The 57671-nt window shown below is 48.3% G+C and carries 46 protein-coding genes and 1 pseudogene (2 of these 47 cut by a window edge); 21 read left to right on the top strand and 26 right to left on the bottom strand.

Going from position 1 to position 57671, the window contains the following annotated elements:
- The 4 genes from rluB to Q4488_RS05215 all read right to left on the bottom strand — a co-directional run.
- Positions 1–719: the 5' portion of a 23S rRNA pseudouridine(2605) synthase RluB gene (gene rluB / locus Q4488_RS05200; protein WP_303579407.1), read on the bottom strand. The gene continues 127 nt to the left of window position 1, outside the view; only the first 719 of its 846 coding nucleotides appear in the window; it begins with the start codon at positions 717–719; its stop codon lies off the left edge, out of view.
- Positions 720–857: 138 nt separating this feature from the next.
- On the bottom strand, positions 858–1247 hold the full coding sequence (locus Q4488_RS05205) for an H-NS family nucleoid-associated regulatory protein (RefSeq protein ID WP_303579408.1): 390 nt from the start codon (positions 1245–1247) through the stop codon (positions 858–860).
- 90 nt (positions 1248–1337) lie between these two features.
- Complete coding sequence (locus tag Q4488_RS05210; protein ID WP_303579409.1) at positions 1338–1958, bottom strand: L-threonylcarbamoyladenylate synthase; 621 nt, start codon at positions 1956–1958, stop codon at positions 1338–1340.
- A 50-nt stretch (positions 1959–2008) separates the two neighbouring features.
- Positions 2009–2884 carry a PHP domain-containing protein gene (locus Q4488_RS05215; protein ID WP_303579410.1) on the bottom strand — a complete coding sequence of 292 codons (876 nt, stop codon included), beginning with the start codon at positions 2882–2884 and terminating at the stop codon, positions 2009–2011.
- A gap of 39 nt (positions 2885–2923) precedes the next feature.
- On the opposite strand from Q4488_RS05215, the gene Q4488_RS05220 reads away from it, so the two are divergent.
- The 4 genes from Q4488_RS05220 to Q4488_RS05235 all read left to right on the top strand — a co-directional run bounded on the left by Q4488_RS05220 (position 2924) and on the right by Q4488_RS05235 (position 5670).
- Positions 2924–3481 carry a septation protein A gene (locus tag Q4488_RS05220; protein ID WP_303579411.1) on the top strand — a complete coding sequence of 186 codons (558 nt, stop codon included), beginning with the start codon at positions 2924–2926 and terminating at the stop codon, positions 3479–3481.
- Between the two features lie 4 nt (positions 3482–3485).
- A complete protein-coding gene (locus Q4488_RS05225; RefSeq protein ID WP_303579412.1) occupies positions 3486–3785 on the top strand; it encodes a YciI family protein in 300 nt (99 codons plus the stop codon).
- A gap of 106 nt (positions 3786–3891) precedes the next feature.
- Positions 3892–4509, top strand: a complete 618-nt coding sequence (locus Q4488_RS05230) for an OmpA family protein (RefSeq protein WP_303579413.1) — start codon at positions 3892–3894, stop codon at positions 4507–4509.
- Positions 4510–5079: 570 nt separating this feature from the next.
- The gene (locus Q4488_RS05235) at positions 5080–5670 is read left to right on the top strand and encodes a helix-turn-helix domain-containing protein (RefSeq protein WP_303579414.1); all 591 of its coding nucleotides are present in this window, start codon (positions 5080–5082) and stop codon (positions 5668–5670) included.
- Positions 5671–5816: 146 nt separating this feature from the next.
- Here the strand turns inward: Q4488_RS05235 and Q4488_RS05240 are convergent, their stop codons facing one another.
- The 5 genes from Q4488_RS05240 to Q4488_RS05260 form a co-directional block, all read right to left on the bottom strand.
- Entirely contained in the window at positions 5817–6686 is an 870-nt protein-coding gene (locus tag Q4488_RS05240; protein ID WP_303579415.1) for a tetrahydrofolate dehydrogenase/cyclohydrolase catalytic domain-containing protein, read from the bottom strand.
- A gap of 129 nt (positions 6687–6815) precedes the next feature.
- Complete coding sequence (locus Q4488_RS05245; protein ID WP_303579416.1) at positions 6816–9281, bottom strand: FAD-dependent oxidoreductase; 2466 nt, start codon at positions 9279–9281, stop codon at positions 6816–6818.
- 60 nt (positions 9282–9341) lie between these two features.
- On the bottom strand, positions 9342–10196 hold the full coding sequence (purU, locus tag Q4488_RS05250) for a formyltetrahydrofolate deformylase (RefSeq protein ID WP_303579417.1): 855 nt from the start codon (positions 10194–10196) through the stop codon (positions 9342–9344).
- 71 nt (positions 10197–10267) lie between these two features.
- Positions 10268–11224: an electron transfer flavoprotein subunit alpha/FixB family protein gene (locus tag Q4488_RS05255; protein ID WP_303579418.1), complete on the bottom strand. Its 957-nt coding sequence runs from the start codon at positions 11222–11224 to the stop codon at positions 10268–10270.
- A 1-nt stretch (position 11225) separates the two neighbouring features.
- On the bottom strand, positions 11226–11975 hold the full coding sequence (locus Q4488_RS05260) for an electron transfer flavoprotein subunit beta/FixA family protein (RefSeq protein ID WP_303579419.1): 750 nt from the start codon (positions 11973–11975) through the stop codon (positions 11226–11228).
- 355 nt (positions 11976–12330) lie between these two features.
- On the opposite strand from Q4488_RS05260, the gene Q4488_RS05265 reads away from it, so the two are divergent.
- The 3 genes from Q4488_RS05265 (at position 12331) to Q4488_RS05275 (ending at position 15088) form a co-directional block, all read left to right on the top strand.
- Positions 12331–13329: an ABC transporter substrate-binding protein gene (locus Q4488_RS05265; RefSeq protein ID WP_303579420.1), complete on the top strand. Its 999-nt coding sequence runs from the start codon at positions 12331–12333 to the stop codon at positions 13327–13329.
- 88 nt (positions 13330–13417) lie between these two features.
- Positions 13418–14227 (top strand): ABC transporter ATP-binding protein, encoded by an 810-nt coding sequence (locus Q4488_RS05270; RefSeq protein WP_303579421.1) that lies wholly within the window; start codon positions 13418–13420, stop codon positions 14225–14227.
- A 3-nt stretch (positions 14228–14230) separates the two neighbouring features.
- Complete coding sequence (locus tag Q4488_RS05275; RefSeq protein WP_303579422.1) at positions 14231–15088, top strand: ABC transporter permease; 858 nt, start codon at positions 14231–14233, stop codon at positions 15086–15088.
- Positions 15089–15170: 82 nt separating this feature from the next.
- Here Q4488_RS05275 and Q4488_RS05280 read toward each other — a convergent pair whose 3' ends face one another.
- Together Q4488_RS05280 and Q4488_RS05285 are read right to left on the bottom strand one after the other, a co-directional pair.
- Complete coding sequence (locus tag Q4488_RS05280) at positions 15171–16079, bottom strand: LysR substrate-binding domain-containing protein (RefSeq protein ID WP_303579423.1); 909 nt, start codon at positions 16077–16079, stop codon at positions 15171–15173.
- A 90-nt stretch (positions 16080–16169) separates the two neighbouring features.
- Positions 16170–17060, bottom strand: a complete 891-nt coding sequence (locus tag Q4488_RS05285; RefSeq protein ID WP_303579424.1) for a LysR substrate-binding domain-containing protein — start codon at positions 17058–17060, stop codon at positions 16170–16172.
- 130 nt (positions 17061–17190) lie between these two features.
- Between Q4488_RS05285 and Q4488_RS05290 the strand changes: the two genes are divergently transcribed.
- Entirely contained in the window at positions 17191–19620 is a 2430-nt protein-coding gene (locus tag Q4488_RS05290) for an FAD-dependent oxidoreductase (protein WP_303579425.1), read from the top strand.
- A 337-nt stretch (positions 19621–19957) separates the two neighbouring features.
- Positions 19958–20329, top strand: a complete 372-nt coding sequence (locus Q4488_RS05295; RefSeq protein WP_303579426.1) for a rhodanese-like domain-containing protein — start codon at positions 19958–19960, stop codon at positions 20327–20329.
- 209 nt (positions 20330–20538) lie between these two features.
- Here Q4488_RS05295 and purL read toward each other — a convergent pair whose 3' ends face one another.
- On the bottom strand, positions 20539–24441 hold the full coding sequence (gene purL / locus Q4488_RS05300) for a phosphoribosylformylglycinamidine synthase (protein WP_303579427.1): 3903 nt from the start codon (positions 24439–24441) through the stop codon (positions 20539–20541).
- Positions 24442–24553: 112 nt separating this feature from the next.
- Between purL and mltF the strand changes: the two genes are divergently transcribed.
- Together mltF and Q4488_RS05310 are read left to right on the top strand one after the other, a co-directional pair.
- Positions 24554–26068, top strand: a complete 1515-nt coding sequence (gene mltF / locus Q4488_RS05305) for a membrane-bound lytic murein transglycosylase MltF (RefSeq protein WP_303579428.1) — start codon at positions 24554–24556, stop codon at positions 26066–26068.
- Positions 26069–26199: 131 nt separating this feature from the next.
- Positions 26200–27459, top strand: coding sequence for a M14 family zinc carboxypeptidase (locus tag Q4488_RS05310; protein ID WP_303579429.1), 1260 nt, complete (start codon positions 26200–26202; stop codon positions 27457–27459).
- Positions 27460–27466: 7 nt separating this feature from the next.
- Here Q4488_RS05310 and tadA read toward each other — a convergent pair whose 3' ends face one another.
- Complete coding sequence (tadA, locus tag Q4488_RS05315) at positions 27467–28000, bottom strand: tRNA adenosine(34) deaminase TadA (RefSeq protein ID WP_303579430.1); 534 nt, start codon at positions 27998–28000, stop codon at positions 27467–27469.
- A 238-nt stretch (positions 28001–28238) separates the two neighbouring features.
- Here tadA and Q4488_RS05320 point away from each other — a divergent pair, with 238 nt between their 5' ends.
- Positions 28239–28478: a hypothetical protein gene (locus Q4488_RS05320; RefSeq protein WP_303579431.1), complete on the top strand. Its 240-nt coding sequence runs from the start codon at positions 28239–28241 to the stop codon at positions 28476–28478.
- 262 nt (positions 28479–28740) lie between these two features.
- Here Q4488_RS05320 and Q4488_RS05325 read toward each other — a convergent pair whose 3' ends face one another.
- The 5 genes from Q4488_RS05325 to Q4488_RS05345 form a co-directional block, all read right to left on the bottom strand.
- On the bottom strand, positions 28741–31890 hold the full coding sequence (locus Q4488_RS05325; RefSeq protein WP_303579432.1) for an efflux RND transporter permease subunit: 3150 nt from the start codon (positions 31888–31890) through the stop codon (positions 28741–28743).
- Positions 31887–33173, bottom strand: a complete 1287-nt coding sequence (locus Q4488_RS05330; protein WP_303579433.1) for an efflux RND transporter periplasmic adaptor subunit — start codon at positions 33171–33173, stop codon at positions 31887–31889. Before Q4488_RS05330 ends, Q4488_RS05325 begins: the two co-directional genes overlap by 4 nt.
- Entirely contained in the window at positions 33170–34600 is a 1431-nt protein-coding gene (locus Q4488_RS05335; RefSeq protein WP_303579434.1) for an efflux transporter outer membrane subunit, read from the bottom strand. The genes Q4488_RS05330 and Q4488_RS05335 overlap by 4 nt, the downstream gene beginning before the upstream one ends.
- Before the next feature lie 136 nt (positions 34601–34736).
- Positions 34737–35414 carry a response regulator gene (locus Q4488_RS05340; protein WP_303579435.1) on the bottom strand — a complete coding sequence of 226 codons (678 nt, stop codon included), beginning with the start codon at positions 35412–35414 and terminating at the stop codon, positions 34737–34739.
- On the bottom strand, positions 35411–36841 hold the full coding sequence (locus tag Q4488_RS05345) for an ATP-binding protein (RefSeq protein ID WP_303579436.1): 1431 nt from the start codon (positions 36839–36841) through the stop codon (positions 35411–35413). The genes Q4488_RS05340 and Q4488_RS05345 overlap by 4 nt, the downstream gene beginning before the upstream one ends.
- 641 nt (positions 36842–37482) lie before the next feature.
- Between Q4488_RS05345 and Q4488_RS05350 the strand changes: the two genes are divergently transcribed.
- Positions 37483–39180: a cation:proton antiporter gene (locus Q4488_RS05350; RefSeq protein ID WP_303579437.1), complete on the top strand. Its 1698-nt coding sequence runs from the start codon at positions 37483–37485 to the stop codon at positions 39178–39180.
- Positions 39181–39190: 10 nt separating this feature from the next.
- The gene (locus Q4488_RS05355) at positions 39191–40150 is read left to right on the top strand and encodes a universal stress protein (protein WP_303579438.1); all 960 of its coding nucleotides are present in this window, start codon (positions 39191–39193) and stop codon (positions 40148–40150) included.
- A 474-nt stretch (positions 40151–40624) separates the two neighbouring features.
- Here the strand turns inward: Q4488_RS05355 and betB are convergent, their stop codons facing one another.
- The 4 genes and pseudogenes from betB to Q4488_RS05375 form a co-directional block, all read right to left on the bottom strand.
- Positions 40625–42082 (bottom strand): betaine-aldehyde dehydrogenase, encoded by a 1458-nt coding sequence (gene betB, locus Q4488_RS05360; protein ID WP_303579439.1) that lies wholly within the window; start codon positions 42080–42082, stop codon positions 40625–40627.
- Positions 42083–42168: 86 nt separating this feature from the next.
- Positions 42169–43905: a BCCT family transporter gene (locus Q4488_RS05365; RefSeq protein WP_303579440.1), complete on the bottom strand. Its 1737-nt coding sequence runs from the start codon at positions 43903–43905 to the stop codon at positions 42169–42171.
- A 192-nt stretch (positions 43906–44097) separates the two neighbouring features.
- Positions 44098–44697: pseudogene (locus Q4488_RS05370) on the bottom strand (TauD/TfdA family dioxygenase); the annotation flags it as partial.
- A gap of 21 nt (positions 44698–44718) precedes the next feature.
- Positions 44719–45252 carry a gamma-butyrobetaine hydroxylase-like domain-containing protein gene (locus tag Q4488_RS05375; RefSeq protein ID WP_303579441.1) on the bottom strand — a complete coding sequence of 178 codons (534 nt, stop codon included), beginning with the start codon at positions 45250–45252 and terminating at the stop codon, positions 44719–44721.
- 122 nt (positions 45253–45374) lie between these two features.
- On the opposite strand from Q4488_RS05375, the gene Q4488_RS05380 reads away from it, so the two are divergent.
- From Q4488_RS05380 to Q4488_RS05395, 4 genes are all read left to right on the top strand, one after another.
- On the top strand, positions 45375–46268 hold the full coding sequence (locus Q4488_RS05380) for a LysR substrate-binding domain-containing protein (protein WP_303579442.1): 894 nt from the start codon (positions 45375–45377) through the stop codon (positions 46266–46268).
- Positions 46269–46551: 283 nt separating this feature from the next.
- On the top strand, positions 46552–46995 hold the full coding sequence (locus Q4488_RS05385; protein ID WP_303579443.1) for a MarR family winged helix-turn-helix transcriptional regulator: 444 nt from the start codon (positions 46552–46554) through the stop codon (positions 46993–46995).
- A 59-nt stretch (positions 46996–47054) separates the two neighbouring features.
- Entirely contained in the window at positions 47055–48296 is a 1242-nt protein-coding gene (locus Q4488_RS05390; RefSeq protein ID WP_303579444.1) for an NAD(P)-binding domain-containing protein, read from the top strand.
- Positions 48293–49483, top strand: a complete 1191-nt coding sequence (locus Q4488_RS05395; RefSeq protein WP_303579445.1) for an MFS transporter — start codon at positions 48293–48295, stop codon at positions 49481–49483. The genes Q4488_RS05390 and Q4488_RS05395 overlap by 4 nt, the downstream gene beginning before the upstream one ends.
- A gap of 45 nt (positions 49484–49528) precedes the next feature.
- Here Q4488_RS05395 and Q4488_RS05400 read toward each other — a convergent pair whose 3' ends face one another.
- From Q4488_RS05400 to guaB, 4 genes are all read right to left on the bottom strand, one after another.
- The gene (locus Q4488_RS05400) at positions 49529–50842 is read right to left on the bottom strand and encodes a type II toxin-antitoxin system HipA family toxin (RefSeq protein WP_303579446.1); all 1314 of its coding nucleotides are present in this window, start codon (positions 50840–50842) and stop codon (positions 49529–49531) included.
- Positions 50836–51186: a helix-turn-helix domain-containing protein gene (locus Q4488_RS05405; RefSeq protein WP_303579447.1), complete on the bottom strand. Its 351-nt coding sequence runs from the start codon at positions 51184–51186 to the stop codon at positions 50836–50838. Before Q4488_RS05405 ends, Q4488_RS05400 begins: the two co-directional genes overlap by 7 nt.
- 435 nt (positions 51187–51621) lie before the next feature.
- Positions 51622–53202, bottom strand: a complete 1581-nt coding sequence (gene guaA / locus Q4488_RS05410) for a glutamine-hydrolyzing GMP synthase (protein WP_303579448.1) — start codon at positions 53200–53202, stop codon at positions 51622–51624.
- A 133-nt stretch (positions 53203–53335) separates the two neighbouring features.
- Positions 53336–54805: an IMP dehydrogenase gene (gene guaB, locus Q4488_RS05415; protein ID WP_303579449.1), complete on the bottom strand. Its 1470-nt coding sequence runs from the start codon at positions 54803–54805 to the stop codon at positions 53336–53338.
- Positions 54806–54971: 166 nt separating this feature from the next.
- On the opposite strand from guaB, the gene xseA reads away from it, so the two are divergent.
- The 3 genes from xseA to Q4488_RS05430 form a co-directional block, all read left to right on the top strand.
- A complete protein-coding gene (gene xseA / locus Q4488_RS05420; RefSeq protein ID WP_303579450.1) occupies positions 54972–56339 on the top strand; it encodes an exodeoxyribonuclease VII large subunit in 1368 nt (455 codons plus the stop codon).
- A gap of 9 nt (positions 56340–56348) precedes the next feature.
- On the top strand, positions 56349–57179 hold the full coding sequence (locus tag Q4488_RS05425) for a peptidoglycan DD-metalloendopeptidase family protein (protein WP_303579451.1): 831 nt from the start codon (positions 56349–56351) through the stop codon (positions 57177–57179).
- 85 nt (positions 57180–57264) lie between these two features.
- Positions 57265–57671 carry the 5' portion of an FKBP-type peptidyl-prolyl cis-trans isomerase gene (locus Q4488_RS05430; protein ID WP_303579452.1) on the top strand. The gene runs 220 nt beyond the window's last position, so 407 of the gene's 627 nt are visible here — the first part of the coding sequence; it begins with the start codon at positions 57265–57267; its stop codon lies beyond the right edge, outside the window.

The following is a 57671-nucleotide window of genomic DNA, read 5'->3' on the forward strand; positions in this document are numbered from 1 at the left end:
GAAAGCATATTAATCTCTTTTTGCGTCAACTCTTTCCAATGACCCGCTTTCACCTCACTCGGCAAAAAGAACGGCCCATACCGCACGCGTTTCAAGCGACTAACCTGCACCTCTTGTGATTCCCAGAGACGCCGCACTTCACGATTACGACCTTCCATAATACAGACGTGATACCATTTATTGGCACCTTCACCGTTAAAAAACTGCACATCGGTAAAGCGCGCCATGCCATCATCTAACAACACACCTTTTTTAAGCCGACCAATCATCGCTTCATCAACATCGCCGAGAATACGTACTGCATATTCACGATCAATATTGGCGGAAGGGTGCATCAGGTTATTCGCCAAATCTCCATCCGTGGTAAACAGCAATAGACCCGAGGTATTAATATCCAATCGACCCACCGCAATCCAACGCCCCTGTTTCAACGGCGGCAGATGATCAAACACCGTGGAGCGCCCTTCGGGATCATGCCGAGTCGCCACTTCACCTAACGGTTTGTTATAAATAAGCACTCGGCGCTCACTATCCCGATCAAACACCATTTTCTGAGCCTGACCGTCAACCTCTACCTCATCCCGAATCGAGATTCTGTCGCCGAGCGTTGCAATCTGACCATTAACACGAATACGGCCAGCTTCAATCCAACGTTCCATCTCACGACGAGAACCTAATCCGGAACGCGCCAAAACTTTCTGCAGTTTTTCGTCTATCATCGACGCATCCTCTTTTTTAGAAATTTACTCATAAATTTCTGAACTTAAAACGTTAAGCTTAAAAGGCTTAAGCCTAAATAAATAAAAAAGCTCTTCGACACCGCGCCGAAGAGCTTTTCAAATAATATCGGCAAGTGCTTATTTAATTAAGCAATCTTCCTTTGTTTTACCCTGAGCAAAAGCCGCCTGAAACGCAGCCGGAGTACGACCACGACCCGACCACTGATGTAACTCACCATCTTCATCCGTTACTTCATACTTAGGCTCGACTTTTTTCTTAATCGGCGTATCCACCAGCGTCATCAGATCATCCAGACCGATACCGGCTTCCTGCATACTCTGCTTAATCGCTTCAATTTTTTCACTACGCTCACGCTCTGCCGCTTGTTGCATCTCTTCCTGTGCTTTCTTCTCTTCCAGGATTTCTGTCAGATCAGCAATAGCCTTTTCAATGTCGCTACTTAAAAGCTCATGACATTGCTTACGCAGTGAATTTTTACGAGTAATAATCTTTATAAAGTCGGTCATTATGAATCACCAAAAAAAATATGTAATTAAGTATAGTAGAATTATTAATGAAGCTATGATGTTTTTCAATCAAAACTTAATTAATAATATTTATTCAAGTCCTGACACATCACCGGCTCCGCGGCGAATAATAACAGGGATATCATCGACCAAATTAATGACAGATGTCGCTTCCATACCACAATAACCACCATCAATAACCAACTCGACTTCATGCTGCAATAAATCTCGAATTTCGTAAGGGTCAATCAAGGGCAGCTCTTCACCCGGCATAATAAGCGATGTACTCATTATTGGCTCGCCCATTGTTTCCATTAATTGCAACGCAATATTATTTTGCGGTATTCGCAGACCAATCGTGCGTCTTTTCGGATGCAATAAACGTCGCGGTACTTCTGTAGTCGCATTCAAAATAAAGGTATAAGCACCTGGCGTCATATTTTTTAGCAAACGATAAATCGAATTATCTACCTTCGCATAAGTGCCTATCTCGGAAAGATCGCGACACACTAAGGTAAAGTTATGTTTATCATCCAATTTACGGATACGCTTAATTTTGTCTACCGCCCGCTTATCACCTAAACGACACCCCAATGCGTAGGCACTATCGGTAGGATACACTATAACACCGCCCTGATTGATAATATCAACCGCCTGACTAATCAGACGTTGTTGAGGGTTATCTGGGTGGATTTGAAAAAGCTGGCTCACAAGAAGACCTTCTAGGTAAAGTTATTGTATCTATTCTACTAAAAAGCGGATTAATGCTGAAGCAATTTAGCGAGTACATGATCATTTTGACTACTATAACGTGGATATTTACCGACAGCCGTCCAATGAAACTGTTTTTTATGAAAATCACTGCCTGCAGAAATCATGAGATTATATTTAGATGCTAACTTATCCAACTGTAATTGATGCCCTGACTCAATACTGGGATAACTTATTTCAATCGCATCGCCACCTTGTTGACAAAAACTCTCGGTCAGGATGCGCACTTTGGTAAAGGTCATTCTATATTTTGTCGGATGCGCTAAAACAGCAACACCGCCAGCCTGATGGATGATTGAAATAGCCTCTTCCATGGTCGGCCATGCGGCTTTTACATCACCCACTTTGCCTGCCCCCAGATAACGATTAAACGCCTGCACTTCATTTTTGACAATACCGGCTTCAACCATCGCCTGTGCAAAATGCGGTCGTCCCACTTGCCCCGTCCCCGACAACTCAAGTACTCGCGTCAATAAATCGGGAATATTACGTTTCATCAGCTTCTCATTAATGCGCGCTGCACGCTGTAAGCGTAGCTGATCAATTTTTTCTAGGTAGTCGCATAAGGCGGGATGATGCTCATCGAACCCCAAGCCGACAATATGTACCATATTGCGCCCCCACTCGCTGGTCAGTTCAATACCGGCAACCACCTTAATCTCAGTATCAGTCGCCGACGCGCGTAACTCTTTAATACCAGCAACCGTATCGTGATCGGTGATGGCGAAGACCGCCACACCGGATTCAGACGCTTCCTGCAGCAACTCGACAGGCGTCAATTCGCCATCCGAGTAACAAGAATGACAATGAAGGTCACTGAAAGGTAATTCTTCACCAGTTTCGGGTTTATAACTTAACTTGCTCATTCTATAATCACCCTACTTCCTAAATAAAAAAATGGTGTTATGAAACTACTTCTCGATTTTCTACCGGTCATTATCTTCTTTATTGTCTACAAAAGCACCGACGATATTATTTTAGCCACTGCTGTGCTCATTCCTGCCACCCTACTACAGATGCTCTATACTTGGTTGAAGACCCATAAGATAGAGAAAATGCAGCTGATAACCTTAATACTGGTTGTCTCCCTAGGGGGCCTCACCATCGCGCTTAATGACGAATCATTTATTAAGTGGAAGCCCACTATCGTCAACTGGCTATTTGCGCTGGCCTTCTTGGGCAGTCAGTTTATTGGCAAGAAGACCATTGTCGAACGTCTTATGAGCAGTGCCATTGAGTTGCCAACCGAGGTATGGAAAAAACTCAATATTGCTTGGGTTACTTTTTTTCTTGCCATGGGTGCGGCCAATCTCGCTATAATAACGTTATATCCCGATGACAACGACCTATGGATCAACTTCAAGCTATTCGGCATGTTAGGCCTAACACTGATCTTTATTTTGCTACAGGGCTTTTATATCTCCAAGCACATACAACCTGAAAGTAACGACAACGAAGGATAAAAGCATGTTTTACGCCATTATCAGCGAAGATAAGCCAGGCACATTGGAACAACGTCTGGCGGTACGTTCAGAACATCTCGCTCGACTCGAAGCCTTGCGTGATGCCGGTCGTCTATTGGTTGCCGGTCCACATCCCGCTATCGATAGTGAAGACCCAGGCCCTGCGGGCTTTACAGGGAGTTTAGTGATAGCCGAATTTGCCTCACTTGAGCAAGCACAAGCTTGGGCAGATCTAGATCCCTATATAAATGCAGGGGTTTATCAACAAGTGGTGGTAAAACCATACAAAAAAGTTTTACCATAATGTCTGTTTTTAGGCTTAAATACCCATTATCAGAAGACTCTGTTTAACTTAGGTTCAGGTTGAACTGGTATAACTAGATCAAAATTAAAACATAAGGATGTTTACGATGAAGAAATTAGCGCTTACAACTGCTCTCGCTTTGACAATGGGCATTTCAGCGGTAGCCAATGCTCACCCTGTTAATGCCGGTTATGCCACCAGCAGTAACGATACTGTTTGGAAAACTAGCTACGGTGAATGCTGGCAGCACGGCTACTGGACTGAAGAAGATAAAACCGTTGAGTGTGGCGCTGAACCTGTCGCAGAAGCACCCGCTCCAGCACCGGCTCCAGCACCTAAAATGGTTATGAAAATGATCGATGCTGAAGAAAGCCATATCGTTTACTTCGATTTTGACAGCAGCCAAGTGACTGATGTGAACGCGATCGTCAACTACGTTGGTTCTCTGGCTAAGCTGAACAGCATTGAGCTGAAAGGCTACACGGATTCAATCGGTACCAACGCTTACAACGATGCGCTTTCTCAGCGTCGTGTTGAAGCGGTTGATGCTGCACTCGCGGCGGCCGGTATCGATACTGCAAAAGTGGTATCTTACTCTTTCGGTGAAGCGAACCCCGTTAAAGTCTGTACTGATGCAGGTTCATCACGTAAAGCTTGTCTCGCAGAAAACCGTCGTGTTGAAGTTAACATTGAAGGTCAGAAGCAGATCAAAGTACAGCAGTAAGCATACTGCCTAAAACGTTACCCCTTTAACTAGCGGTAACGTCTAATCTAAACCGGCATGCCGCCTTTATACGACGGCTTGCCGGTTTTTTTATGCTCGCTCTGCAGTCTTAAACAGATCATGATTAGGGAAGGTGCGAATAAGTCAATTACGCCTCTGGCTTTCGCGTATCTGGCCATTCTAATGTCCGCAGAGAACATAACGGACTTATTCGCACCTTCCTTAGCATTTTACCTATTAAGTCGCAATACTTAAGCCGTCTGACACGCCTTTAAAAAACATTAATATCTAGCTGAACACGCTATAAGTAGTACGATAACGGCTCGATGACTGTTGAAAAACAACCATCAGATAAGCATTAATAGCACTATCTTATCAGCAACATCGTCAAGTCAGCGTGACTGACATATCCTATTAATTGTCGAACCTTAAACAGTATTAATTCAACTCATTCAGGCGAAAGCATCGTTTATTCGTCTCATTTCATCCTTAATCAGTGAAATCATGAAATTTTTTGATTAAAATTCATCATTAAATTCAGCGTGAAAATATAGCATGTGACTTGAAAGTATGAATAAAGATAGAAAGGAGGCCGCGGATAACGAAAACTTACGTATTGGCCGTCAAATCCGAGATTTACGTAAAGCCAAGAACATTACCTTAGTGGAGATGGCGGAAAGCATTCAACGCTCCGTGGGTTATGTTAGTCAAGTTGAACGCGGGGTTTCATCACTTCCCATCCCCGTACTGCAGGCCATCAGCGATGTGCTTGATGTGCAAATCAGTTGGTTCTTTCATTCAGATAGAGAGACGCCGCTGAATGAACTGAATCACATTGTACGTAAAGATTTTCGCCGTAGTTTAAACTTTTCCGACAGCGGTATCCGAGAAGAATTATTATCGCCACAACTTTCAGGGCAACTGAAAATGATTCTGACGACCTTTGCCCCAGGGATCAGAAGCGGTGAGCCTCGTAAAATGAAGGGCGAAGAGGGAGGGCTGGTACAGTCAGGTCGTGTTTCATTATGGATTGAAGATAATCGTTTTATACTCAACGCTGGGGATAGCTTTACCCTCTATGGCGATGAAAATTACCGCGTCGGTAATGCCTCAGACACCGAAGAAGCCGTTGTGGTGTGGACCATCATCGGCGGCTACTGAGTCGCCGTCCCGCGCTATAAAGATCAAGAACAACAGCCATCACGATGGCTGCCCTCCCTCGCTAAAAAGCAGCCGCCATAGCAAGAGAATCCTCGCGGCTGCGGCTGCTTTGATACGGTGGTTTGATACGACGGCGGTTAAACGTATTATGCTATTACATTAAGCTTAGCCGCCGCTGTTTCCAACCGTTGTGCTGCGACTAAGGTATGGCTGATGAGGGCATTAATCGTCATCGGCCCAACACCACCGGGTACCGGAGTCAGGGCCGCAACACGTTGTTGTAAACCGGTCTTTTCAATATCGCCCACGCCGCCCGCATGATAGCCGGCATCCACCACCACCGCGCCATCCTTAATCCAGTCAGCCTTAATAAACTCCGGCTGCCCCACCGCGCCGACAACGATATCCGCTTGAGCCACCAACTCGGCTAGATTCTGGGTTTTTGAATGACATACCGTGACGGTAGCATTGGCATTTAACAACATCGCCGCCATCGGCTTTCCGAGGATAGGGCTACGACCTAACACAACCGCATGTTTTCCAGAAATCGCTATATCATAATGCTTTAGCAGAGTCATAATACCCGCTGGGGTTGCCGAGCCGAAAGCCGGCTCGCCCATCGCCATCAAACCGAAGCCTCGGGTTGTTACCCCATCAACATCTTTCTCGATAGCGATCGCATCGAAGCAGGCGCGTTCATCAATCTGTTCGGGTACGGGATGCTGCAGCAAAATCCCGCAAACATCGGCATCGTTATTCAACTCATCAATCGTTTCCAGTAACGCTGTGGTCGTCGTAGACGCTGGCAAGCTAATAAAACGAGACCCCATACCCACGCGACCACAAGCATTCACTTTCATCTGCACATAGGTCGCAGACGAAGGATCATCACCCACGAGAATTGTTGCCAATACTGGCTGTAGACCTCCTTCATTTTGAAACGCTTTAACCGCGACGTGCAACTGCTGCTCTCGACTCTTAGCCAACGCCTTGCCATCCAACATTAATGCCGACATCCATCAAACCTCTTAATTATTCTTTACTCAGTAAACACGAGCTGAAAGCGAGCACAGTAGCAAACTCAGGAGATGCCTGAGTCGGCTGTATGCGACGCTTTCGTGCTCAGCTGCCATAATGACGGACTATTAACACTTAATTTTCTCCATAGCGGGGTCATAAAACGAACGTAACGATGGTTTCACCGCATAACGCTCATACTCGACCTCAATTTCAAATGTGCTATTCTCCAGCCACTCTTTGGTCACTCCGCTATCGTTAACAACATACCCCATCGCCACGGTTGCCCCGACGGTATGCCCAAACATACCGGCAGTGGTCCGGCCAACGATTTTGCCATTCGCGTAAATAGGCTCTTCGTGATAACACAGAGGCTCGGGGTTCTCGAATAAAAACGCGACAAAACGCTTCGTCAAAGGGCCTGCCGCTTTCTGTGCTAGCAGTGCTTCTTTACCGATAAAGCCGCCTTCTTTATCAAAGTCAGAGGCAAACCCGAGTCCCGCTTCCAAGGCGGTATCTTCATCGGTAATATCATGCCCCCAGTGGCGGTAGCATTTTTCCATTCGCAATGAATTCATGGTGTGATAACCATAAGGCTTAATCGCAAACTCTTCACCGGCTTCCATCAGTAACTCATACACGCTCGGCGCATATTCAGTCGGAATATAGAGTTCCCAGCCCAATTCACCTACATAGGTGATACGCGATGCTCGAACGATCGCATAACCCAGTTCAATCTCTTGCGATGTGGCGAACGGAAAACCAGCATGGGACAGATCGGCATTGGTCAATTTAGTTAATGTGTCACGGGATTTCGGCCCCATCACGGTCACCACCGCATAGGCCGATGTCACATCGGTAAAGACGACTAGCGCATCCTCTGGTTTATTACGCCGTAACCAATCCATATCGCGTGTTTGACAAGCAACACCCGACACCACTAAGTAACGATCCTTGGCTAAACGGGTAACGGTAACATCCGCTTCAATACCGCCGCGCTCATTAAGCCATTGGGTATACACCATCTTACCCACGTTAACCGATACATTGTTGCTGCATAGTCGGTTCAAGAAGGCTTCCGCATCGGGGCCCTCTATCTGATATTTACAAAACGAACTCTGATCAATCACGCCAACCGATGTCCGTACGGCTTCATGTTCTGCACGATTATTATCAAACCAGTTTTGCCGTCCAAACGAGAGCTCATATTCAGGTGCTTGTCCATCATTGGCAAACCAGTTAGCCCGCTCCCAACCACTTTCGACACCAAATACAGCACCCTGTGCTTTTAATTGCTCATGCAGGACTGAACGACGCACGCCCCGAGCCGTTTTAAATTGTTTAAAGGGAAAGTGTGTTTCATATAACAAACCTAGAGATTCAGTGGTCCGCTCTTGTAGATACTTTTGCGTACCTTGGAAGGGTAGATTGCGGCGAATATCCACATCCCATAGATCCTGTGGTGCATGGCCTTTATGAATCCACTCGGCGAGCATCTTACCAGCACCACCTGCAGATTGAATGCCTACCGAGTTAAACCCAGCGGCAACAAAATAGTTACGCAACTCAGGCGCCTCACCCAAATGGTAACGATCATCCGGCGTAAAGGATTCTGGTCCATTAAAAAACACCTGCAAGCCGGTGCGTTCCAAAATCGGTAAGCGATGCATCGCCGCTTCTAGATAGGGCTCCAGATGCTCAAAATCATCGGGTAATTGATCGAAGAAAAAATCTTCCGGTATGCCTTTCATGCCCCAAGGTTTGGCATTCGGCTCAAACATCCCAACCAATATCTTGCCGGCATCTTCTTTGTAATAACAATAGCCATCCATATCACGCATCGTCGGTAAACCACGGGTGAGATCTGGCATATTTTCGGTGACGACATAAAAATGCTCCGCCGCATGCAAAGGCACATTCACACCCGCTTTTCGACCAAACTCACGAGCCCACATGCCTGAACAGTTAACGACGTATTCGGCATCAATATCACCCTGCTCGGTAATCACGCCTGCCGCTTTACCATCGCGTATTTTCATATCCAGCACTTTAACGCCTTCGATGATTTTGGCCCCCCCCATACGTGCGCCTTTAGCCAACGCTTGCGTAACGTCCACCGGGTTAGTCATGCCATCCATCGGCAGGTGGATAGCACCCAGCACATCATCGACATTCATCAACGGCCAAAGCTCTTTCGCCTGTTCTGGCGAAATAACATCGCAAGGAAAACCGGCAACCTTAGCCATCGAAGCGCCGCGTTTCAACTCGGCTAAACGCTCACGGTTAGTCGCTATCGTCAGTGAACCGTTACGTACAAAGCCTGTACCTTGCCCAGTTTCAGCTTCCAACTGGTCATACAAGGTCGCACTATAATTTGCCAGCATCGACATGTTATAGCTAGCCCGCAGTGTTGGTACTAACCCTGCCGCATGCCAGGTGGTGCCGCACGTCAATTGCCGACGCTCCAATAACACGACATCGGTAAATCCCAGTTTCGTGAGATGATATGCCACACTGCAGCCAATAACACCGCCGCCCACGATAACCACTTGAGCAGAGGTTGGCAGTTGAATAGATGATTGTTGCTTAGTCATTCTGTTTCTCCAAAACCCGGCGCTACGGCCTTAGGGTTAAGTTGGTAAAGTATTTAGCTGTTAGCTGAAGACCACCGTCTTATTACCGTGAACTAAAATACGATCCTCTAAATGATGTCGTAATCCGCGTGCTAACACCGTTTTCTCAACATCTTTACCCAGCCGAACCAGATCATCCACTTGATCACTGTGACTAACTCGCACCACATCCTGATCAATAATCGGGCCTTCATCCAATTGTTCTGTGACATAGTGACAGGTGGCACCGATCAACTTGACGCCACGACGGGAGGCTTGATGGTAAGGCTTAGCGCCGATAAAAGAAGGTAAAAAGCTATGATGGATATTGATCACTTTGTGCCGATATTTCTCACATAACGCCTGAGGTAGAATTTGCATATAACGCGCCAGCACAATACAGTCGGCCTGATATTCATCAACTAAACGTTCCACCTGTGCAAAGCCTGGGGCTTTATTATCTCTATCGATCACCACATGGTGATAGGGGATACCATACCATTCAACCAAGCCCTGCATATCGGTATGGTTTGAAATAACGCAGCTGATGTCACAATTCAGATCATTACTGCGCCAACGATCGAGTAGATCAGATAAGCAATGACTACCTTTACTGGCCATCAGTATGACTTTCTTCGGCTGATCACTGTCTATCAGATTAAAGTTCATCTGATACTCTTCAATCATCGGCGCAAATTTTTCGCGTAAGGTATCAATACCGAATGGCAAAGATGCCGCCTGAATTTCGAAGCGTGAGAAAAACCGTTGGCTTTCGACATCGGAATGGTGAGCCGCCTCGGATATCCAACCACCATGCCGAGTAATCATTTCGCCGACGCGAGTCACGATACCCACCTGATCGGGGCAATCAAGAATTAAACGATAAGTACGATTCATATTATGTGTCCTTAGAGGTGACAGCACTAAACCCACCGTGCTGCCACAACCGTGCAATTGATAACAGCAAATCAGCTGAGTGACTGTTCCAGTTCAGGCACAGCCTCAAACAGATCGGCGACGAGACCATAATCAGCGACACCAAAGATAGGCGCTTCCACATCTTTGTTAATGGCGACAATCACTTTAGAATCTTTCATACCCGCTAAATGCTGAATAGCGCCGGAGATACCCACCGCAATGTAAAGATCAGGGGCAACAATTTTACCGGTCTGACCTACTTGCATATCGTTGGCAACAAAACCCGCATCAACTGCCGCCCGAGATGCACCCACCGCCGCGCCTAATTTATCGGCGACTTTTTCCAGCATCGGGAAGTTTTCACCGCTTTGCATACCGCGACCACCGGAGATAATAATCGCCGCGGAGGTCAGTTCAGGACGCTCGGAAATGATTTTCTCTTCGCTGACAAAGCGAGATAACTCGTTACTGATGGTCACGCTGAAACGGTTCTGTTCTGCTGCGCCACCGGTAGCCGCGACGGCATCAAATGCCGTGCCACGCACACTCATCACTTTAATTGCATCGCTGCTCTTAATGGTCGCCAAGGCATTACCGGCATAGATAGGACGGACAAAGGTTTCGGCATCCACTACCTCAATGATTTCAGAGATCTGTGAGACATCTAATAAGGCTGCGACTCTTGGCAATAAATCTTTACCAAAGGAGGTCGCCGCACTGAGAATGTGGCTATAGCTGGATTCTTGGGTGAGCGCGACAACGGCGGGGGCAACACTTTCTGCCAGTTGATTTTGCAACGTCGCATCATCAATCACGATGACCTGATCGACATCCGCCACGGCCGCCGCCTCGGTGGCAACCGTGTCACATTGATGTCCGGCCACTAACACAGAAATAGCCGACCCGGTGGCTGCTTTCAGCTCGACAGCCGCTTGAAGCGTATTCAATGTCACGGCATTGAGTTGTGCATTATTGTGATCGGCAATCACTAAAATTGAGGCTGTCATGTTAAAGTACTCCCGCTTCTGTTTTCAGTTTTTCAACTAATTCAGCCACATTGCTGACAATCACACCGGCTTCGCGTTCTGATGGACTAACCACACTCAGGGTGCAAAGGCGCGGTGTTACATCAACACTCAGCTCATCTGGCGTGAGCACCGCTAAAGGCTTACGCTTGGCTTTCATAATGTTCGGTAGCGAAGCAAAGCGAGGCTCGTTCAGACGTAAATCAGTGGTTACCACCGCGGGTAATTGCAATGCTAACTTTTGCAATCCACCATCGACTTCCCGTGTCACCGATATTTGCCCCTCTTCACACACCACTTCGGAAGCAAATGTCCCCTGAGACATATTACCGATGGCTGCCAGCATCTGCCCTGTTTGGTTATTATCACTATCGATAGATTGCTTACCCAACACAACAAGGTCACAGCCTTCCTTTACCGCAATCGCGTTCAATAGTTTGGCAACGCCTAACGGTTCGACAGCAACATCCGTTTTCACCTGCAGTGCACGATCAGCCCCGAGAGCCAGCGCCGTTCTCAGTTGTTCCTGACAACGATCATCGCCAACACTGACAGCGATGACTTCACTAGCAACACCCTTTTCTTTTAAACGAATCGCTTCTTCAACCGCTATTTCACAAAACGGGTTGATAGCCATTTTGACGTTCGCTAAATCAACATCAGAATGATCAGACTTAACTCGTATTTTTACGTTGGCATCGACAACGCGCTTGATCGCGACCAGTACTTTCATTGGGACCTCGACTAGGAAGTTACTTAAATTACATGAAATGAAATTAATCTTAATATTTTCATATGCATATTTATATTCATTTAAATCTTCATGTCAATTGCGTTAATGAAAAAATATTCATTTTTATTTCGATGCAAAAAATCCCAGATCAACGGCAATAAATTTCCTAGAGATATATCCAGTTTATTGTTAGGAAAAATAACAACAGAGAAATTATTCTCAATTGTCGATCTCAAATCTCTGCGGCAGTATCGAAAGCAGTTCATTTATTTTAATGACACTCACAGCCGATCCACTCAGGGTGAATCGAACCATCAAATTACACATTCGCACGAGCGATAATATCGAGGTAATTATGAAAGCGATCGTCTCTAACACATTGAAAAAAATGACTTTAGGAACGGCACTACTCGCCGGCTCAGTCATTGCGGCAGATAAGCCAGACACCGTAACGGTGGGCTATTTCCTAGAATGGCCAACCGCCAATCAGGTTGCTCAAGTTGAAAAAACCTATGACAAGGTGATGGGCGTTAACATGGAATGGCGCGCGTTTGACTCTGGCACGGCGATGTCAGCGGCGATGGCCTCCGGTGATGTTGATATGGCTTATTCTCAAGGCTTCGTGCCTTTCACCGTAGCGGTATCTCAAGGACTACCGATCACCATGGTCGGTACTGCCGTTTCCTACGCGGAAAACGATAACTGTGTTGTCAGCAGCCAATCCGGTATTACTCAAGCCAATGCCAAGGAACTTGAAGGCAAAAAAGTCGCCGTCCCCTTCGGTACGGTTTCACACTATAAAATGTTACGCATGATGAGCCATCTAAATGTTGATAGCACCAAGGTACGGCTACTCGATATGGCACCCGCTGACAGTGCTGCGGCGATGGCTCGCAATGATGTCGCCATGGCCTGTGGTTGGGGTGGCGCACTGCGACGCATGAAAACCTACGGTTCGGTTCTCATGACAGCCGCTGAACAAGAAGCATTAGGCATTCGCGTCTTCGATGTCATCTCGGCTAACAACGCCTTTGCTAAAAACCATCCCGAACTGATCACCCAGTTCTTGCAGGTCACTAACGATTCGAATGGCGCTTACGCCCAAAACCCAAGTAAATATCAGCCACTCATCGCTAAAGCATCCGGCCTTGAGGTCGATGATGCCAATCAACTCCTCGCCCTGTTTAAGTTCCCCTTAAAAGAACAACAATTATCTAAGCAATGGATGGGTGGAGCTGTACAGCAGTTCACAAAAGAAGTCGCTGATTTCTTTGTCTTGCATAATCAAATTCCCAAAGCCTTACCCGACTATAGTGCCGCGATTGATAGTCGTTTTTTTGAGCAAGTAAAGTAACCATATCACCCACTAAACGCGCAATATGGACAGCCGATAGCGGCTGTCCTCTCTACCTTATTAATACAGATGCTTCAAGGAAATAGCGATGTCTGACCTAGTTATTAATGATGTGTCCATGATATTTGAGACGCCTAATGGCGAGCAGGTTCATGCACTCGAAAATGTGTCATTTTCACTCAAGCAGGGTGAATTGCTGTCTATTCTAGGACCGTCAGGCTGCGGAAAAAGCACTTTATTAAATATAATTGCTGGCTTTCTGGCACCGACACACGGCAAGGTTGAATTGGCATCAACAGAGATTCACGGCCCCGGCTCAGAGCGCGGCATGGTGTTCCAACAGGGCGCTTTATTTGAATGGTTAACTGTCGCCGAAAATATAGGCTTCGGTCTAAGCATGAAAGGAACCCCACCGTCTGAAATCAAGCAAACCGTTGATCACCTCTTAGAAACGGTAGGCTTGCATGACTTTGGTGAAAAGGCGACCTATGAGCTGTCTGGCGGCATGCAACAACGGGTCGCCTTGGCACGCTGCCTTGCGAACGATCCCGATGTCATTCTCATGGATGAGCCGCTTGGTGCTTTGGATGCATTAACACGAGAAAAGATGCAGGGCCTAGTGTTAAAGCTTTGGAAAGAAACCGGAAAAACCATCATATTAATCACTCATAGCGTCGAAGAAGCGTTATTTCTCGGCGAACGGCTATTCGTCATGGCGCCTCGGCCTGGACGCATCAAACAAGAGTATGCCCTTCCCTTTGCTGAAGCCGGTGTCACCAAAGACCCCCGCGAAATTAAAGCGGATCCGGCTTTTGGTGCGAAGCGAGAAGAGATCCTCAACATGATTTGGGAAATGGAAGAAGAGATTATGGGCCAGACTGAAACGGCAGGAGTCTAATCAATGTCACTGATACAAACATTCAAGTACACTATCGGCCTACAAAAAGATGGCCTAACCAAGCGCAAAACCGTCACCTTTGGTGATACTTCAGCGGTCGGTAAAGGTCGCTTCTGGAGTATCATTTCGGTTATCACGCTATCCATGGCTTGGTATTTAGGCAGCGCATTAGAGTTGGTCAACCCTATCTTTTGGCCCTCTCCTTCAGCCGTCTGGGATCAATTTATTAATATTTCTCAAAATGGCTATCGAAACTTTACCTTGTGGGAGCACATCTGGGCGAGCCTCTACCGCATATTTGTCGGCTTCGCACTCGGCTGCTTGATCGGCATACCCCTCGGTTTTGCGATGGGACTATCTGAAATATTACGCGGTTGGTTTGATCCGATTGTGGAATTCTTCCGACCGATTCCGCCATTAGCCTTTATCCCTCTGGTGATCATCTGGTCTGGTATTGGTGAGCGGTCTAAAATTCTGCTGCTGTTTTTTGCCGCACTTTGGATCATGGTTATTGCCGCAAGAGCGGGAGTCAGCAGTGTCAAACTGTCTAAAATTCATGCCGCTTACTCGCTCGGAGCGAACAAACGTCAAATATTAAAGCGCGTCATCTTACCCAACGCCTTACCCGAAATATTCACCGGTATGCGGGTGGCCATGGGCATCTGCTGGGGTACCGTGGTGGCAGCAGAACTGGTCGCCGCCGAATCGGGGGTTGGTTTTATGATCATGGCCGCGAGTAAATTCCTCGCCACCGATATCGTCGTGCTGGGGGTTATTATCGTCGGTATTATTGGCTATTCAATGGATATTTTGATGCGCAAGCTTGAGGCTAAGCTGATTCCTTGGAAAGGTAAGGCGTAAACATCATTCAACCCCTCACTCTCTTCAGTGCTGAGACAATCAAAGGCCGGTTAACGGCCTTTGGTTGTTTAATTTAGGTTGTTTAATTTATTCGCCGCAACGCCTCATCATGTGCTATTTGATGATGTAACCAACGGGCAAAATGGCTTACTTTCGAATCCGACAACGTACCCGATGGCTGAACGAGATACCAAGCACCTATTTCGGGCACTTGATGATTCATCGGTATGATCAAGTTATTATGGCTCAGATCGCCACTGGCGAAAAATGAATGAACAATCGCCACCCCCTTGCCAGCAATCGCCGCCTCTAAGGCTAGCTGATGATTATCATGTTCGCTCACAATATTAATCTGAGGCTCGGTCACCCCCACATGCTGCAGCCATCGAGGTAAATTCAATGGGGATTCGGCGATATTAAGAAAAGGCATGGCCAATAACTGATCGAGATTTATCGCGCTCTTCCCTTGCATCAAAGCGGGACTACATACGGGTATCAGCGTCCCTTTGAATAGCTGTTGATAGATCAAGCCAGATTCGGGGTTATCACTATAAATAATACCAATATCCGCGCTATTGAGCTCAAAGTCCCAGTCATAATAGGAACTATAGAGCTCGATATTAATATCTGGATACTGATCTCTAAAATCGCCTAAGCGAGGTACTAGCCAACGCGATCCGATGCCCATGTAGATCTGCAGCGATAACTCGCCTTTATCCGGATCACCAAATAAACGCTGAGTCGATGCCTCGATATCATGCAGCGCTTGACGAATCTGCGCAGCATAGAGCGCCCCCACATCGGTTAGTGCTATACTCCGCCCTAACCGTTCAAACAACGGTTTACCTAATTCTTGTTCCATTTTTTTAATCTGATGACTGACCGCGGAATGCGTCACATTTAACTCTTTGGCCGCCTGCTGAAAACTCAACAGCCGAGCCGTCGCCTCAAACGCTTTTAACGCTTGCAAGGATGGTATATGACGCTTCATGAACTCATTTCCTCAACGCAGGACAACCTGCTTATCAACCGTATCACCATCCAGTGATCGTTCTCATGTTAATACCTGCGTTCAAGCGCGTTAAAAATTGGCTCTTGAACTTAACAACCAATCTCTAAATATACGTGATGCATCAGATAGGTCTTTATCACCCTGATAACATAAGTAATAGCTACCTTCCGTGGTGATACTCTCATCAAACGGCGCGACTAAATGCTGCGCCAACACCCCTTCATCCATGAGTTCATCGTACATTAAACACACCCCAAAACCGTTGGCCGCCATCGTCACGGCGGCCGCGTGACTGTCCATATATTGACGAGTTTGATTCTGTAGCCGCTCTAACTGCATTTTTTTTAACCAACTATTCCACCCCTGAGGGGTGCCAAGCACATCAAGCAGCGGCACGCCGTCTAAGTCAGCCGGATGCTGTAAGCGATCGGCAGTATCCCTTGCACAATAAGGCCGCAACTGAGGAGACACCAAAAGATATGATTCAAACCCAGGCCAATGGCCTGCGCCGTAGCGAATTTCCAACTCAGCCGTGGAGATATTAAAGTCGGTTGGCCAGTTCGTCCCCAGCTGACGAATCGTTATCTGTGGATAAACCTCATTAAAACGCCGTAAGCGCGTTGCCAACCACAACACGCTAAACGTCGTATTCACATTCACTTCGATCACAGTTTTATTCAGGGGAGTGAATATCTGCGCGGCCCCCGCATTTAACTGACGCAAACTTTCCTGCACTAACGGCAAAAAAGAACGCCCCGTATCACTGAGCTGAATAGACCGGTTGGCACGGACAAATAACTGCTGATTAAGGTGATGTTCGAGTAACTGAATCTGCTGACTCACCGCCGATTGACTCATATTTAACTCTTGCGCAGATAGGGTAAAGCTGAGTTTACGGCCAGCCGCTTCGAAGGTTCGCAACCAATTGAGTTGAATGTTGTTCGTTAAGATTTCTTTCATTAGCAGAGCTTATTCAAAAGGGCTTTATTAATCGTTTGTCAGGATGCAAATACATTCATACCATCAAATTGCATTCATTTACAAGACAATCTAATGGTTGTTCCACTTTGAGATCAACGGGAATAAAACAGTGAAGAATAAAACGGAAGTATTAATTATTGGCGGTGGTATTGCCGGTGTGAGTACGCTTTATCACCTGACAAAACTCGGCTGGTCCGATGTAATGTTAACCGAAAAATTGGAACTTACCTCGGGTTCTACTTGGCACGCTGCCGGTAATTTACCTCATTTCAGTAACAGCTATAACATCATGAAGTTGCAGCAATATAGTATTGATCTATATAGCCGCTTGCAGGAAGAAACAGGACAAGCCGTTGATCATCACCCAACCGGTGCAGTACGACTAGCACACACGCAAGACCGTATGGATGAGTTTGAGCGAGTCTGTGCTATGTCTGACTTAGCCGGTTTAAACTTAGAAATGGTGTCGGTCGAACGGCTACAAGCGCTATACCCCTATCTCGACACTAGCGGATTGTTGGGCGGCTTATGGGATCCCGCTGATGGCCATATTGATCCAACCAGCGCCACCAACGCGATGGCCGCCGGTGCCCGTGAAGGTGGCGCTACGATTGTTCGTAATAACCCCGTTGAAGCGATTGAACAACAGCCTAATGGGCGTTGGTTAGTCACCACCGCTAAAGGCGTGATTGATGCCGGTATCATTGTTAATGCTGCGGGCTTCCGTGCCAACGAAGTCGCGGCGATGATTGGTCATCAACTCCCGATTACCTCAATGGAACACCAATTCGTTGTCACCGATAATATTCCAGAACTCGAATCTCGTGATCAGATGCTGCCGATGCTGCGTGATCCGGATGTCTCTTACTATCTGCGACAAGAAGGTAAAGGCTTTATCTTGGGGCCTTATGAAAAAGGCGGTATTCCTTGGGCTGTCGATGGCGTGCCTGCCGCCTTCGGTCAAGAGCTGCTGCAACCCGCATTAGATCGTATTGAAGAGATTATGTGTACGGCCATGGAACAGGTTGAATTGATCGCCACGGCCGGTATTAAAACTGTGGTTAACGGCCCGATTACCTATACCCCAGATGGTCATCCGCTGATCGGACCAGTACATGGTTACAGCAACTACTTTGTCTGTAGCGGTTTTAATTTCGGTATTGTACAGGGCGGCGGTGCGGGTAAATTCATGTCCGAATGGATCGTTAATGGTCACCCAGAACTCGATCTGTTTGAGCTAGACCCGCGTCGCTTTGGTGATTACACCGATCATGATTACTGTGTCGCTAAAGCTACGGAAGTGTACGCCAATGAATATCAATTAGGCTTCCCCAACGAATACGCGATGCGTCCCGCCAAACGCGGCATCAAAAAAACACCCGCCTACTCCCGTCATGCCGAACATAATGCGGTTTTCGGTGCTTACTTCGGCTGGGAACGTCCAAGCTGGTTTGCACCCGCCGGTACTCCCGCCGTCGAAGAGCACAGTTTCCGCCGAGGTAACTGGTTTGAAGCGGTAGCGAACGAATGTTTACATGTGCAAAAACATGTCGGTCTACTGGATCTTTCTCCGTTTACAAAATTTGAGATTGCCGGCACCGGCGCACATCCATGGCTTGAATCATTCTCGCCCAACCGAATACCCACTCAAACTGGCGGTACCGCGCTGGCTCATGCTCTGACACAGGAAGGCGGTATTGCTTGGGAACTATCGATCACTCGCTTAGAGAACGGTAGCTACTACATGATGGCACCGGCCGCCGCCGAAGACCTGATAGATGATTGGTTAACTCAGCGTTTGCCCTCGGATGGCAGTGTTAGCCTCAAGAATATTACCCCAGAATATGGCACCCTCGTCATTGCAGGCCCCGATGCGCGTAAAGTGCTTAGCAAACTGACCACGAGCGATCTGAGTAATGCCGCCTTCCCTTGGTTTACGGGTCAAGAGATCGAGGTCGCGGGTGTACCCGTCCGCGCGCTACGCATGAACTTTGTCGGCGAGCTCGGCTGGGAACTGCACCATCCGATCGAGCATCAGTTAGCCCTATACGATGCGTTGATGGAAGCCGGTCAAGAGTACGCTATCGCTAACTTTGGCCTGCGGGCCATGGACTCTATGCGACTGGAGAAAGGCTACCCTATCTGGGCTCACGATCTGATCACCGAATTCACGATTCTCGAAGCTAATTTAGGTTATTTCGTTAAGCTGGATAAGGGCGACTTTGAAGGCCGTGACGCATTAGTTAAGCAGCAGGAAGCCGGGCTTACAACCAAACTGGTCCTGTTGGATATCGATACCACCGATATCGATGCCGCCAATGGCATGGAGCCCGTCTATGCCGATGGCAACGTCGTGGGGCAATGTAGTTCGGGTGGATTCGGTCATCGTAGTCAAAAAAGCCTCGCGCTGGCATACATCCATGTCGATGCATTAGCCTCAGACCTAACGGTTAAAATTCTCGGCAACCATTATGCGGCCACCGTGACGCAGGGCTGTGTCTACGATCCCAAAGGAGCGTTGTTAAAATCAGATGACTAAACGCCACTGTTTAGTCATGTCATTGTCAGCTTAATCACGACAATCCCCTACATAGCTCGGCCAACGGTCGGGCTATTTTTAGTCATATGTGTTTATTCGTTCTTGTTTATTCACCCCCGCCTTACTAGACGCAAGTCAGCGTCACGGTAATCGTTCAGGCTAACCTCAACCTTGCCTTTCAATGAGGCTCAAGCGCACAAATGCACAGCCTTAGCCCGTCGATAACCCTCTTTCAGCTAATCTGCACTACAGTCCATCAATGGTCTATCATAGGTAGCCATAATCGATGCTGACATTGAATCGCTTTTGAACTCAGGATAATAAGGCTTAATTTCCGATGAAGACTCCATTGCAGTCCCACTACAGATCGTTACCTCGTTGGCTTAACTGGTTACCGTTTGGCGCAGTGCCTAGCATCACCTCAGAAGAGGTTTTGCTGAATCTTAATCACTATCTCATTGTCGATGTGCGCACTCATCAGGAATATCAGAAAAGCCATATTCCCGGCGCTATCTCGCTACCCTTACAGCAACTGAATCTGGCTCGCATACATAAGCTGCCACAAGACAAGCCCGTTATCTGTATCTGTTTATCAGCGCATCGTAGCAAGCCCGCTACTCGTCGATTCATCAAAGCGGGCTTCGATGCCAGAGAACTACAAGGCGGCATGTTAGCCTGGTGGAAGCGTCAACTTCCCCTAGAAAACTAGGCGCAGAAACAACAGGCGACGGCTGTTGCATGTAACTCATCGATCGAGACGGCGGTTTTAAAAACGCCCATCGCTCATCCCCCATTACCAACAGCAATGAACCTGAAGACAATAAAAAAGCGCCCGTAGGCGCTTTCATGTAACAAGGCGGCAACCGAACTCACGGAGCCACGATCAGCCTGTGAGTTTAGTCACTGATGGAGTTAACCTCAGTCAACCCACACCCGCGCGTTACGGAACATCCGCATCCAAGCACCATCCTCATCCCACTCTTCCGGTGCCCAGCTATTCGTCACTGCGCGGAACACCCGTTCAGGGTGAGGCATCATAATCGTGACACGGCCATCGGTCGTGGTAACACCGCTAATACCTTCTGGTGAACCGTTCGGGTTGGCCGGATAACTTTCCGTTACCTTGCCATAGTTATCCACATAACGCAGTGCCACGGTGTTAGAGCCCTGTAGATTAGCCAGATGCGTTTGATCGGCAAATTCAGCCCGACCCTCACCATGCGCTACCGCAATCGGCATCCGCGAACCGGCCATCCCCTGCAGGAAGATCGAGCGACTCTGCTGTACTTCAACCATCGCCACTCGCGCTTCAAACTGTTCCGACATGTTGCGCACAAAGTGTGGCCACAGATCAGCACCTGGAATCAACTCATGTAGGTTTGATAGCATCTGACAACCGTTACAAATACCTAAGGAGAAAGTATCATCGCGATTAAAGAAGGCCTCAAACTGATCACGGGCACGTCCATTAAACAGGATCGATTTCGCCCAGCCTTCACCGGCACCCAAAACATCACCGTAAGAGAAGCCACCACAAGCCACTAAGCCTTTAAAGCGATCGAGTTCGATACGGCCGGCAAGAATATCACTCATGTGCACATCAACGGCGGCGAAACCTGCCCGATCAAATGCAGCCCCCATCTCAATCTGACCATTAACCCCCTGTTCACGAATAATCGCCATTTCAGGACGTACACCGGTGTGAATGTAAGGTGCTGTAATATTGTCATTCACATCAAAGCTCAATGCCGCGCTAAGACCTGGATTCGCTTTATCCAACAACGTATCAAACTCTTGCTGCGCACAGACTGAGTTATCCCGCAAAGATTGCATCTGATAAGAAGTTTCAGCCCAAATGCGTTGCAACGTGGTGCGAGATTCAGCATAAATCTCTTCATCATCGAAATGAATACGCAGCTCGTCATCAGGATTAACGGAACCGATCACTTTAGTGATATCGGCTAAGCCTGCGGCATTCAATTCCGTCAGCACTTGCTCAAGATCACTACGTTTAATCTGAATAACCGCACCGAGCTCTTCATTGAACAGCGCCGCCGCAAACTCAGATTGATCGGTGGCCAGCATATCCAGATTAATATCCACACCGGTATGCCCAGCAAACGCCATCTCAGCCACAGTGGTTAATAAGCCACCATCGGAGCGGTCATGATATGCCAGTAGCAAGCCTTGCTCGTTGAGTTCCTGAATCGCCGTAAAGAATGCCACCAGTTGATCCGCATCTTCCACATCGGGAACATCTTGACCCACTTCATTGTAAACCTGCGCCAGTGCCGACAAGCCTAAACGGTTTTGACCATTACCCAGATCGAGCAGAATTAGATCCGTCTCTTCACTATCGGTACGTAGTTGTGGCGTGAGTGTTTTACGCACATCTTTCACCGCCGCGAAGCCGGTGATGATCAAAGAGGTTGGCGCGGTGACGGATTTCTCATCGCCAGCGTCATCCCAAACGGTACGCATCGACATGGAATCTTTACCCACGGGAATCGTAATGCCCAGCTTTGGACACAGATCCATTCCCACCGCCTGAACGGTATCGTACAGTTTCTCATCTTCACCCGGATGACCCGCCGCGCACATCCAGTTGGCTGAAAGTTTGATATCGACGATATCGCCGATACGGGCTGCCGCAAGGTTAGTCACGGTTTCACCGACCGCCATTCGGCCTGAAGCAGGAGAGTCGATCAACGCGAGCGGAGTACGCTCACCCATCGCCATCGCTTCACCGGCATTGGTATCAAAAGAGGCGGTGGTGACCGCACAATCAGCGACCGGCACCTGCCATGGTCCGACCATTTGATCACGTACGACTTGACCGGTAATCGATCGATCGCCAATGGTAATCAAGAAAGATTTAGACGCGACCGCCGGTAATCTCAAGACTCGCTCGGTCGCCTCTTTCAGTTCAATACCACTGGCATCAAAAGCGGGCACGTCATAGCTGATACGTTCAACCGTACGGTGCATTTTAGGCGGCTTACCAAACAAGATACTCATGGGTAGGTCGACAGGGTTATTACCAAAGTGAGCATCACTCAGTGTCAGATGTTTCTCATCGGTCGCAGTACCCACGATGGCATAAGGGCAACGTTCGCGGGCACAGATCGCTTCGAAGCGCGGCATATCTTGCGGCTGCACCGCCAACACATAACGTTCCTGCGCTTCGTTACACCAGATCGCCAGCGGCGACATACCCGGTTCATCATTATTAATGTTACGCAGTTCGAAATCACCGCCGCAACCACCGTCTTTCACCAGTTCGGGGAAGGCGTTTGATAAACCACCGGCGCCGACATCATGGATAAAGGCAATTGGGTTAGTGTCTCCCTGCTGCCAGCACTGATCAATCACTTCCTGACAGCGACGTTCCATTTCAGGGTTATCACGCTGTACCGACGCGAAATCCAGATCAGCCGATGAACTGCCTGATGACATTGATGAAGCGGCGCCGCCACCTAGACCGATCTGCATCGCAGGGCCACCTAAGCAGATCAACTTAGCGCCGACCTCGATCTCACCCTTATCCACATGATCGGTACGAATGTTACCGTAACCACCGGCAATCATAATCGGTTTATGATAACCGCGAACCTCTTCACCCGCCGCACCGTTAACCTGCTGCTCGAAGGTACGGAAATAACCGTTCAACGCCGGACGACCAAACTCATTATTGAACGCCGCGCCACCGATCGGGCCATCGAGCATAATATCTAATGCCGAGACAATCCGTTCAGGCTTACCATAATCCGACTCCCATGGCTGAATAAAGCCAGGGATCTTCAAATCAGACACCGTGAAGCCAGTCAAACCCGCTTTCGGCTTCGAACCTTTACCGGTGGCGCCTTCATCACGAATCTCACCACCGGAACCGGTCGCCGCACCCGAGTGTGGTGCAATCGCCGTCGGATGGTTGTGAGTTTCCACCTTCATCAAGATCTCAATACTTTCCTGATGATAGCTATATTCTTTAGTTTCGGGATTCGGGAAGAAACGTCCCGCTTGCGAACCCACCATCACCGCCGCATTATCAGAGTAAGCCGAGAGAATATTCTCACCGCCCAACTCATTGGTATTACGGATCATCGCAAACAATGATTTATCCTGCGCTTCTCCGTCAATATCCCATGATGCATTGAAGATCTTATGGCGACAGTGTTCCGAGTTTGCCTGAGCAAACATCATCAACTCGACATCAGCGGGGTTACGCCCCAGTTCGGTGAAGCTGCTAACCAAATAATCGATCTCATCATCGGCCAACGCCAAGCCCAAATCGGTATTCGCGGCGACCAACGCCTCACGACCACCGGACAACACATCCACCAACGTTAAGGGTGCCGGCGTATCGGTGCGGAACAATCTTGCCGCCTCATCAATCGCGCTAAAAGTCGCTTCAACCATGCGGTCATGCAGCGCTTCGTGCACCTGTTCGAGTTCGGCTTGCGTCAACGGCTGATCGGCATGCACAAAATAGGCAGTCCCGCGTTCGAGACGTTTAATGCTCTGCAAGCCACAGTTTCTGGCGATATCGGTCGCCTTGGAGGACCAGGGAGAGATCGTACCTGGACGCGGTACGACTAAAACCAATTGACCTGATGGCTCTTCCGCTTTAGTTTTAGGGCCGTAGCAGAGGATACGCTCCAACGTGTTACGTTCCTGTTCGGACAGGTTTTTTTCCAAATCAGCGAAATGCATATACTCACCATACACTCCGGTGATATGGGCAATTCGGGATTTCAGGACAGATAGCAGCTTATCGTGTCGAAAAGCAGAAAGAGCAGGCGCTCCACGCAGTACCAGCATGTTAGTTTCAAGCCTCTTGAGTCTGTCTAACAGATAGGTTGTATGTAGGAGAAAATTAAGGCCGAATTTTACTGAAATAGCGGATTACTTACCAGAAAAAGCCCATTTTCTTATGCGAATAAATTCATTTCACATCAAAGAGCTCCTTTTCCTGCTGATTTCAGTGTCTCTGTTTTTAGCTTTATACCTATTTAACGAGGGTCAACGTACTCAGGTTGAGTCGATTCAGAAAACCGGAATCCTGCGCGTTGTCACCCGAAATACCCCCACCACCTATTATCAAGACAACAATGGCAAGCCCGCCGGGTTTGAATATGAGTTGTTAAAAGCGTTCGCTGACTATCTTGATGTCGAACTTGAGCTCATCATTCCCGACAGCTTTGGCGACATTTTAAACCTGGTTAAAGACCGTAGTGCTCATATCGGTGCCGCCGGACTAACCATCACCGCCGAGCGCAAACAGCAGTTTCACTTCTCAGCGCCTTATGCTTATTCAACCCCCACGCTTATCTACCGAGAAACCCAAGGGAAAACCTCACCTAAAGCCGTGTCCGATCTTGAAAACAAAAGCATTAAGATCATTGCCAATAGTAGTCACGCTGAACTCTTGCGACAGTTAAAACAAACCCACGATTTTCTCAACTGGCAAGAAACCTCGATCAGTGGGGTTACCGAACTACTCGAAGATGTCTATGAACAGGAGATCGATTACACCATCAGCGATGATTTTGTCTTCGATTCTCAAAAATCCTATTTTCCCGGTTTACGCAAATCGCTCGCCTTAAGCCAACCCAAACAAGTCGCTTGGTTATTAATTAAGCAGAATGATCGAAGTTTACAACGCGCTACTCAACGATTCTTTAATCTTCCTGAGACTCAAGACCTCCTCGTGACACTCAAGAAGAAGTATCTTGCGCGACAAACGCGACTCGGCTATGTCGATATTGAGACCTTTCGCCGTGACTTAGAAAGTCGGTTTTGTAAGCTGGAACAGTATTTTATGCTAGCCGAACAAGAAACCGATATCGATTGGCGACTCCTAGCTTCGATTGCTTACCAAGAGTCTCACTGGAATCCCAAGGCGGTATCACCCACCGGCGTTAAAGGCATAATGATGCTAACGCGGGCGGCAGCCAAAGAAGTGGGCGTTAAACAGCGTACCGATCCGATCCAAAGTGTCATGGGAGGGGCGCGTTATCTGCAAAAAGTCATGGGTAAAATACCCGACAGAATTCAAGGCAAAGATCGTATTTGGTTTGCCTTAGCCTCCTATAATATTGGCTATGGCCATCTGGAAGATGCTCGCGTATTAACCGCACGCGCTAACAGAAATCCCGATAAGTGGAGTGATGTGAAAGAATTTTTACCGCTGTTAACGCAACGTAAATACTTTTCTACCGTGCGTCATGGCTATGCCCGCGGCTATGAACCGGTGTTGTATGTTAAAAATATTCGCAACTATTATGATCTGCTCGATTGGGAATTACAGAAAGCACGTATTGCCGCGGCGAAACCCTCACTTAGCCCAGCGGAAAACGAAGGTGAAATCGTCACGCCCGGAAACCATCAAGGTAACGGCACAGAAGCCACTCTGGACATTATCGATACCATTCCCTCGACACTTTAAACCCGTGAATAAAATATGACCATTGTGTGATAATTGTTGATTTTTCTCTCAATCATCACACAGATCTCCACATATCGTAAAAAGCACTCTACAATGGCCTACTAAACTATCGCTGGGGTGAGTCTGGTCCAATGTTACAACCTGTCGTTTTTTTCTCTATCTTAGGGCTCAGTCTGTGTGCCTCGCTGCCAGCGATCAGCGAACCCGAAGATCCGTTGAAATATTATATTTCATCACCTGAAATGACTGACACGCAACACCCCGAACCTCAAGCCGCCGATGCCGCGCCAATCGAAGCGGCCAATGCATCGCAAGTTGATACAGAATCCAGCGAAACCCCAATCACACCTAACGTCAACTCAAAGGCTTCATCGGCCCCTCAATTAGCGGGCGATAGCGTGATTCAGCCCACGCCTGCGAGTCAAGCAACACAGCAAGACGCCCGAGACGTCGGCAACGAAGCATCGGTTGACGACAAACATGTCAGCGGAAATACGCTAGAACGCGCTGAGGAGAACGCCGAAACACAGCTCGCCGCGCCGATCGCAACGGTCATCGAAGCCGTAGCACCCAATCCGGAAATCGTCGCTATTTGCCATGAGATTGGCAATAAGCTGGGCAGCATTTCCAGCGATGATTGCCTCGAGGCTAATTTCGATGCGCCCCGCTTCTATTCAAATAAACATCGGCCGCTACTGGAAAAGCACTTTCATGCTAACGCCACGTTAGAGAGTGCCCCCCGCATTCTTTTTCTTGGTGGCATCCACGGTGATGAATACTCCAGCGTTAGCTTGTCATTCAAATGGCTTAAAAAGCTGCATCAGCAGCATAGTGGCATTTATGATTGGCATTTTATGCCGCTGACCAATCCCGATGGACTATTGCAAAAAAGATCTACCCGTGTAAATGCCAATAATGTCGATCTTAATCGTAACTTTATTCCCTCAGAAACCGCTATCGATCCGGTGAAGCATTGGCAAACCTACGCCAGAAAACGGGCTCGCTATTACCCCGGAACGACACCCCTCAGCGAACCAGAAACACGCGCGATTCATAAACTGATTAATGAGCTGAGCCCTGATATTATCGTTTCAGTGCATGCGCCTCATGGCATTCTTGACTATGATGGCAGCATCACACCGCCACGCAAACTTGGACCGTTGCATCTGAAGCAGCTCGGCACCTATCCCGGCTCGCTGGGCAATTATGGCTGGTTTGTAAAACAAATACCGGTCATGACCATTGAGCTAAAACACGCGGGTATCATGCCCACAAACCAAGAAATGGATCACATGTGGAACGATCTCATTATCTGGATCAACTTACGCACCGAAGGTGATGGCTCACTGCTCGCACGAAAAGAGGATGACGCTAAAAAGCCATCGCTCTGACAACGCCTTAACCATCGCTCTGTTCAGGATTGTCATGCGTGGCAGAGCAATCGCATCGAGAGGCCAGTTTAGCGGCCTTTTTTTCCGCCCGTCGTCGACGAAAAAACCGACTAATCGCCTCACGACATGACTCAGCCATCACACCACCGGTCCACTCGGGCCAGTGATTTAACCAAGGCTGCTCAAATAACTGACTTTGACTCACCACCGCCCCCGCCTTAGGCTCAAGCGCGCCAAAAACGACTCGTTTAATTCGAGCATGCACAATCGCGCCAGCACACATCGTACAGGGCTCGATCGTGACATACAGTGTCGCGTCTGACAGGCGATAATTCGCCATGTTCTTGGCGGCATCCCGTAATGCCATAATTTCAGCATGTGCGCTAGGATCCTGGCCCGAGATGGGCTGATTCCAGCCCTCGCCAATCATCTGATTATCGAGCACCACCACGGCACCCACCGGTACTTCATCCACGACGGCCGCTTGCTCGGCTAATTGCAATGCTCGGGACATCCAGTATAAATCGTTATTTTCGTTCATGGGTGAAATATAACAAAAAACTGTCAACAGGATAGGTTTTTTCCAGCCTGTCATCACCCTGCTCGCCAACCCCCACCGTCAGCGTCCTGCATCATTAATCAGTTCCATACTGTTTGCACACTATTTACTTGATCTCTGAGTAACCTAGGCTGCAGAACACATTCAAGCAGACAATGACGCATACCAATCAGCGTCATCGACTCACCTCTTTTGTTATATCCATTATGGGAGATTTAGCATGAAAAAAACCCTCAGCCTCTTAGCTGTGTCACTCGGGTTAATACTATCAACCACGGCGTTCTCAGCACCTGAGCGTCATGGACCACCTCAAGAAGCCATCGAAGCCTGTGCCTCAGCAGATAAAGGGGATAGCTGTAGCTTTAGTGGCCGAGAAGGAGAAAAGCTCAAGGGGGTCTGTGACAAAAGAGGCGATGAACAACTCTCTTGCGCACCGGAAAACCCACCTAAACGTCAGTGATTCGTCTTTTGCTCCGAGTGGCCAATACCACAGTAAAAAGCCCCGTTGCTAAGCAGCAGCGGGGCTTTTTTGATGCTCACCATGAGCTCATCGATTAGCTTACCAACGATCACCACCCGTAACACTGCCAACATGCTTAGGAAGGTGCGTCACTTGGCTTAATATGATTCAGCCGCCTTGAAATCGCTATCGAGCAGACACTCCCCAAGCATTCTCCACAGGCTATGCCTCGACCATCCCTAGACTATGGCCTCAATAGCGGCTAAACAACGATATCCTTGTTCGCCTCAAAGGCGTCACCGTCAAGCGGCTTAGGTTTGCCACTCAAGCGCAGCGTGACATCATCAAGAATCAGATACAGGCTCGGTACCAATAGCAATGAGATTAGCGTCGCAAACAAAATACCGTAACCCAACGAAATAGCCATCGGGACCATGATTTTAGCCTGCACACTGGTCTCAAAAATCATCGGTGCCAAACCACCAAACGTCGTCAGAGTCGTCAACAGAATCGGCCTAAACCGTCGTGTACCCGCAGCCAATATCGCCTGCAATGCATCCATCCCGGCGCGCCGTTGCCGATTAGCATAATCAATCAGTACCAGACTATCGTTCACCACCACGCCCGACAGCGCAATAATCCCCATCAGACTCACCACACTGAGACTAAAGCCCATTAATAGATGGCCCAATAAGGCACCCACCGCCCCGAACGGAATCGCGACCATCACCAAAATAGGTTGCGCATAACTACGAAATGGGATCGCAAGCATGGCGTAGATAATCACTAACGCCGCTAATGCACTATTACGTAAGCTATTAACACTGTCACTGGTATCGGCCTGCTTGCCCTGAAAGCTGTAACTTAAACCGGGGTATAGCTGTAATAGCGCCGGCATCACCTGATCACGGACACTCGCCACCACCTGATTAGTTTGATCGACCGGATCAACATTGGCAGTGACACTCACGGTACGTCGAGCGTTACGCCGATCAATGCTGGTATAGGCGCTCCCCTGTTTCAATTGAGCAACCTCCATCAGCGGCACCCAAGCCCCATCCGGCGTTTTAACCTTAAACTGCTCGATATCATATTCACTGATCCGTTGAGCCTCAGGCAAACGAACTTTAACCTTAATCTCATTTCGACCACGCTGTTGCCGCAAGGCCTCAGCGCCGGAGAACGCATTACGTACCTGCCGGCCGACATCTTCCGCTGTCAGCCCTAGACTGCGTCCCTCGGGTAGAATAGTAAAATCGAACTGCTCTTTACCGGCTGAAAAACCATCTTTAATATCGGTGACTAACGGCAGCTCAGCCAGTTTCTGCGCCAATGCGGCACTGGCTTGATCTAATTGAGTGATATCGTTATGGCTCAACTCAATTGTCAGCGCCGCACCGCGCCCTGGGCCACCCAAATCCGATTCAAAGCGAAGTGATTCTAGCTGCGGTAAAGCGCCGACTTCGGCACGCCAGCGACGGGTGACTTCACCGGCCTCAAGCGGACGCACACCTTCATCCGTCAGGGTCAACCTTATACTACTGACGTTTTCTGCGATATTGGCATCAATACTTTCCAATAGTTGTTCGCGCCCCACGTCATGAGCGACCCGTTCAATAGCCGCCACTAACTCGGTCTCGACCGCCTGCACTTTTTCATACGGCGAGCCATAGGGCAGCGTTGCCGTCACAATGGCGCGATCGGATTCAACCAACGGCATCAGCGTAAATCCCATCCGCCCACTCACGGCATAGCCGAGCACAAGACTCAACACAGCAACACCCAGCGCCACGGTGAGATAACGATTGCGCAAGCTCAAGATCAACAGTGGTCGATAACGTTGTTCAATAAAACGATTCAGTCCGGCGGCAACGCCTAGCTGCTTCTGCTGTAACCACCGCATCACGGGGTTACGATAACTCGACTTCGAATGCCCGAGGTGCGCCGGTAGTATCAAGAGCGCCTCCACCCATGAAATCAAAAATACTGCCGCTACCACTAACGGAATCACCTGAAACATTTTGCCCATGGTGCCGGGGACAAAGTAAAGTGGCATAAAGGCAACGAGATTGGTCATAATACTGAAGGCGATCGGTACCGAGACCTCGCGCGCGCCCTTAATCGCCGCTTCGAGAAATCCCATCCCCTGCTGCCGATGTTCATAGATATTTTCACCGGCAATAATCGCATCATCAACCACAATACCGAGTGCAACGATAAAGGCGAACATAGAGATCATGTTCAATGAGACATCCACCAGCGGCAAGAACAAAAAAGCCCCAAGAAAACTCGTGGGTATGCCGAGTGTGACCCAAAAAGCCAGCTTGAAATCAAGAAACAATCCTAGCAGCACTAACACCAGCACCAAACCGTAAAACGCATTTTTCAACAACAGATCGAGACGTTGTTGATAAACTTCCGACATATCATGATCGATACTCAGTGTCACACCCGGCGGCAGCTCTGAGGTCATCTCAGTCACCACCGCCCGAGTTGCATTGGCAACCTGTGCAGGCGTCTGATCCCCCACCCGATAAACCTCTATGACAATGCTCGTATCACCATTAAATTTCTGAGAGCTATCATCATCCTCAAAACTATCTTTCACGCTCGCGATCTGATCGAGGGTTAAATAACCGCCATTACTCGTTGCCACTACCGGTATCTGAGCAAACTCTTTCGCCCAGTCGCGGCGCTGCTTAACCCGCAACAAGATCTCACCACCACGCGTTTCGATACTGCCACCGGGCAACTCCACGGTACTGTTATCGATGATCGTGGCGATATCCGCTAGGGTGAGGTTATAGCGCTGTAAACTATCTCGATCAACTTCGACCTGAATTTCAAAATCACGGTCACCGCGCATATCCAGTTGTGTAATATCCGCTTGCAATAACAGACGTTCACGCACAGTTTCAGCCACTTCACGTAGCGTCCAATCACTGACGGGCCCAGCTATAGCCAATCCCAATACCTCACGCTGCCGACTGGCGAGTGAAATCTGCGGTTCTTCAGCATCATCAGGCAGCGTGGTGATGGCATCCACCTCCTGTTGAATATCTTGATAGACACGCATCGGTTCTGCATCGGTACTGAGTTCAGCACTGATCGATGCACTTCCCTCGGAAGCCGTGGCGGTGATCTCTGCAATCCCTTCAACACCACGTATAGCCTCTTCAATGGCAAGCACAATACCCTGTTCTACCTCTTCTGGGCTGGCGCCCGAATAGTCAACCGAGATATCCACTTGATCGAGCGTGAAGTCGGGGAATACCTCTTCCTTGATACTCCAAGAGGTAAACAAACCACCGAACAACAGTATTAACATCATCAAGTTAGGCGTGACTCGATTGTGAGTCATCCAGGCAATAGGGCCGCGTAGTGCTGCGCTTGAGTTATCCGCTAAGCTCATTCATCCGCCTCCTGTTCGGCGGTCCTTGGCTTATCAGTATCTGGCTGCGGGTCCGTCGATCGATGCTCATTCAACTCCCGCAGCAACATACCGGCAACCGGCGTACTCAGATCGACGCTAATCACTTTATCGTCAGCCGCAAGTCCAGCACTGATTAAGACATAATCAGCGGCACGATAGGCGACCTCAACGGGACGTATTTCCAGAGTATTCTCTGCGCTCATCAGCCACACGTTATCCCCATCTCGCAGTAACCGGCGAGGCAGGCTGATCACATCCGCTAATGGCTTGCCGGCAATACGCACGCGCATATAATCATTCACCATAATCACCGGTAAACCGGCGTTTTCAGCACGCAGCCCCAGCGGATCCTCGACCTCAATCAATAACTGCGCCATCCGGCTATCGCTATCCAGCTCGGGCAACAGGCGTAGTACTCGGCCAAGCCGTTTCTGACCGGCATTACGTGCCTGATACAACTCCACCTCAGCGCCTTTCTCCCCCGCATGACGGGGAATCTCAATATGAGCCAGAGCACTAACCGGCACACTGACTTTTAACCAGAATGTGTCAACATTGAGCAACGTTAATAGCGCCGTACTACTGGTCACTCGCGTACCCAAGTCGATATTCCGCGATACCACCATGCCGTCAAACGGCGCAATAACACGACTCCGTTGTAGATCCAATTTGGCTTGATCGCGATCCGCCACCGCACTGGCCAGTACGGCTCGGGCACTGGCCAACTGCGGTTGCCGCAACACTAATGCTTTATCCGCCGCCGCGAGATCACGTCCCAATAGCTCATATTCACGTTTAGCCACCGCCTGCTCGCCGAGCTCTTCTTGCAGTGCGGCCTGTGCTTCAGCCACCGCCGCTTGTTGTTTGCGTAGCGCCAATTGATAATCAGCCTCATCAATACGCAGGATCTCTTCACCGGCACTAAACTGCCCACCCGGCATTAACTGATCACTCAGCGTGACAATCAAACCATCGATCATTGGGTAAAGCACACTCTCCTGAGCCGCCACCACCTGACCCATCGCCTCATACATCGGTATATGGGTGGCCGCCGAAAACCCAGCGGTTTCGACTAATCGCTGTTGTGCCGCTGGTTTCGCCATCCGCGCCTGTGGGCCACTACTGAGCAGTAGCACACTGCCGGCAATGCCGAGGGCGACGACGATTAACGGGAGTAACCAACGCATCAACCCTGTGGCATTCACCGCAGGTTGTTGTTCAACCTCATCGATTGCGGTCTGATTCTCTGTCGTCTGCTTCATAGGTTTACAATCTCATGGGTTAAGGGGGTAGCCAGCGTCAGCGGTGCCAGTGAATCGGCTAGCCAACCACCCGCTAGCGCGCGATGTAGAGCAATACGATAGCTCAAGAGCGTACGATGCGCGGTTAACTGATCCCGTTGCAACGCTTGATGAGTGCGTAACGCATCGAGAACATCGAGATAATCCGCCGTCCCTTTGGTGTAGTTATAACGGCTGCGTTCAACCACGGCAGCAGTTAATTGCAACTGTCGATCAAGACTTTGCAAGCGCAAGTGCTGCTGCTGCTCTCGCACCAATGCATCTTCTACTTCGGTGAGCGCACTCAACACAGCACTGCTATAATCATGCAGCGCTGCACGCGCGGCAGCATCACTGCGTTCGACCTCGGCAACTCGCTGTCCAGCATCAAACACAGGGCCCAATAACTCCCCCGCCAAGACGCTTACCCAATCACTAAACAGTTGATTGAGGCCACCCGCCGTACTGGTTAATGAAGCACTAAAACTCATATCAGGAAAGCGATCGGCCACCGCGATGGCAATATCCGCTTGAGCTGCCCGCAATAGATGAAATGCCTGACGCACATCCGGCCGTTGCTGCACAAGCTCCGCCGGTAAACCGGTGGCAGGCAACGGTGGCAGTTCAATCAGCGTGCCGCTAGGTAAGGTCAGCGATGCGTGAGTCGGCGATTGCCCCAACAACGTCATCAATTGATGCTCGAGTACGGCTTGATCAGCGCGAGCGTCAGCCAAAGAGGCCTCTGAAGACTCGACCAACTGCCGCTGTTGCAAGACATCGGTTGCCTGCACTTTACCGCGATCAAAACGTAACTCAATCAGCTCTAACATCTGTTGATTGGTCTGCTGCTGTTGTGTCAGCAACGCGATCTGACCCGCCTGCTCAAGCATTTCATACCAAGTATCAGCAACCTCAGCGGTGAGCGTTATCGCCGCCACATCTAGCGCCTCACGACTTGCCAACCACGATTCACGAGCCGATTCGGTGGTCGCAGCCAGCCCACCCCACAGATCTAATTCGTAACTGGCCGCCAGACTCGCGCTATAGCTATCACTATCATCGGTACGGTTAGCCGATAATCCTACACTCACCTGTGGATAAAGCTGAGCGCCGGTTTTACGCGCCAGTGCAGCAGCCTGATCGAGACGCGCCTGGGTAGCTAACAGATCGGGATTCGCCTCAAGCGCGATGCGTTCTAATGCTTGTAATTCGGCATCTTTTAACGCTTCCCACCAACGTAAATTCAACGCTGCGGACCCGGCTTGAGAAAACTGTCCCGTTGGCACGTCGATCAACATCGTTTCAGGCGTCGACGAACTGCATCCGGCTAAAGGTAGACATAGCAACAGCAGCAACCGTGTGAAACGATTTGCGCTGAAGAAAGCGGGGGAACGGTTACTTGGTTTCATGACTATCTACTTTTAGAATTGAGGCGCAATAGCACGCCACATTGACACTCGCCTAAGGCTGTAGCATGCGCAACAAATAAGCAAAAAATAAGGAAGTTAATCAGCTTGCAACGTTATTAGCATATCAAACCTGCGATTAGCCGGTTGGATCATATTTGTAGCCCACACCATAAACCGATTGAATCACATCCTGCCCCGGTAATAACTCGGTTAATTTTCGGCGTAGCTTTTTAATATGACTATCGATAGTGCGTTCGCTGACGATACGTCGATCGGCATAAATACGATCCATTAATTGATCGCGGGAATAGATCCGCCCTGCCGATTGACTCAACGTCTGTAGTAGATGAAACTCGACGGCTGTTAATTCCATGGATTTCGTCCCCGCCATCACCAGCAGTTGATCTTCGCGTAGCTGCAGCGTCGTCGTGTTCTCCATAGCGGCCGTTGGACTCATCCGACGCAATACCGCGCGTACCCGCGCCACCACCTCACGCGGACTATACGGCTTACAGATATAGTCGTCGGCTCCTAGCTCTAACCCCAACAAACGATCAATCTCTTCGACACGCGCCGTCACCATAATAATCGGTACATGACTGAATGATCTAACCTCGCGACAGATATCCAGCCCATCGGCGCCCGGCAGCATCAAATCCAGCAGGACTAAATCGGGTTGATGCTGACGAATCCAAGGCGTGGCTTCCAAGCCATTATGAATTTGATGCACGCTAAAGCCAGCCTGCTCAAGATAACGAGCCAGCAGGCGCGCTAACTTTTCCTCATCTTCAACCACGAGTATGGTGTCATTCATACGGTTTCCTCTGTGATCAATGGTAATTCTAGAGTAAAACACAACCCTCCAAGAGATGAGGGCGCCGCCGTCAGCGAGCCGCTATGGGCTTCGGCTATATTTTGACAGATCGCCAAACCTAAGCCGGTACCTCCGGTTTTTCGGTTGCGCGATGAATCGGCGCGATATAACCGATCAAACAACTTCGGCAGTTCCGCCGCTTGCACCCCAGGGGATGAATCTTCTAGGGTCAAATAAACCCGTTTATCCCGCTGCATCAGGGTCATTCTAGCGCAGCCATTAGCATCAGTATAACGCAGTGTATTGTGTAATAAATTCGACAACAATTGATCTATTCGGTCGGGATCGGCAAACACCACCGCTTGTGTCTCATCAAGACCGGCCGTTTCGATAACAATCGCTTTTTCTGCAAAACCTGAGGCAAAGCCTTCGATTGCATCGCGTGCTGCTGCGCCTAAATTTAGTGCCACTTTATGATAATCAAGCGCACCGATATCCGACATCGACAATTCGAAGAGGTCATTAATCAAACGTGACATCAATTGCGCTTCCTGCTGCAATGAACTCAGTGCATTATCATCTAAGGTATAAACACCATCACGTAGTGCATCAATTTCACCCAATAAAATCGCTAACGGCGTGCGTAACTCATGCGAAATATCCGCTACCCAGCGACGCCGTAATGCCTCATTTTGACTCAGTGTTAGGGCCAGTTCATTAAAGTCACACGCTAACTGACCGATCTCATCATTACTCTGATGTTGAATCCGCGCACTATAATCTCCCGATGCCAAGCGGCGCGTGGCCAAGGTTAAATCTTTTATCGGTCTCAGCAGGTGATGCGCTAACGGCAACGCCACCCCTGCGGATAGCAACAACATAAACAGCGCAATAATAAAATATGCCTGATTTTGCTGTTCTGAAAACTGCAAATCATGGGCCGCCGAAAAAACGCCCTGATCCTTACTCAAGCCGAGATAGCCAACAATAGCCCCGTTGTTCCCCCTGATTGGCCGCCGTTCCATATCAGACAGCGACTCATCCTTCGGACCATAGATCATAGCCGATTGCGCATCTAACAATCGAATTCGCCATTCCATCGGCACAGGTAAGCCCGCCGGTGATGGTTTAATGTTTCGCGGCGGCCAACCCTCTTGCCGCAAACGCTCGGCACGGTGTTCTAAGCGCTCGCCCATAAGGGGGGCACCGGTCACTGAGGTAACCAACTGTAACCAGCGCTTCGGTGAGGTCGATAGCGCTTGCCAACCGCCATCCGTGGTATAAATCATACTCAATTCTTCAACGAGGCTATCGGTAAGCTGTTGTTCCCGCTCATCAATGTAGCGAATAAAACCACGATCAAAATACCATTGCACAAACAGGAACATCCCGCTCACCAGCACCAGCGAAATAAATAGTTGAATCACAAAGAGTCTGCGGGTTATGTTCATATTCAATCGACATCAGGACAGAGGGTTTATCCACTAGTATGCATTGAAATAGGCAAAAAAAAAGGACGCCTGTCAATGATCGATCGAGGTTGATATAAAGTGAACCACACGGCGTCAAGTTCAATGATTCAACAACCTAAAATAGCCTCGCCCTTCACTCAAGCCTGTTTCTTTAATGCGGGACATTGCACAACTCATCACCCGGTTTGAGACTAAACACCTCTATCGATGAATTTTTTCAGCTTGAATAGGTCTATACCTGTAGAGCAGATTCAGATGTAGCTTTTTAAAGGCTAAAAAGCGATCAAGTTTGACCTCAGCAACTAAACAGCTAACAGGAAGGCTTAACACGATACCTAAGCCCTATAAATAGCATGCTATTTTAACGCTGAAGGCTTTTTCAGGACTGCGCTTCGAAGCATATGTTTCAGGGCTTATGTTTCAGGGCTTATGTTTCAGGGCTTATGTTTCAGGGCTTATGTTTCAGGGCTTATGTTTCAAGGCTTAGTTTAGCGTTTAATGTCTATAATCAGAGCAAGCGATGCTTGCCAATCAATCACGTTGAGAAAGTCGATATCAGTTAATCATCGATAGCTGATAATGATAAGGAGCTCCCATTGGTCGAATTGATTACACAATCGTCTTTTACTGAAATTGCCGCCTTACTGGTATTAGCCGCGATAATGGGCTTCATCGGTTTATTGCTTAAGCAACCCCTAATTGTCAGCTTTATCGCCGTCGGCTTAATCTCCGGGCCGTCTGTATTGGATATTGTGCAATCGAAGGAGCAGATTCAATTACTCTCCGAATTAGGCATTGCGGTTCTTTTGTTTCTGGTCGGCATAAAACTGGATGTAAAGCTGATTCGTTCTATTGGCTCAGTCTCAATCATGACAGGGCTTGGGCAGGTCGCTTTTACATCCATCGTCGGTTATTTCATCGGCCTTGCCATCGGCTTAGATCACATTACCAGCCTCTATGTGGCGGTAGCGCTAACCTTTTCATCCACCATCATCATCGTCAAACTGCTTTCCGATAAACGCGAAATTGATGCCTTACATGGTAAAATTGCACTCGGTTTTTTGATCGTTCAAGACCTCGTAGTGGTCGTGGCGATGATCGTTCTAGCAACCATTGGTATCGGTTCGGGCCATGCTAATGGTGCCAACACCGCCATCTGGCAAGTCGCGACGGCGGGGGCGGGATTGCTGCTGTTTGTCATCTTATTTGTTCGCTACATCGCTAACCCACTCACCCAGCAACTCGCTAAAACACCCGAGCTTCTGGTTATTTACGCAATTGCACAAGCCGCCTTTTTTGCCGCTATCGGCAATATCATCGGCCTCGGCATGGAGGTCGGCGGCTTGCTCGCCGGTGTCGCGTTAGCCTCGACACCCTATCGAGAAAGTATCGCGTCTAGATTGGCATCATTACGCGATTTTTTACTGCTGTTTTTTTTTATTGCCTTAGGCGCTACGCTAGATCTATCCCTCCTAGGCACTCATATTTCTGCGGCGCTCCTGTTTTCCCTCTTTGTCCTTATTGGTAACCCACTTATCGTGATGGGCATCATGGGTACGATGGGCTATCGCAACAGAACGGGATTTCTGGCAGGCCTGACCGTGGCGCAAATCAGTGAGTTTTCGCTCATTTTCATTACCATGGGCATCAGTCTAGGACATCTTCAACATGATATTCTAGGCTTAGTCACCCTCGTGGGTATTGTGACAATTACCGCATCAACTTACATGATTACCTATTCCCATCAGCTGTACGCTTTTTTTAAGCCACTGATCGGTATTTTTGAACGCTCAGGTGCACCCCGAGAACAAACCACCGAGCACCCCGTCGGTAGTGCTTATCCAGTGGTTATTTTTGGTTTAGGTCGTTTAGGCACAGAAATCGCGATACGTCTGCAACAAAAAAACATTAGGGTACTCGGACTAGACTTCAATCCAGCGGCCATTAAACATTGGCAATATCTCGGACTTGAGACTGAATATGGTGATATCACCGATGCCGAATTTATCGCTCAACTGCCGCTCAAGCATACTCAGTGGCTTGTCTCCACCATCCCGCAACATCACGCAGGGCTCTCATCGGAAGATACCCGTAAAACGATTATTCAATTAACACGTTCGGCAGGGTTTAGCGGCAAATTAGCCACCGTGTCACAAAATAGTATAGAAACTGAAGAGTTAAAGATGCTCGGTATCGATTTAGTGCTGGACCCGTTTCAAGATGCCGCCGATCGAGCCACTGAGTTATTACTGCAAGGTTTGGCGCATCAGCCCCTTCAATCACAACCGTCATAGGAAGACTGTCATGAAACATTTTAATAATATTCTCTATGTACTCAATCATCACACAGATAAGTCTTCGGCATCATTGCAGCGCGCTATCGCCTTGGCAAAATCAAATCAAGCCAACCTAACACTACTACAAATGCTACCCGACGTATCAGCGTTAGTGAAATCTTATGAGCACGCAGGTATCAGCGAAGAAGTCCGGCCGATGAGCATGTTACAACGCGAAAAAGCCACACTACAGACACTGCTCGCGTCGCTCGATATCGATTTAAATGTTGAACAAAAAACCGGTCAACAATACCTCGAAATTATTCGCCTCGTTCAAGCACAGAACTTTGATTTAGTGATTAAGGAGATCGACGATATTGATTGGCTGGATCGCTTATTTGGTAGCGATGATATGCACCTGCTGCGAAAATGCCCCTGCCCGGTCTGGCTGATGAAAAAAGACGCTAATCCACAATATAAACACATCATGGCGGCTATCGATCTAGACGAGGATGATGACGACAACTGTAACGATGAATTAAACTCAGAGATTCTTGAGTTTGCCTATTCACTATCACTCGCAGACTTCACCACACTGCACGTGGTTAATGCTTACGATGTGCCACAGGCTGGCTTTATTAGTCTATGGGCAGAGCAACCCGATAAAGTTAAAGAAGACCTATTTTCCGCCGAATGTCGTCAAATGCAGCACAAAATAAAAGCACTCATGAATGATTTAAAGTCAAAAATAGGCGTGAAATCTTATAACTACTTATCACCTCAAACCCATCTTGCGGAAGGCCCCCCCGAACGCGAACTGCCTAAAATAGCCAAGCAACTCAATGCTGATTTAGTGGTGATGGGCACCATCGCTCGCACCGGTATTGCAGGCATGATCATTGGTAATACTGCAGAAAATGTTCTCCCCCAACTGAATTGCTCTGTTTTAGCCATCAAACCCAAGGGGTTCGTCTCTCCGGTCTCTTAAGCGGTTTCTCAACCGACCGTGGCCGTGCAGTTATAAAAATCGGGAATATTTGATATTGAATTAAGGGAAGGTGCGAATAAGTCAATTACGCCTCTGGCTTACAGAGAAGCTGGAGATCAAGGCAACCGTTACAGGCATACTGGTTCGTCGAAAAATGTTAACGCCGAGATCCTGCTTCTCTGAAAGCCCCGAAGGGCGGATATTAGAATGGTCATCTACTTTGTCAGCCAGCTTGAAAAGGTCCAGACATTTCGCTGCACTGGCTTTCGCGTATCTGGCCATTCTAATGTCCGCAGAGAACATAACGGCCTTATTCGCACCTTCCCTAACACAGCAAGATAATTACCATGAAGACATCCAGTCTCTCATGGTAATTTTTTCACCCGTTCACCTCTTCGAGATTGGCACGCCTGTCGTTATTGCCTCGCCGAATAAAGCCTGAACTCTGTTATGGATAAAACGCTATCTGTCGTTTCAATATGGGCTTTCAATATCATTCAAATCAACAAACACACTTTTAGTCTGTGTATAGTTATATAACGTATCGATACCATTTTCACGCCCGATACCCGATTCTTTATATCCCCCCACGGGCATTTCCGCAGGCGATGCTCCCCAAGCGTTAATCCAACAGATACCGGCCTGCATCTGCCCGATCACCCGATGAGCACGAGCAAAGTCCTTAGTAAAAACGCCTGCCGCTAAACCAAACTGAGTGTTGTTGGCACGCTTAATCACTTCATCCTCATCACTAAAGCTCAGTACCGACATGACAGGCCCAAAGATCTCATCCCTAACTTGAGGCATCTCATCCGTGCAATTGGTGAAAACGGTGGGGGCAACAAATGCGCCTTTATCCAAACCGTTGTCAGTCACTTGATAACCCCCACATAACAACGTTGCCCCCGCGTCTTTCGCCGCTTGAATATAACCCAATACTTTATTCATGTGCTGCTTAGAGATTAACGCCCCCACTTGCGTCTCCATATTCATAGGGTCGCCAATAATCATCGCTTCGGTACGGATTTTAAGTTCTTCGGTGAAGGCATCCATGATGTCCTCATGAACAAAAACCCGAGTACCATTGGTGCACACCTCACCTTGGGTATAAAAATTTGCCAACATGGCAGCAGAAACCGCTTGATCGACGGGCATATCGGGGAAGATAATCATCGGCGATTTACCACCCAACTCCATCGTCACATCTTTTAAAGATTGCGCCGAGGCAGCCATCACTTTTTTACCGGTACCCACTTCACCCGTAAACGAGACTTTGTCTATGTCAGGGTGTGCGGTCATCATTTGGCCTACCCGAGCATCGCCTTGAAGCACATTAAAGACCCCATCAGGTAATCCCGCCTGAGTATAAATCTCAGCCAACTTCAACGCGGTTAACGGCGTTTCTTCTGACGGTTTAAAAATCATAGCATTTCCGGCGGCCAACGCCGGACCCGATTTCCACATCGCAATCTGAATGGGATAGTTCCAAGCACCTATGCCAGCGCAAATACCTAATGGTTCGCGACACGTATAGAAAAAATTACCACGACTAAGGTTTTGATAATCCCCTTGAATTTTATCGGCTAAACCCGCGTAATACTCAATCACATCCGCGCCGGTCTGCACATCAACGCAGCTAGCTTCTTGCAATGGTTTGCCTGTATCAAGCACTTCTAAACGAGCTAGTACGTCATTATTTTCTCGTAACAAGTCGGCCGCTTTTTGAAGTATACGGCCTCGTTCAACGGCGGGCATAAGCGCCCAAACTTTTTGCCCTATTTTGGCTGATGCAATTGCCGCCTCTAATTCGGCTTGACCGGCTTGCTCAACCGTCGCAATAACCTCTCCTGTTGCGGGATTAAGCGTCTCGAAATGCTCTTTACTCGTCGATACATGATAACGGCCATGAATATATTGCTGTTGATGTGCCATGATGAACCTTTTGATAAAAATTAATTCAATTGATAGTCATATAAGACCCCGCTAGCACTCGAGTCAGCGGCATCTTCGATGCAGTGCTACGATAAGTCAGCGACTTCTTTTTCAATCATTCGCTTAACGATCTGCTCGTCAGCAATTAAATGCTCACTATCTTCCCTTAACGATTTAACCAACCCCCACATCATCGCTATTAATATAAACGTAAAGGGTAGTGCTCCGGCAATGGAAGCCGCTTGTAATGCTTTTAACGCTTGATCACCACCCATCAATAAAACAATCAAGGTAACAAAACCCAACACACAGCCCCAAATAACCCGCTGCTGCACCGGAGGTCGACGACCAAAGGACAATAAACGCCCCAAAACTAAAGTGCCTGAATCGGCCGACGTGACAAAAAAGATAATCACCACAACTAAAGCACACGCTTTAGCAATCAGCGCCGAGACACCTGGTGTCAGCACATCAAAAGCAGCATAAATAGTGCCGGCATAATCCCAATTTTGCACGGCGGCATTATAAATCGTCATATCGGCACCATAAACAGACTCGTAAATGCCAGCAGAACCAATAATACCGAACCAAAGAAGGGATACGACCGATGGAATAATAATCACCCCTAAGATGAATTCACGAACCGTTCGTCCACGAGAAATACGGGCAATAAACAAACCAACGAAGGCAGACCATGCAATCCACCAGCCCCAATAAAAAATACTCCAACCACCCTGCCAAACACGCTCTTCAGGACTACGTGCAGTCCATAACGTCATGGGAATCACATTAGAAATATAATCGCCTAGCACGGTTAAGGTACTGGCAATCAGGTAGTTTGTGCCATTACTCGCAAACAGAAAATAAGCCAAGATCGCAATACAGATATAGGTATTGGCGGTCGATAAAATCTTAATACCTTTGGCAACGCCACTGGTAGCCGATATTGTCGCCATCACCGTCACAAACATAATCGAACAGATCGTCACGGTTTGACTGGTTTGTTCAATAAATCCAATCGATACCAACCCTGCACCTATTTGCTGGACGCCCAAGCCCAACGTCGTCGAAATACCAAAGATAGTACCAAGCACAGCAAGGATATCCGCAGCATGACCAATTGGGCCATAAATACGTTTACCAATCAGAGGGTATAATGCAGACCGAATGGCTAAGGGCAGCCCTTTACGAAACGCAAAATATGCAAGCGAAAGGCCCACGATACCGTACATGGCCCAAGCCACCGTTCCCCAATGAAAAATCGTTAACGTCAAACCGCCGGCAGCGGCATCCGCCACCAGACCATTGGGGACAGGAAAGCCCGCATCGCCGGGTAACAACCCCGCGTTTAAGGCCGCCTGTTTCGCGACGAAGAACTCATTAACGGCGGTTTTCGCTTCAGAACTCATAAAAGGGTTGCCACCACTCCAACCACTTGCAAAGTGAATCATCGGTTCAGACATGGAGAAAAACAGCATACCGGCACCGGTGCCACAGCCAAACAGCATCGAAAACCAAGCAAAGTTCGAGAATTCAGGACGCTCATGATCCCGTCCGAGTCGAATCGCAGCCGCCTTAGAGAACAGTAAAAACCCACAAATCATAAACGCTAACATCATCACCGCGATGTAATACCAGCCTAGGGTTTGTTCAATCCAGCTATTGATACCGAGAAACTGCTCACTCGCTGTTTTTCCTAATAGAATTGAATACAGTACAAATACAATAACAAGCCCAATAGAGGTAATTCCTAGCGTTGAATTAAGTCCTTTCAAAACCCCACGTTTTTCAATTAATGATTCTAGTTCATCGTTATTCAGCATAGATACTTCCTCTAGCACATAATTATTCTATTGTTATATATGAAGCCATTTTTATTAATCACTTTTATTATTTTATTGATATGTCGTCTGCCGTTGAAAGTCTGTTAATCCGATAAGAATATAGCTCCTGTTTTTTTTAATAAGAGTCACTGACAACTGAGCATGAGTGACTCGTTGATAGTATTTTGAGCATTAAGCGTATTTTTTGGCTAGTACGCGTAAGCGGCTTTTGAATTCTGAACGGTCGACATAGCAGCCATGCAGATGACGTCGACCACTGCTATCTTCAAATTTATTTCTTCCATGTAGCACTCGACGATTATCAAAAACGACCATTTGCCCAGCAGATAATTTTAATTCGATTTTAAAGCGCTCATCACGCAGCCGTTTCATTAAGCTCCTATACGCTAAGTAATATTCGTACATAACATCAGCAGGCAGATCAAAAATACTGGCCAAATGCGCATTAAACTTAATTTCAATAATATTGCCAAATTGATCAACGTTGATCACACTGTGATGCTCACGAATATCATGGCTTTCATCATGAAAGCGAAACGGTATCACTTGTTCCGACAATAGTTTGAAATAATTTGGGCACTCATCACGTAGTTCTTCTGCCACTTTTAAGCCATCGACAAAGACAGACTCTCCTCCCTCACAATCATTCGCTAGGCAGTGCAAAAACTGATAACCAGGCGGCGTTTCTTGATTCGTCAAATCCGTGTGCAAAGGCAAGGCAATCGAGGTGTAGGCGAGATTAATCGGTGATTCAACCGATACTACATTAAATGTCGTACCAAAATTGGTTTGTCATAAATAATCAATACGTGAAGCCAACAACACGGTCGAGTCAGTTGAGTCTGGCATGCCATCGATGAGCGTTAAGCCCGATTTATCTAACTCAACCATCCATTGATATAAAGCGTTGTCATCATCCATCACCGCTTCATATTGCGCATGATAAATTGTGTTCACAAACGCTGAATCCCAACTCTCATAAGCACTGGCATGGCGCTCATTGACCAGATCTGAGTAACTATGTTCCGCCAACCAAGATTGTGTGAAGCAGCTCCGATGGCCACCTTCAGACCATTCAATATGTAGAAAATCATCACTGACCTCTACAGATAAGGGGTGAATATCTTCACTCACACTGAGCAGATCGAATTCTCGTTCCTGGGTATCAATATGAAAGGCTGTAGGGCAATTGTCTCTTAGCCAAATATGATGAAACTCAGATACTGTTTCATCACTCCATTCGACCAGCAGGCTTAGTACATTTTGCTGAATAGAGGCAATTCGTTTGCCCGTTGTATTCAAGTTTGGGGTCACCGATAACGTCATGGACTGTCCTTTAAGATAAAAAATAATTCACACTATGTTGATGCACACATGCTAGATATGTTGTATTTTTTATGGAAACAACATATTAATACCATCTTGATAAGCACAGCTAATACAAAGCCATGAAACAAAATCTTCCGCCCATGAACTGGGTCAAAACGTTTGAAGCCGCTGCGCGTCTGCTTAATTTTAGTGCGGCGGCGCGCGAGTTAAACATGACTCAGTCGGCAGTCAGCCAGCAAATCAAGCTTTTAGAGCACCACTTAGGCGATGAGCTTTTTATACGTCGGCATCGAAAGATAACACTAACCAACAGCGGACTTGCTTATTACCCGGTTGTACAAAGTACTTTAAACAATTTACAACAGAAAACAGCCGACATATTTTCGCCCGTTGGCGAAGGCCGTCTAGTTTTGAAAGTCAATTACGCATTCTCATCGCTTTGGTTATCACATAATCTATATAAGTTTTGCGCCCGCTATCCCGGTATCCGCTTGCAACTACTGCATTTAAATTGGGATCGAGATTTTTCTGAAGGCAGTCATGACTTATCGATTATGAATGGTAATGGAAAGTGGTTTGGGTTAAATTTAGAGCCCTTATTTAAAGCAGAAGTCACGGTGTTCTGCTCGCCTAAACTGGTTAAGCTCATATCATCGCCATCAGACCTTACATCCCTACCCTTAATAGAAGTCACCGGAGTCAATCATTCGTGGCAACAGTGGTTTAAAGAGGCAAGCATCGAAGTCGATGAGCAAAATATTGTTTATCATCGTGTGGATACATTATTATCGGCAGCATTGATGGTCGAGTCTGGGCTCGGTGTTATGCTTGCTCACCCTGATATATTTGTGAAATCCTTGCAGGAGCACAAAATTGAAGCCCCCTTTGATATCAACTTGGTCACTGAAGATAATTACTATCTAGCCTTTCCTGAAGGGAAACCTTTATCGAAATCGGCGATCGTTTTCCGCGATTGGTTACGGCAAGAGATGGCACTAGCATTAAACAGCTAATGGGAAAACCAATAGCGTTACACCCTATCTTGCGGTTTTACATAAACCATTTTTTCATTTAATGGTAAGCTCCAAACCAACAGAATAACCTATCTCAAGGCTAGTCTTTTAAAAACTATGCATCAATATCCACAACAAAACACGACGATATACAATTTATCTTTCACCTCAGATTCTTCACTTCTGATTCACCATCATTTAAATCCCAACACTCCTGCTTGCAGCATAAGCAGCCTAGCATTATAGTTGTTACTAACAACATAGTGACCAAAGGCCTAACATCATGCCACGCTTAGCGCGCGCCGAAGAGTTATATGAAGCCGTCAACCAGCTCATCCGTGTTCACCAGTTCCGTGATCGAGATTATATCTGCTGCCACGATGTATCCGTCGCACAGTGTTATGCACTTGAAACCTTAGTAAAACGCGGCCCTCTGAGGCTGCAAGCGTTAGCCGATGAGATGTATCTGGACAAAAGTACCACCAGTCGCGTAGTGGACTCCTTGCTACGCAAACAATATGTACTCAAGTTACACGACCCTGATGACCAACGAGCCATTCAATTGTCACTGACACCTTCGGGAGAAGCCTTATACCAAACGATTCATCAAGACCTCATCAGCGAAGAAGCCTCGATGATCAAAGATGTTCCCCCAGAAGTCGTGGATGGCGCGCTCACACTGATTCGCCAACTCACCATCGCCGCACGTAACCGGCTAGGTTCCTAGCCCACTTTTTTTCAACCTGTTAGTTGCTAGTAACAACTAGTTATTATGGAGAAAGCTTGATGCATGCAGAATTGACTAACCTACCTGTCGCAGTGATCGGGGCGGGTCCTATAGGACTTAGTGCCGTCGCTCATCTACTTAAACGCGGATATACCCCAATACTCTTTGAAACCGGTGATCAAGTCGGCGCTAATCTAGCACGCTGGGGGCATGTACGTATGTTTTCACCTTGGATCTACAATATCGATGACACGTCCGCCGCGTTACTCAAACAACAGGGATGGCGCGAACCCGCTGCCAATGAATTTCCCACCGGTAAGGAACTCTTAGAGCAATACGTCACGCCGCTGGCATCCCATCCAGCCATTGTCCCCCACCTACAGCTAAATACCAAAGTTGAATCGGTTAGCCGGTTCAACCACGATCTACTGCGCACCAAAGACCGAGCCGAAGCTCCCTTCGTTCTCCGTGTGTCAGGCCCTGAAGGCGAACGCGATGTCATCGCGCAGGCCGTTATCGATGCATCCGGCACCTATCAAACCCCGAACTGGCTGGGTACACACGGCATTCCAGCACTGGGCGAACGTACCGCTGCTGATGCTATCACCTACGGTGTACCTAATATTCTGGGTGCCGCCCGAGAAGAATACGCTAACAAGGCCGTGTTGGTGGTCGGTGGTGGTCATTCCGCCTTCAATGCGCTACAAGATTTAGTTCTTCTGGCTGATGAATATAAAGAGATGCGTGTTCTATGGGGAATACGGAGCCCATCCACCCATGTCGTGCGTTCACCGGTCAATGATGAGCTTCAAGAACGAAGACGTCTGGAAGTACGTATTCAAGAACTGTTAGAACAGGGCCGTATCGAGGTATTTACCGAACTTGAAATCGATGCGATCCAGCGTGAAGATAACCAACTGATTGTACACAGTGGTTCACGCACGCTGCCGCCGGTCGAACGTATCATCGCGGCTACCGGTTTTAGACCAAACCTTGACCTGCTGACCGAGTTGCGCACTTCGTTAGACCCTGCAACCCAAAGCCCAATACGACTCGCACCACTTATCGATCCTAACTTACATAGCTGCGGCTCGGTACCTGAACACGGTTTGGCTGAGCTTTCCCATCCCGAACCAGGTCTATTTATCTTAGGCATTAAGAGTTATGGCCGCGCACCGACCTTTCTACTGAGGACCGGTTATAAACAAGTCGCTTCGGTGGTCTCTGCGCTGGGCACCAGCGATATGTCGGTTACTACACAGACAGACACCGCCGTTGTCGCATCACCTTGTCAGGGATGAATGTACTAGCAGCCAAGCGCGGCTTTATTTCCGCACTTGGCCTCAGTCAACTCGTCTCTTGGGGGGCACTCTATTACAGCTTTCCCCTCATTGCTGAAGCCATGGCCGCTGAGTTAGGATGGAGCCGTGCCGATATTTATGGTGCGGCAACACTCGGCTTAGTGGCCTCGGCACTGGCTGCCTATCCGATTGGCGCCATGATTGATCGCGGTCATGGCCGCAAGCTGATGGTCGGGGCAACTATCGCGGCCTCTACAGCCTTGGCAGTTTGGTCTTGCATAGACACTATCTTGTCATTGTATGCCGTTGTTATCACATTGGGCGTACTGCAAGCAGCGTTATCCTACGAACCCGCCTTTGCGGTCACCGTGCGTCAATTAGGCACGCAACAAGCACGCGCCGCGATCACCGCCATTACCCTCTGGGCGGGATTTGCCAGCACCGTATTCGTGCCTCTCTTGCAGTTCATGCTCGATCATTGGGGTTGGCGAAATGCGCTACTGGGCTTAGCTATAATTAACATCACCATCGCCGCACCACTCTATCAATGGGCCATCTGGCCTGCGGATATTAACCGCTATCCGGTACAGCAAACAGCAAGCCCTGAAGAGAGCGCTATTCGACCGATACTACGCAGCCCTCGATTCTATCTACTGACCGCCTCTTTCTGTGCCTATATGGCGCTCTTTTCTGGCTTCACCTATCATATCTACCCGCTGCTGATCGCCCTCTCCTCCGATACTCAATCGGTGATCTTTGCGATTGCCCTTATCGGCCCTGCACAGGTCGGTGCACGTCTGCTGTTGCTATTATTCGAGGAGATCAGCATCAAGCGCCTGGGTTTATTGGCCGGTATCGCATTCCCACTGGCTATCCTGCTGCTAAAAGCGCCACCCTCTAGCTTCACCTTGGCAGGTTTATGCCTTCTTTATGGCGCTGCCAACGGTATCTTTACCATCGTGCGGGGCATGGCCGTACCCGAGCTTCTCAGCCGTCAAAACTACGGCAGCATCAATGGCATTATGCTAGTGCCGATGTCACTCGCTCGTGCAATCGCCCCTTGGGCTATTGCTGCATACTGGACCCATTCAGGCACGCCCCATAGCGCCATACAGCTACTACTTATTTTGGCGCTATTAGTGCCCTTACTGTTTGGCGCAGCAACCTGGGTCAAGCGCACCCGTTAGCGATACCTTTATCAAGGCACGTTAACCCGCAACTGCAGATATAGCCTATATCAATGAAAGACGATGATTAGACTCAATCTCATCTATAAACGACGGTTCGACTCCAACACCCGTTGCAATGCTTCGCCAGCTTAAGACGGCTTTTTGGACCTTTTTCATCACGTCCTCCGCGTCCTCTTTCAAGGATGCCGGCACGACTCCCAGTAAATCCTGTTTAACAAAATTGTCGCGTTTTCCATTAATAGACATCTGATGACTATCCACCCAAGGAGAACCAGGCTTATAACTGTATGCTAAATCAAACGCAGGAGCCAAAGTCCACTTTTTTTGGTCGTTAAGAATGAAACCCCAATTTTTTGTATGATCATCATGGTTCCGAGCGATGACGTTAAAAACCATACGCCTAAAGGTTTCAAGTGCCGCGTTTCTATCTAACTTGAGAGTACGTAACAGGGTAAAAAGCTCTTCATAACTATAAGCTCCCGGCTTTTTAAAATCAGCATGATCCATTGCACACAAAGATTGATAATGCACCTTCTCATTCCCAATACGGTCAAATCGCTTTGTCATAAAGTGGGCGCGTCCATTCTCTCGAAAGAGTTCACAATAAGAAATATCAATACCTGCCTCTTTGGCCATTAGGTAATAAGCATACTCCATCAAACCAAACCCTTTCGAATCCCCGAAAACCTCACTGCTTGATGATCGCTCTACCACACCATCAAACTTAATTAAGAAATGCTCAAACCCTTCGGGACAGTTCACTTGACCAGAACGAAGCTGACTACGGTCTGCATTGACCGCTATCACGGCCTTAGCACGAGCACCGCCCGCCGATGTACCAACCTGCACAATGCCAGACAACGCCTGCTCCGAATCGTCAGCATTTATCGTTTCATTAAGCTTATTGCGCTGATCGAGAACCAATTGCGCCATTGCCACCAGAGAATCCATCTCGATCAGTTCGCTATTATTCTTAACACCTTCAACGAGAGCCGGGGTGTACTCAAGTGCCCCCATCCCTCTAGTGCCGGTATAAAGCAATCGTTCCAATGCGCTGAAAGATTGCGGGTCGCGCCCTTGCCTTGCAAGCCAAGCATTGATAACTGAGTTACCAAAATCATCAGGCAAGGTATCCGCAAATGCGGCAGGCAAACCTTTATATGTTGGATAGCTCAAATTTGGAAAACTAAATACGCCAGGCTGTAGCGGTAACTTATGCGAAATAGCAAATCCGCTTTTCAACCAACCGTCGAAATATTCGAAGCTTACGACACCTGTGTCTGGACTCTTGGCTAAAGCGCCGACGTCTTTTCCAAAGATACTCACTTTTGCCGTATCGTATTTCTGGACTACCAATCTAAGCCCTCCTCAGCCTGAGGTTTTGATTTTTCAGCCACCGTTTTTACTCGCTGTCGCAGTTTACCCCGCATCTTTAATAGCTGTACTGGACTAATACCCGGATCAGGCAAGAAAGACTCAACGCCTTCCAACGCATCCAATACTCTAAGAACCTTAATCACATTCATCAAGGTCGCTTTGCCCTCAATCATATTTTGATACGTAGAACGGCTAATACCCGCTTGCTTTGCTAACTCAGACTGCGTCAAAGGCGAGTGGCTATCCAACCTTCGTCTTTCAATACGTCGGCCAAGCTCAAGCGCAAGCGCCTCATCGGACATAGCATATATATTCGCCTTCATCTTAACGACCTATTTTCCAGACTTTACAACCAATTTACTCACATAACGACCTAATTATAGGTCATTATTTAAAAATCACATACGAGACGCTTCCATTAATTATAATGCCTTAAATTTAAGTCATTAAACTGAAAATAGCCAATTATGACCTAATATCCAGTCTTTACAAAAATTCATTATCAACATAAAGGCGAACAATTTTTAGCAGACTAAACGATCGATTTTCGAATCTCTTCCAAGCAGGCATCATGCCCACTCAATGAACGAAAGACCGATCTACCACGCATTGATGACTTCAAAAAATACGTCTAACCGGTGACTGACAAGTGCCAGAATTAACTAGACTACCATCGCAGGACAAAAAAAAATGCCGGTCAGTATTACTGACCGGCATCTCATTTTTTATCAATACAAAATTAACGCTTTATAACTGACCTATTCCCACTCAATGGTCGCCGGTGGTTTAGAGCTCACATCGTAAGTCACTCGTGATACATGAGCGATTTCATTGATGATACGGCCGGAAACAGTTTCGAGCAGTTCGTAAGGCAGATGCGCCCAACGTGCGGTCATAAAGTCGATGGTTTCGACGGCCCGCAGCGCGATCACGTATTCATAACGACGGCCATCACCGACCACACCCACCGATTTAACCGGCAGGAAGACAGCAAAGGATTGACTGGTTTTATGATACCAATCGGCTTTATGTAGCTCTTCAAGGAAGATGGCATCGGCTTCACGCAGGATATCCGCATACTCTTTCTTCACTTCACCCAGAATACGTACACCTAAACCAGGGCCCGGGAACGGATGACGGTAAACCATATCGTATGGCAGACCGAGTTCTAAGCCGATTTTACGCACTTCATCTTTAAACAGTTCACGCAGTGGCTCGACCAGATCCATCTTCATATCGTCTGGCAGGCCGCCGACGTTATGGTGGGATTTAATCACATGGGCTTTACCATTTTTAGAGGCTGCCGATTCGATGACATCCGGGTAGATGGTGCCCTGCGCGAGGAAGTTAACTTCCGTCAGTTTAGTCGCTTCTTCATCAAACACTTCGATAAAGGTGTTACCAATAATCTTGCGCTTGGCTTCCGGATCACTTTCACCTTTCAAGCGTCCCAAGAATAGATCTTCGGCATCCACACGGATCACTTTAACCCCCATATTGAGGGCAAACATCTCCATCACCTGATCACCTTCTTGCTTACGCAACAGGCCGTTATCCACAAACACACAAGTCAGTTGATCGCCGATCGCTTTATGCAACAGTGCCGCCACCACGGAGGAGTCAACACCACCAGACAGACCCAGTAATACTTTCTGCTTGCCTACCTGTTGCTGCACCTTTTCGATCAGATCAGCAATGATGTTAGCCGGATTCCACAGTGCATCACAGGCACAAATCTCACGCACGAAGCGTTCCAGAATACGGCCACCTTGTTTGGTATGCGTTACTTCAGGGTGGAACTGTACGCCGTAGTAGTTTTTACCCGGATGACACATCGCGGCCACCGGCGCACTGGCGGTGCTGGCAATCACATTAAAGCCTTCAGGCAGATCACCGACCTTATCACCGTGACTCATCCATACATCGAGTAACAATGAGCCGTTATTCGCAACCTGATCTTCAATCCCTTCTAACAAACGACTTGGACTATCTTCCAAACGCACTTTGGCATAACCAAATTCACGCAAGTCAGAGGAAACAACACTACCGCCGAGCTGCTCGGCCATGGTTTGCATACCGTAGCAGATGCCCAGCAGTGGGACATCTAATTCGAATACCACGGCAGGCGCGCGAGGTGAGCCGAACTCGGTCACGGATTCTGGGCCACCCGCCAGGATAATACCCTTGGCGTTATATTCACGGATCGCAGCTTCATCCATATCCCACGGATGAATCTCACAGTAAATACCAATTTCACGAACCCGACGGGCGATCAATTGCGTATATTGTGAACCGAAATCTAGAATCAGAATTCGTTGAGCATGAATATCTTGTGACATTTCGATGACTCCGAAATCATCGTCGACGCCTATTCTTAGGCTGATTCGACGATTGGCTGTTTTAGCCGCGTGTTAAAAAAGAAAAAGTGGGAGGGCCGAAGCCATCCCACCTGTTTTAGTCATGATAAAGCGATTATCCAACGCGATAGTTAGGCGCTTCTTTGGTAATGCTCACATCGTGCACATGGCTTTCGGCCATACCCGCACTGGTGATACGTACGAACTGAGGAATAGTACGCATCGCCAAAATATCAGCGCTGCCAGTGTACCCCATAGATGAACGCAGGCCACCGATTAGTTGATGTACCACGCCGCCCATCGGGCCTTTACAGGCAACACGCCCTTCTATACCTTCCGGTACCAATTTTTCAGCACCTTGAGTCGCGTCTTGGAAATAACGATCAGATGACCCCGTGCTTTGAGCCATCGCACCGATAGAGCCCATGCCGCGATAAGACTTGTAGGCCCGCCCTTGATACAGTTCAACAGCACCCGGTGCTTCATCAGTACCCGCCAGCATAGAGCCGATCATCACCGCCGATGCGCCTGCGACAATCGCTTTCGATAGATCGCCAGAAAAACGTACACCGCCATCGGCAATACACGGGACATCATATTGTTTCAACGCTTCAGCCACATTCGCTACCGCGCTGATTTGTGGTACACCGACACCCGCAACAATACGCGTGGTACAGATAGAACCAGGACCAATACCCACTTTAACCCCATCGGCACCGGCTTCAGCCAGTGCAATCGCGGCATCCGCCGTGGCAATATTACCACCGATAACCTGAACACTCGGGTAGGTTTTCTTTACCCAAGCGACGCGATCAATGACGCCTCGAGAATGGCCGTGCGCCGTATCAACGATAATCACATCGACACCGGCTTTCACCAGTGCATCAACTCGATCTTCAGTTTCAGGGCCCGTACCGACAGCCGCGCCAACAATCAGACAACCATCGCCATCTTTAGCCGCATTGGGGTGTGTCAGCGCTTTGTTCATATCTTTAACGGTCATCATACCGCGCAGACCAAAGGCTTCATCAACCACCAGAATTTTTTCGATACGATGTTTACGCAGCAAATTACGTACATCATCCGGATCAGCACCTTCAAGCACGGTCACCAGACGATCTTTAGGGGTCATGATAGAAGCAACAGACGCATCGAGTTTCTTCTCGAAACGCGCATCACGGCCAGTTACAATACCGACCAGCTCACCCTTATCAATCACCGGAAAACCGGAAAAGCCAAGACGGGTAGATAAAGCATTCAGCTCGCCGACAGTCATATCAGGACTACAAGTAACAGGATCGCTAACGACACCCGCCTCATATTTCTTAACCCGACGGACTTCTTCAGCCTGCTGCTCGATGGTTAAGTTTTTATGAATGATACCGATACCACCTTCCTGCGCCATCGCGATGGCTAGGGCGGATTCAGTAACCGTATCCATTGCAGCAGAGACCAGAGGAACGTTCAGCGCGATGCCTTTTGTCAGGCGCGTCTTCAGCGAAACGTCTTTAGGCAGCACCTCGGAGTAACCGGGAACCAGTAGAACATCATCAAAAGTGAGGGCTTCTTCAGCGATTCGCAACATTATGAGATTGCCTGTAGTGTCTAAAAAAATAAGACGCGGGATTATAGCCTTTTGTCGAACGTCAGACAATCAAAATGCAGCGATTGCCCACCCTTTTTACGCATTTTATCAATTCTAACCCAACAGTTATTACCAACCGATGTTCGCTTGGTTTAAGATGCGCACTATGCAACCGTACTCAGCTCAAAACAGATCCCGCAACAGCGCCGCAACAACAGCGCTGAGCGTCACCGAACTCAATCGTCAGGTTAAATCGCTGCTCGAGAGTTCTTTTTTAACCATCCATGTGGAAGGCGAGTTATCTAACGTCGTCAAAGCTAGTTCCGGCCATTGGTACTTTACCCTAAAAGATCGAGACGCTCAGGTGCGTTGCGCGATGTTCCGCAATCGCAACCAATACCTCAAATATAAGGCTAAAAATGGCGACAAGGTCGTTGTACGCGCTAAAGTCAGTCTCTACCCGGGTCGCGGCGATTATCAACTGATCTGTGATTATATGGAGGAAAGCGGTGTAGGCTCGCTGCAACAGGCCTATGAAGCACTGAAACAAAAATTGCAGCAGCAAGGGCTGTTCGACCCTGCATTTAAAAAACCGATTCCGGCCCATCCACAACATTTAGGGATTATTACCTCGCCTACCGGCGCAGCCGTTCACGATATCCTCACGGTATTAAAACGGCGCTTCCCTTCACTACCGATCACGCTTTTCCCGACCACCGTACAAGGCGCTGACGCGGCGGCTCAAATCGCCGATGCTATCCGTCTAGCGAATCACGATGGTCGCTGTGATGTGTTAATCGTTGGTCGTGGCGGCGGCTCGCTGGAAGATCTCTGGCCGTTTAACGAAGAGATCGTGGCGCATAGTATTTTTCATAGTGAGATCCCCATCATCAGCGCGGTAGGCCATGAAGTAGATGTCTCTATTGCTGATTTTGTTGCCGATCTTCGGGCTGCGACCCCCTCCGCCGCCGCCGAGTTAATTAGCCCCGATCAGCAGCAACTCCTACGTCAGTTACAACAGCTGCAGCAACGCCTTACTCAAGCGTGGATGCGTAGCCTACAACAACGGCAGCAGCAACTACAATGGACTCGTACCCGCTTGCGCCATCCCGGTGATAAGCTCAAAGAGCAGGCACAAAAACTCGATGACTTAGAACTCCGCATGCAACGCGCCATCCGCTTACAACTTGAGCGTCAAAAACAACAGTTTAATCAATGGCAACAACGCTATCAGCGCTGCTCCCCACTACCACATATTGCGGCGGGACAGCAGCGTAAAGATGAACTGCAACACCGTTTAACCACCTTGATGCAAGGGTTGTTAAAACAACATAAACTGCAACTCAGCGGCTTAGCGGCGACACTCAATAGCGTCAGCCCGTTAGCGACACTTGATCGAGGCTATGCCATTGTGCAAGATGAGAACGGTAGCGTTATTCAAGATATCGATCATATCGTCAAAGATAGAAGCGTTGAGACTCGTCTCAGTAATGGTCGCTTTCGCAGTACAGTCACTCAGATTATTAAGCAATAAGGACACCCTATGCGCTTTATCAGCTTTGCTTTCCTCCTACTCTTCAGTCTCCCAGCGGCGGCCATCAATTTACCACAAGAATCACGCGTACCAGGCGGCATCGCCCTGATCCCGCTCACTAACCTGAATAGTCAAACGGCACCCTCCGCGTGGTATCGCGGTAATCGCGTGATGGTTATCCCGAGCCAAGCTACCGCCTATGCCGAACAAGCGCCTTGGCTGGCCGTGATTGGTATCCCTCTGTCGGCGAAAGCCAATCAACCGCAACTGATGAAAACCGATGGTCAACGCTTCCCTTTTACGATTCAGGACAAAGCCTATAAAGAGCAACGCCTCACAGTGACTAACAAGCGACATGTCAATCCGAATACGCAAGATTTAGCGCGCTATAAACGTGAAAAAGCCGAAATGGTTGCGGCCTTCAAATCTTGGAGTACACCCAAGCTATCCACCGTACAATTTGACCTTCCGGCGAGCGGTCGCTTTAGTAGCCCCTTTGGTTTAAAGCGTTTCTTTAATGATCAACCGCGCAACCCTCACAGTGGTCTCGATATCGCTGGCGGACAAGGTGGAGCCATTCAAGCACCTGCAGCAGGCAAGGTTGTGGCGGTTGGGGAATACTTCTTTAACGGTAATACGGTAATTGTCGATCATGGTTACGGCCTAACCACCATGTATTGCCATATGAGTAAAATCGATGTCAATATCGGCGATCAACTCAATAGCGGCGATAGTATCGGTAAAATCGGTAAGACCGGCCGCGTCACTGGGCCTCACTTGCACTGGAGCGTCAGCCTCAATAATACGCGCGTCGATCCCTTATTGTTTGTAGCGCAGTAACTCGATCAGAGTGCTACAGGCGAGATATACGCGATTAGATATGATAGGCTTCGCCGTTCTTTAAACCGAACCGACAGAGTACTTCATGTCTGATATTAAATTTGAAACAACTGAACAGATCGCCAGCTACGGTATCGGCCGTCAGATGGGCGATCACATCGCTACCCAAAGCTTCGACGGCGTAGAGCTGAATGCCGTTATTGCAGGCATCAAAGAAGCATTTGCCGGTGAAGCACTGAGCATTGAAGGCGAAAAGATTCAAGAAGCCTTTAACGAAATTCAAGCTCGCATGCAGGAAAAGGCTGAACAACAAGCTAAAGAAGCAGCGGCTGAAGGCGAGCAGTACCTTGAAAAAAATGCTCAGCGTGAAGAGATCTTCGTCACCGATTCTGGCCTGCAGTACGAAATCATCACGGCTGGCGAAGAAGGTGGCGCAAGCCCTACCGCTGAATCAACTGTACGTACTCATTACCACGGTACCTTTATCGACGG

Source organism: Amphritea sp. 1_MG-2023, assembly GCF_030547545.1.
In the GTDB taxonomy this organism is placed as follows: domain Bacteria; phylum Pseudomonadota; class Gammaproteobacteria; order Pseudomonadales; family Balneatricaceae; genus Amphritea.

Coding starts and splice junctions, on each gene's coding strand:
- purU (WP_303579417.1), bottom strand. CDS start 10,196: ATGAATCGTACTTATCGTTTAATTCTTGATTGCCCCGATCAGGTGGGT.
- Q4488_RS05255 (WP_303579418.1), bottom strand. CDS start 11,224: ATGACAGCCTCAATTTTAGTGATTGCCGATCACAATAATGCACAACTC.
- guaB (WP_303579449.1), bottom strand. CDS start 54,805: ATGTTGCGAATCGCTGAAGAAGCCCTCACTTTTGATGATGTTCTACTG.
- Q4488_RS05395 (WP_303579445.1), top strand. CDS start 48,293: ATGAATGTACTAGCAGCCAAGCGCGGCTTTATTTCCGCACTTGGCCTC.
- Q4488_RS05320 (WP_303579431.1), top strand. CDS start 28,239: ATGAAAAAAACCCTCAGCCTCTTAGCTGTGTCACTCGGGTTAATACTA.
- Q4488_RS05260 (WP_303579419.1), bottom strand. CDS start 11,975: ATGAAAGTACTGGTCGCGATCAAGCGCGTTGTCGATGCCAACGTAAAA.
- Q4488_RS05225 (WP_303579412.1), top strand. CDS start 3,486: ATGTTTTACGCCATTATCAGCGAAGATAAGCCAGGCACATTGGAACAA.
- mltF (WP_303579428.1), top strand. CDS start 24,554: ATGCGAATAAATTCATTTCACATCAAAGAGCTCCTTTTCCTGCTGATT.
- purL (WP_303579427.1), bottom strand. CDS start 24,441: ATGCTGGTACTGCGTGGAGCGCCTGCTCTTTCTGCTTTTCGACACGAT.
- Q4488_RS05230 (WP_303579413.1), top strand. CDS start 3,892: ATGAAGAAATTAGCGCTTACAACTGCTCTCGCTTTGACAATGGGCATT.
- Q4488_RS05280 (WP_303579423.1), bottom strand. CDS start 16,079: ATGAAGCGTCATATACCATCCTTGCAAGCGTTAAAAGCGTTTGAGGCG.
- Q4488_RS05310 (WP_303579429.1), top strand. CDS start 26,200: ATGTTACAACCTGTCGTTTTTTTCTCTATCTTAGGGCTCAGTCTGTGT.
- Q4488_RS05335 (WP_303579434.1), bottom strand. CDS start 34,600: ATGAAACCAAGTAACCGTTCCCCCGCTTTCTTCAGCGCAAATCGTTTC.
- Q4488_RS05295 (WP_303579426.1), top strand. CDS start 19,958: ATGAAGACTCCATTGCAGTCCCACTACAGATCGTTACCTCGTTGGCTT.
- Q4488_RS05220 (WP_303579411.1), top strand. CDS start 2,924: ATGAAACTACTTCTCGATTTTCTACCGGTCATTATCTTCTTTATTGTC.
- Q4488_RS05405 (WP_303579447.1), bottom strand. CDS start 51,186: ATGAAGGCGAATATATATGCTATGTCCGATGAGGCGCTTGCGCTTGAG.
- betB (WP_303579439.1), bottom strand. CDS start 42,082: ATGGCACATCAACAGCAATATATTCATGGCCGTTATCATGTATCGACG.
- Q4488_RS05235 (WP_303579414.1), top strand. CDS start 5,080: ATGAATAAAGATAGAAAGGAGGCCGCGGATAACGAAAACTTACGTATT.
- Q4488_RS05375 (WP_303579441.1), bottom strand. CDS start 45,252: ATGACGTTATCGGTGACCCCAAACTTGAATACAACGGGCAAACGAATT.
- Q4488_RS05275 (WP_303579422.1), top strand. CDS start 14,231: ATGTCACTGATACAAACATTCAAGTACACTATCGGCCTACAAAAAGAT.
- xseA (WP_303579450.1), top strand. CDS start 54,972: ATGCAACCGTACTCAGCTCAAAACAGATCCCGCAACAGCGCCGCAACA.
- Q4488_RS05325 (WP_303579432.1), bottom strand. CDS start 31,890: ATGAGCTTAGCGGATAACTCAAGCGCAGCACTACGCGGCCCTATTGCC.
- Q4488_RS05365 (WP_303579440.1), bottom strand. CDS start 43,905: ATGCTGAATAACGATGAACTAGAATCATTAATTGAAAAACGTGGGGTT.
- Q4488_RS05385 (WP_303579443.1), top strand. CDS start 46,552: ATGCCACGCTTAGCGCGCGCCGAAGAGTTATATGAAGCCGTCAACCAG.
- tadA (WP_303579430.1), bottom strand. CDS start 28,000: ATGAACGAAAATAACGATTTATACTGGATGTCCCGAGCATTGCAATTA.
- Q4488_RS05245 (WP_303579416.1), bottom strand. CDS start 9,281: ATGACTAAGCAACAATCATCTATTCAACTGCCAACCTCTGCTCAAGTG.
- guaA (WP_303579448.1), bottom strand. CDS start 53,202: ATGTCACAAGATATTCATGCTCAACGAATTCTGATTCTAGATTTCGGT.
- Q4488_RS05215 (WP_303579410.1), bottom strand. CDS start 2,884: ATGAGCAAGTTAAGTTATAAACCCGAAACTGGTGAAGAATTACCTTTC.
- Q4488_RS05265 (WP_303579420.1), top strand. CDS start 12,331: ATGAAAGCGATCGTCTCTAACACATTGAAAAAAATGACTTTAGGAACG.
- Q4488_RS05240 (WP_303579415.1), bottom strand. CDS start 6,686: ATGTCGGCATTAATGTTGGATGGCAAGGCGTTGGCTAAGAGTCGAGAG.
- Q4488_RS05330 (WP_303579433.1), bottom strand. CDS start 33,173: ATGAAGCAGACGACAGAGAATCAGACCGCAATCGATGAGGTTGAACAA.
- Q4488_RS05340 (WP_303579435.1), bottom strand. CDS start 35,414: ATGAATGACACCATACTCGTGGTTGAAGATGAGGAAAAGTTAGCGCGC.
- Q4488_RS05205 (WP_303579408.1), bottom strand. CDS start 1,247: ATGACCGACTTTATAAAGATTATTACTCGTAAAAATTCACTGCGTAAG.
- Q4488_RS05270 (WP_303579421.1), top strand. CDS start 13,418: ATGTCTGACCTAGTTATTAATGATGTGTCCATGATATTTGAGACGCCT.
- Q4488_RS05285 (WP_303579424.1), bottom strand. CDS start 17,060: ATGAAAGAAATCTTAACGAACAACATTCAACTCAATTGGTTGCGAACC.
- Q4488_RS05425 (WP_303579451.1), top strand. CDS start 56,349: ATGCGCTTTATCAGCTTTGCTTTCCTCCTACTCTTCAGTCTCCCAGCG.
- Q4488_RS05355 (WP_303579438.1), top strand. CDS start 39,191: ATGAAACATTTTAATAATATTCTCTATGTACTCAATCATCACACAGAT.
- Q4488_RS05380 (WP_303579442.1), top strand. CDS start 45,375: ATGAAACAAAATCTTCCGCCCATGAACTGGGTCAAAACGTTTGAAGCC.
- Q4488_RS05390 (WP_303579444.1), top strand. CDS start 47,055: ATGCATGCAGAATTGACTAACCTACCTGTCGCAGTGATCGGGGCGGGT.